Source organism: uncultured Lawsonella sp., assembly GCF_947252745.1.
Classification (GTDB): domain Bacteria; phylum Actinomycetota; class Actinomycetes; order Mycobacteriales; family Mycobacteriaceae; genus Lawsonella.
This window is the reverse complement of record NZ_CAMXWW010000003.1, coordinates 1-57671: the sequence shown is the minus strand read 5'-3', so window position 1 is coordinate 57671 and position 57671 is coordinate 1. Positions and strand designations below refer to the sequence as shown.

Sequence of the window (57671 nt, the reverse complement as noted above, 5' to 3'; positions counted from 1 at the left end):
TCCTGTGGTGGAACTGCAACCCTGCCAAGATCTTCATGGGAGACACCGGCTCTCTTGCACTCGGCGGTCTGGTAGCAGGCGTGTCGATCGTCACCCGCACAGAGCTGCTCATGGTCGTCATTGGTGCCCTCTTCGTCATCGAAATTTTCTCCGTGGTGCTCCAAGTGGGCTTTTATAAAGCTACTGGCCGACGCATTCTGCGAATGGCACCCTTCCATCACCACTTCGAGCTCGGCGGTTGGAAAGAGACCACGGTCATTGTCCGATTCTGGCTCCTGGCTGGTCTCTCCGCCGGCCTAGGTCTTGCCGTGTTCTACGCCGATTGGCTCTCTAAGGTGGCGGTGTAAATGCCAGCGATGCCCCTCAATCTCACTCACCAGCGTGTCCTGGTCCTCGGCGCAGGTGTTTCTGGCCGCGCCGCTGTGCGACTCCTTCAGCACATTGGGGCCACCGCCGTGCTGGTCGATGACAATGAAGCTGCACGTGCAGCCGCCACAGAACTAGCGGTGGACATCCTCACCATGGCCGAAGCTGAGGCTTCACTGGCAGATGCAGCATTGGTCGTCACCAGCCCAGGTATCCCCCCTCATCACCCGTTTTTTGCTGCTGCACAGGCAGTTGGCGTCCCCGTCTGGGGCGATGTTGAATTGTGCTGGCACGTCGATAAAGCCAACCTTTGTGGTCCTTCCCGAGTGTGGCTTGTCGTCACCGGTACCAACGGAAAAACCACCACAGTGGGTATGACCACAGCCATCTGCCAGCAGGCTGGAATGTCTGCGGTCGCTTGCGGCAATATCGGCTACCCCATTGAGGACGCGCTACTCGACCCCAGCCATCCCGATGTATTGGTGTGTGAGCTTTCGAGCTTCCAGCTCCATTGGGCTCCCAGCGTGACACCGCTTGCGGGAGCACTTCTCAACATTGACGAAGACCACTTAGACTGGCACGGCTCAGTCGACGCATACGCCGCCGCGAAAGCGCGAGTGCTTACCGGCCTCTACGGGATCGTGGGACTTGACGACCCCCGTGCTGCCGCAGCCGGAGAGAAATGCTCAGCACATTTCGTGGTGGGTTTCCGTACGGGAGAACCACTGCGTGGCCAGATAGGCGTCCACGAGAACGGGCTTTTCGACAACGCCTTTGGCCCAAATGAGGAAGCCCGTTTCCTTATCGAGTGCGCCGATATTCACCCGTCTGGTCCAGCTGGGATCCTTGATGCTGGTGCAGCTGCTGCGCTCGCTCTGGCGGCAGGAGCGATGCCGCAGGATGTGAACATCGCGTTACAGAACTTCGAGGTGGCGCCTCACCGCAACGCAGTGGTGGGGACCGTTGGCGGCGTAACCTATGTTGATGATTCCAAAGCAACCAATCCCCACGCGGCACGCAGCTCGATGTTGGGGTACCCCTCCATCGTCTGGGTCGCCGGCGGACAATTGAAAGGCGCAAATATCGCACCCCTCATTGACGAAGTGGGGGAGCGTCTGCGCGGTGCGGTTATTCTGGGGAAAGATGGAGATCTTATTGTCGAGGCGCTCCACCGCCAGCTACCAGAGTTACCCGTGGTACGGGTAACTACGGGAGACGACGGTACAGATACGCCGCCTCCTCCCACGGAGACCGAGCGAGCGATGGCAGAGGTCGTCGCAGCCGCCCGCGCAATGGCACAGCCCGGAGATACCGTGCTGCTGGCCCCCGCAGCCGCCAGTTACGACATGTTTACTGGCTATGGACAACGTGGCGATCTGTTCGCCGCGGAGGTTCTCAAACACTAAGACAGCGTATGCCACTTCGTGACCGGAGAAGGGAGGACACTATGACGACTGAGTCCACTCAGCGCTCCGGCACGGCCGTGTCTGCGCACAATACAGATGCCGAACGACCCGCCTCGGGTACACCACCGCGAACAGCGGATGGGTCGATCAAGACGAGCCTCCAGCGGTTGGCTGCCGGATTCCGAAACTACTACACCGGGCCACTAGCAGATGCCCACCTGATGGTGACGCTGTGCATCATCCTCTCCATTCTTGGTGTCGTGATGGTGCTTGATGCCTCCGGCCCCGCCTCACTACGCGATTACGGCAACTACTACTCCGTCTTCATCCGTCAATGCATCTTCATGATCATAGGATGGGTGGGCTTTTATATAGCGCTACGAGTGCCGTTCTCTCTGCTTCGAAAGATCGCATTCCCCCTCTACCTCCTCTCCATAGTGCTGCTGATTTTGGTGGCGATTCCCGGCATCGGCCAGGAGCGCAATGGTGCACGCTCCTGGTTCGACTTCGGGCCAGTCGCCTTCCAACCCTCTGAGCTCGCTAAAGTCATCATCATTATGGTTGTTGCCCTCTACTTAGGGCAGCTCACCCCCATGTCGAAAATCGGTGACACGTTACGTCCGATGGGGCTCTTCATTCCCGTCATTGTGCTGGTCATTCTGCAAAAGGACTTGGGTATGGCCGTTACCTGTGGCGTGGTGCTCTTGGCCTTCCTCTTCTTTGGTCGTCTACCCGGCTCGGTTATCTGGATCACTGCAGGCGGCGCTGCCGTCCTCTTTCTTATCCTGACGCTCACCACTGGTTTCCGAACCGACCGTCTGATTACCTATTGGCACCAGCTCACCGGTGGGAGCTATGACGCCCAGGGCGTGGGCTACCAGGCACGTCAAGCACAGCTGGCGCTCGCTGACGGCGGTTTCACCGGCGTGGGGCTGGGACAATCGCGAGCAAAATACTTCTATCTCCCTGAGGCTCCGAATGACTTTATCTTTGCCATCATTGGTGAGGAACTTGGATTTATTGGCGCCCTCGTCGTTGCAGTTCTCTACACTGTCCTCGGTTTTGTTGGCTTACGCATAGCCCGGCGAGTGTTGGATCCGTCACTGCGACTCATTGCCTGTGTGGGTACTACCTCCGTGGTCGTACAGGCCTTCATCAACATGGGATATGTGGTGGGACTTTTCCCTGTGACGGGTCTCCAGCTGCCACTTATTTCTGCCGGTGGATCCGCTACGGTAACAACGCTCTTCCTACTAGGTCTCATTACCAGCACTGCCCGCCATGAGCGCGCTGCCATAGCTGCGATTAGTACAGGTAGTGGCAAGTTTGGGAGAGCATTGCGGCTGCCAGTACCCCCTGTCTACGCTGTGGATGACACGCCCGACTTCGGTCGCTTTACTAACCTCGCCCGATGGATGGTAGGGGAGCACTCGACCGTTGATACAGCGTCACGGAGTACCGACCCTCGGTGGTCTCACCCACGCCCCGGCCCTCCCCGGGCGCCAACCCCGTCCGCAACCCTAGATTCTCCCCGTGGTTCCTCAGCCAGCTGGCAACCGTCCCGTAAACAAGCTGCGTCGCCTCGTGATCTGCGGACGCGTGGAAACGAGGGGCTATCCGTTGACCCACGCTCGGGAGCGACGCGTCCACGCATGAACGGGGGAGACCCGGCGCGCTCATCGCGTCCCTATCCTGCTGACGCCCCCTTGCCCCCATGGGAAAGCCGGCCAGATGGGCCACGTACATTACCTCCGCTGGAGCGACCGCAAGGCAGGCGTTGGAATCCGCCCTCGCGAGGGAGTGGTGGTGACTCCCGTTACGGTGGGCCACCCCCGGCCTAGCTCTAAGTTTTCCGCTCTGGACAACCTCACACGATAGGACAAAGGATGACATCGAAGCCCCTCTCTGTAGTAGTTGCTGGTGGTGGAACAGCCGGCCATATCGAGCCTGCTATGGCGGTTGCTGACGCGCTTACAGCACTCGACCCCAGCATTCGCATTACCGCGCTGGGAACAGAGCGCGGCTTAGAAAAGGACCTTGTCCCGGCACGCGGCTACGATCTGCGGATGATTGAGGCAGTTCCCCTGCCGCGGCGTGTCACGACAGAGCTTTTCCGCGTACCGGGTCGTCTCAGCCGGTCCGTGAAACAGGCCCGCGCCATCATGGATGAGGTGGAGGCAGATGTGCTCATCGGCTTTGGCGGCTACGTCTCGATGTCCGCTTACCTGGCCGCCCGCAAGGGACGTCACCACATCCCCTATGTGGTCCATGAGGCGAATGCGCGGGCGGGTATCGCCAACAAAATTGGGGCACGCCACGCAGATCGAGTGCTCGGGGCAGTACCAGGCTGTGGATTCCCCATTGAGGTTGTCGGCATTCCCGTCCGACCCGCCATTACTCAGCTTGATCGAGTGGCACTCCGCCGGGAAGCTCGCGAGTTTTTTGGACTCGACCAGGATGCCCCCGTTCTTCTTGAATTTGGTGGTTCGCAGGGAGCTCAGTCGCTCAATCGTGTCATGCATGATGCCCTGCCAGGCCTTGCCGAGAAGAACATCGGTGTTCTCCAAGCAGTGGGACCGAAAAACTACGATAGTGCTGATCCGGTGCTGGGAGGTGCTCCGGAAGGCGCGGAGGATCTTTTGCTTCCAGCCGGCATTATCGCCCGAAACGTCGCTCCATCCGGGGCCCCCGCCCAAGTGCAAGTACCCTACATTTCTGCTATGAACCTTGCCTATGCGGCTGCCAACCTCGTCATCTGTCGTTCTGGGGCTATGACGGTTGCCGAAATCTCGGCGGTGGGACTCCCTGCCCTCTATGTGCCGTTGCCCATCGGTAACGGTGAGCAAGCCCTTAATGCGCAGCCGGTTGTGGAAGCCGGTGGCGGTATTCTCATCGAAGACCACGATCTTACAGCCCAACAGGTAATTGACTGGGCGGACGAACTTCTCACCACTCCCGACAAGTATCAGGCGGCGGTAGCGGGCGCTTTTAGTGCCGGTTCCCGCAATGCGGCTGATGCGGTCGCGCGGGCAGCCTGTGAGCTCGTCGACTATCCCCTTAACGCCGGACACTAGTAGGAGAGACCATAAATGTTGACTGCTACCCTTCCTCCGGAACTTCAACACGTCCACATGATCGGCATTGGTGGCGCAGGAATGTCGGGTGTGGCTCGTATCCTGCTAGCCCGTGGCGGTGAAGTCAGCGGATCCGATGTACGCGACTCACGTGCACTAGTCTCGTTGAGTGCGCGGGGTGCTAAAGTCGCCGTTGGGCATGACATCGCCAACCTGGACCTTCTCTCGGAACGTCCCTCGTGCGTTATTGTTTCCTACGCTGCCATCCCTGACACCAATCCGGAGTTGCGGGAAGCACGACGTTTGGGAATTCCCATTCGCACCCGTTCTCAGGTCCTCGCCCAACTTATGAAGGGTTACCGTACTCTGTTGGTGGCCGGAACCCACGGGAAAACCTCCACGACCTCCATGGCCATCGTTTCCTTCCAAGGATTCGGATGCGACCCATCCTTCGCGGTGGGCGGCGCGTTGCATGAGACCGGCACTAATGCCCATCATGGCTCCGGTGACCTTTTTATTGCAGAAGCTGACGAATCCGATGCCTCCCTATTGCAATATCGGGCGAGTATTGCCATCGTCACCAATGTTGAACCTGATCATCTGAACTTTTTCGGCACAGCTGAAGCATATTGCCAGGTTTTTGCCGATTTTCTCGATTGCATTGAACCTGGTGGGGCACTGATTGTCTGCGTGGATGATCCGGGGTCTCGTACCTTGGCCCTGTACGCAGCCCAACGCGGCATCCGGGTGTTGGGCTATGGGACCGCGACGGCAGCAGCCCAAGCGCAACGCGACGGTATTCCGATGGGTGGTGTGCTAGAAGCATGGGAGCCCACTCTCGATGGTTTGGCCGCCCGGATACGTCTGGCGGGGGATGACAGCTCGCGTGAGTTGGTGCTCCCCGTGCCCGGTGAACACATGGCGCTCAACGCACTGTCCACGCTCGTGGCTGTCCGCGAGTATGGGGGAGACATGCGGGCTGCACTCGAAGCATTAACGCACTTCGGTGGGGTGAACCGTCGTTTTCAGTACCACGGACAGGTTGGCGGTATACGTGTGTACGACGATTACGCCCACCATCCGACGGAGGCACGTGCGGTACTTACTGCCGCCCGCGAAGTTGCCGATGCAGACGCGCAGGGTCTGGGACACCCGGGGCGTGTCGTTGTCTGCTTCCAGCCGCATCTGTATTCACGTACTGAGCAGTTCGCCACTGAGTTTGCGCATGCTCTGGATCTGGCCGACTATGCGATTGTGCTCGATATTTACGGTGCCCGGGAAAACCCAATGCCGGGCGTTACCAGCGAGTTGATTACTCGACAGCTCACTATTCCGCACAAGTACCAGCCGGACTTCTCCAAGGTTCCGTACGACGTAGCCGCAATCGCAGAACCCGGAGACATCGTCCTCACCATGGGAGCGGGCAACGTTACCATGGAAGCTGACGCTATTATCGCTCTCCTGAAAGGCTAATTGTGTCAGAGGAACGTCGTGCAGCTCTCTCGCACGCACTCCGCACAGCCCTCCAGACGATTCTTGGGCTTATCCTCACTGCCACCATGGCCGTTGCGATTGTGCTCTTCACAACGCCTCTATTCCTGGTGACGGAGACCTCGGTGGCAGGGCTGCGCGTGTTGACTCAGCAACAGGTTCTTCGACAGGCTCAGGTACCAATGGAGTCACGCATGGCGCAGCTCAGTACCCATGACATAGCGGTACGTGTGGCAGCGTTGCCACGGGTAAAACGCGTACGGGTGGAGAAAAGCTATCCACACCTGGTGACAATTGCGATCACGGAACGCGTGCCGGTGGCGTACTTTGCAGCAGAAGGCAAACTTTACGAGATGGATACGGCCGGTGTCGCCATGGTGGTGAGACGTCCCACCCTCCGCATCCCGGAAATCGTGGTGCCCGACCCGCTGCACAATACGCTCCAGCGAGAAGCTGCCCTGAAAACTGCACAAGAATTACCGCAGGACATTGTGCGTCGTGTCCGCACTATCGACGTCACCTCTGCGGCAATGGTGGTCTTGCGGCTGCGTGATGGTCGGATGGTTGAGCTGGGATCTCCCTCTCGTCTTGACGAGAAAGTGCAGTCCATGCGGATTGTGTTAACCCAGTCGGGGACGACCTGGAATGTTGCCAACCCAGAGCTTCCTACGCGACGTTAACCGGGAAGATTGCTGGCGGCGAATTAATTACGTTTCTCCCGGTGTGTCATCTTTGGCCCACTTCTGAGGATCTTTATCCTTTATCCACACTGAAGGACTCCCCTAACCTTCAACCTCAGCTTTAGACGGGAGAAGCTTTTCCAATGACTACGCCACAACACAATCTGGCCGTCATCAAAGTGGTCGGCATCGGTGGCGGTGGGACCAACGCCATCAAGCGCATGATCGGCGAAGGAATGACCGGCGTCGATTTCATTGCCCTGAATACCGATGAACAAGACCTCCTTGATTGCGATGCCCCCACCAAACTCGATATCGGGCAATCCACCACACGTGGCCTTGGCGCTGGTGCCGACCCCGCAGTGGGGGAGCGTGCTGCCCGCGACAACTCGCAGGACATTGAGGATGTCCTGACGGGTGCCGACATGGTCTTCGTGACCGCCGGTGAGGGCGGCGGCACAGGTACCGGAGGTGCCCCCATCGTCGCGGGCATCGCCCGCGACCTCGGGGCACTGACCGTTGCCGTGGTGACTAAGCCCTTCTCCTTCGAAGGGAAGCGGCGTGCAGAAAATGCTGCTAATGGTATTGAAAAGTTGCGCGATGCCTGCGACACCCTCATCACCATTCCCAACGATCGGCTGCTTCAGCAAGAAGACAAGACCATCTCTATCAACGACGCCTTCTCCAAGGCGGATGAGGTGCTCTTCAATGGTGTACAGGGCATCACCGACCTGATCTCCACACCGGGCCTCATTAACGTCGACTTCGCTGACGTGAAATCTGTTCTGGCAGACTCCGGTGCCGCACTCATGGGTATCGGCCGCGCATCCGGCAACGATCGCGCTAGTAAGGCCACGGACGCCGCTATCAACTCGCCGCTGTTGGAATACAGCATGGAAGGCGCCAAAGGTGTCCTGCTGTCCATCGCCGGTGGATCTGACCTGGGTCTCTTCGAAGCAAACGAAGCTGCCAGCATTGTCCGTGAAAAAGCACACCCGGATGCCAACATCATCTTCGGTACTGTCATCGATGACTCGCTAGGTGATGAGGTTCGCGTCACCGTTGTGGCAGCTGGATTCGAGGGTGGGGAACCGCCCGCCCGTGTCTTCGACAATGGAACTGCCAAGGACGAGGAAAGCTTTGAGGAGGTCGCTGAGAAGAGCTCCGGAATGAGCATCCGTCAGCGCGCCACCCGGGTCTCCGACGAAGACGACATCGATATCCCGCCCTTCATGAGGTAACGGACGGTTCTGCTGTTTCTGGTGAACGTGTCATGACTGCGCCTTCTACCCCCACACAGACTGCCAATAGGCTTTCACAGCCAGGCAATCTGCAGGTAAGGCGTGTCATCACCACCCGAGCTGGCGGTTATTCCACCGGCCGCTACCACGGATTGAACCTTTCCCTGGATGTGGGAGATAACCCCGTCACCGTCACCCGCAACAGGGAAAGGCTCGCCGAGAAACTCCAGCTCCCACTCGACCGTTTTGTCTATATGGAACAACTCCAAAGCCCCCATGTCAGCGTTGTCGAGGCAACCGCGGACAGTCGTTTCCCCGACCCTATCCCGGCCACCGATGCGCTCGTCACTACCGCACCTAACCTTGCTCTTGTCGTACTGACGTCGGACGCTGTCCCCGTGCTGTTAGGAGACGATGAAGCGGGTGTGATCGCCGCTCTCAATGGTTCGGCACTAGGAGTTCGAGCAGGGCTTGTTACCGCTACCCTGGACGCCATGCGTGAGTTGGGGGCTGATCCTCACCGCATGCATGCGCTTCTTGGTCCCTCCGCCACCGGCCGCAAGATGGCTGTCTCAGAGGCAATGGCGGAAGATATGGAAGCCCACGTTCCGCACACTCGCGCTCGGACAGCTACTGGACAGCCTTCTTTAGATCTGCGGCGCGGCATTGCCCACCAGCTCGTTGCAGCAGGGCTCGCAGGTGTCACCGTCGATCCGCGTTGCACGATTGAAGACCTCGCCTTCTTCAGTACCTATCGGGAACACAAGACGGGGTGCCAAGCCGGCGTCATTTGGAGGAGCAGTACCAATGACTGACAACACCATTGCATCCCGCTATCAGGCGACTCTCGACCGCATCGCAGAGGCCTGCCAGCGTGCAGGACGATCCCGTGAGGATGTCACCCTCATGGTCGTCACCAAGTTCCATCCGCTCGACGACGTCCTTGAGCTGGTTCGTCTTGGCGTTCGAACCTTTGGCGAAAACCGCGAACAGGAGGCTCGGCAAAAAGCACACGACTTGCTTGAACATGATGCGGTCGAGCATGTTCTCGCCGGAACACCCGCGGAGTGGTCCATGATTGGGCAACTGCAACGCAATAAGTGCAATGCAGTCGCCCGGTGGGCACACAGTGTCCATTCTGTTGATTCCGTACCTCTGGTCAAAGGCCTTGAGCGGGGGATGCAACGAGCTCTCGACGATGGCTCCCGGGAGAATTCACAACTGGGTGTGTATCTACAGGTCAGTTTGGATGGAGATACTGCGCGTGGTGGAGCATTGGAGAGTGACATCCCAGAACTTGCTGATCTTGTCGACGACTCCGACCATCTCGTTCTACGCGGGCTAATGTCAGTACCGCCGTTGGATGCAGACCCCAGTGCTGCCTTTGCGCATCTCTACGATCTCAGTCAGCAGCTACGCACCAACCATCCGCATGCCACAAAGATTTCTGCTGGTATGACGGGGGATATGGAGCAGGCCATCGCCCACGGTTCGACCTGTGTTCGAGTCGGAACGGCCATCCTTGGCCCACGTCCCACCCACTAATCCTGCTTGCCCCACGGGCAAGCGTACAGAGACCCATCATCCATAATCCAAGATACGGAGGCACCAATGGGCTTTATCCAAAACGCGAAGGAGTTCTTCGGCATGGCATCGCCCGCCGAACAACCTGACTATGTCGAAGACTATGTAGAGTCTGATGACTATGACGACAAGTACGGTGACGGCTACGGTTACGGCGACTCCTACCAGGACGACTACGCCGCCCCGACGCGTGCAGGCAGCACCCCGCTTCCTCCGCTTGACCGCAGTCGCTATGGTGGGTCGCGTCAGGCTGATGCGCGCCCCTATACACCTGAACGCCATTCAGCACAGATCACCACAGTAAGCCCCAAGAGCTACGCGGAAGCGGAGCTCATCGGCCAGCGTTTCCGTGATGGTAACCCGGTGGTGATGGACCTGTCGAAGCTGGATAGTGACCTTGGCCAGCGGCTCGTTGATTTCGCTTCGGGTTTAGTGTTTGCGCTGAATGGTTCGGTTGAACGTATCGCTAAGAAGGTTTTCTTGCTGTCCCCGGCAGAAACTGTCATCGATGACGGAGAACGACGCCGACTAGAACGGGATTACGAAGCGTAACGCACCTCGGGTTCCGACAGTCAGGCGGTTCAGAGTGGGCTGTTGCACGCTTCTATCCAGCGCTGATATCGGCGAAAGAGGAAGAATCTCGGTAAGGTGAATCTGTGACTGTCTTTGCAACTGTGGTGTACTACCTGCTGCGCATTCTGTGGCTTTTGCTCATTGTGCGGATCACGGTAGAGATGATCCACTCCTTCGGACGATCGTGGTCTCCGGGGCCGAAATTGGCAGCCGTCTTGGAGGTTGTTTTTCGGGCCACCGATTGGTGCCTTGTCCCCATCCGGAAGGTGTTGCGTCCGGTGGGAATTGGGGGAGTAGGGCTGGATTTCTCTCCCATTATCGTATTCCTCGTTGTCAGTGTCCTGGTGTCTCTTACTGTCAACCTGGGTGCAACACCAGTGACTCTGGGAAGCCTATTTTCATAACTGAACTGGGCTTTCCTCCAGATTCCTAGGTGAAGAAGTCGTTTCAGAACTAGGAGTCAAAAGGAAAAGTCCGCTAGGCTTTTCAATGGACTGCAGTTTTTTCATAAAGAACGCTGCCGTTATGGCAGTATTATGTGTGTAAACTCATGTGACTCGTGAGAAAAAGAGAGGGAGAGTTCCCATGCCTACGCTGACCCCAGCAGACGTACACAATGTAGGGTTTAGCCGTCCGCCCATCGGCAAGCGCGGCTACAACGAGGATGAGGTCGACCAGTTCCTCGACCTCATCGAGGTTGAACTGAGTCGGCTCATCGAAGAGAACTCGGACCTGCAGCAGCGCGTTTCTGAACTGACCACCGAGCTTGATGAGGCGCAGAATTCCGTCGCTGCCGCACAGCAGGAAATCGATGCTGCCCGGAGTGATGCCGACGCTGCCCGTAGCGACGCAGAGGCTGCTCGTGCCGCCACCGCTAAGGCTCCCGCCGCTGCTCCCGCCCCCGCCCCAGCTCCTGCCGCCTCCTCCGTCCCGGGCGACGCCGAAACCAACCTCAAGGCTGCCCACATCCTTGGCATGGCCCAGGAAATGGCAGACCGTCTTACTGGCGATGCCCGCCGCGAAGCCGACGAGATGCTCTCCTCCGCACGTTCCGAGGCTGACCGTATGGTAACGGAGGCCAATGACACTGCTGACCGCCGGATGAATGAGACCGAAGCCGCCATTGCCCACATGGAAGCTGAGGCCGAACGCAAGCACACTGAAGTGATGGCGACCATCAACCAGCAGCGCTCCGTCCTGGAAGGCCGTATCGACCAGCTGCGTACCTTCGAGCGCCAGTACCGCGCTCGCCTGCAAGACCTCCTTGAAGGCCAGTTGGCAGATCTGCGCGGATCCAACATCGGAGACAGCTTCTCCAATAGCTAAATCTTCTCTCACTTCGAGAAACCGAGTCACACATTGGGTGACAGTAGGGTGGCAGTAGCGCCACCCTACTGTTGCTGCACTTCTGAGCTCCCGCCTGTCCCGTGGCGGGGGCTCGCTGTTAGTGAGAACCTGCCTACTTCCTCCAACTAGCCCGCCTCTCGCATAACTACCTGGGGTAGGATCGAAGTGTCGACACGTCGGCCATATACCAAGGAATGTTATGCTCATCCTCGCTCTCGTCTGTACTGTCATCGGACTCGCACTTCTGGTTGCTGCCCTTACCACCGGTATTCTCCCCCTTGCCTGGGCTTGTATCGGTGTCTGCGTTCTTGGCTTCATCTTCCTTATCGTGGACATCGTCAAGAATCGGAAGAAGAAGGCGGATGACGAAGCCGCGGCGCTCGTCGATGGGGTAGCAGCAGATGATCGGGCTGTCGAAACAGACGTACCTGCCCCCGATGTCGTTGAGGTCAACGCCGACAACTAGGCGTTGCTCGCTCGGACTGCAGCCTCTTTAAACCCCGCATACACTGTGCGGGGTTTTGTGTGTTTACAAGTTACTCATTGTTCACCCAGTGGGTAGGGGATTTCTCATAGCTCTTATTGGGAGTTTCGCAAGGGAAAACGTAGAATGAAGACCTGGCAGTGATCCGGCCATCACCGGGGAGTCTCCGGAAGAACAGCGTCTAGCCCAGTAGAACCGGACGGGAGAGCCCGACATAGCTCCAACGAAGCGGGTTGTGGATGAGCTACAACCAAGCGGGGTGGTACCGCGGAGCCTACAGCCTCGTCCCCGTGTCCCGGACACATTTAGCTAGACACGAGGAGTAGCTCCGTCGATGAGTACTGATTCTCAGAAAACCACGACCGGCGTAGGCGCCGCCTATCCCAAAGTCGATATGACCCAGGGTCGAGGCACCTCCAGCCCCTCCTTCCCGGAACTCGAGCAGCAGGTTCTGAAGTACTGGGAAGACAACAACACCTTCAAAACCTCCATCGCACAGCGTGAAGGTGCCGAAGAATATGTCTTCTACGATGGTCCTCCCTTCGCTAACGGCCTTCCGCACTACGGCCATCTCCTCACCGGCTACGTAAAAGACATCGTGCCCCGTTTCCGCACCATGGCTGGCTACAAAGTGGACCGTCGTTTCGGCTGGGACACCCATGGGCTGCCCGCCGAGCTGGAAGCGGAAAAGCAGCTGGGAATCAAGAATCGCGCCGAGATCGACGACATGGGGCTTGCCGAGTTCAACGCCTACTGCAAGAAGTCCGTTCTGCAATACACCCAAGAATGGAAAGACTACGTCACACGCCAAGGACGCTGGGTCGATTTCGAGAACGACTATAAGACCCTTGACCTCGGCTACATGGAGTCCGTCCTGTGGGCATTCAAGACCCTTTACGATAAGGGACTCATTTACAAGGGCTTCCGAGTGCTGCCCTACTCATGGGCAGAGCACACTCCGCTCTCCAACCAGGAAACCCACCTGGATGACGCCTACAAGATGCGTCAAGATCCGGCTATCACGATCACCATGCCGCTGTGTGTCCCAGCGGACCATGAACTCGCCGGAACCCCCTTTAACGGTGCGGCAGCCATCATTTGGACCACCACTCCCTGGACCCTGCCCTCCAACCTCGCAATTGCTGTGCACCCCAACGAATCCTATGTAGTGGTAGAGGTAGCGGGGGAGAAGGCCCCCGCGGCTCTAGCTGGGATGCGCGTCGTCCTCGCCGAAGCTCGGCTGTCTGCCTACGCCCGCGAACTCGGCAAAAAGCCGGAGGTGCTGGCACGGGTGACAGGCCGCGAGCTTGCCGGTCTGCACTACACTCCTGCCTTCGACTGCTTTGCCGACAATGAGAATTCGTTCCAGATCCTCCCGGCTGACTATGTGACCATGGATTCCGGTACGGGTGTCGTCCACCAAGCTCCCGCCTTCGGTGAAGACGATATGGCCACCTGCAACGCTTTCGGCATCTCCCCGGTGATACCCGTTGATATGGACGGTAAGTTCACCGCTGACGTGCCGGACTATGAAGGGCTGCTGGTCTTCGATGCTAACCCGCGGGTCATCAAGGATCTGAAAGCTGCTGGCCGGCTATTCCGGCAGGAAACCATCGACCATTCCTACCCACACTCGTGGCGCTCAGGTGAACCCCTCATCTACATGGCACTACCCAGCTGGTTCGTTGCCGTTACCAAGTTCCGGGAGCGCATGGTTGAACTTAACCATGCGGAGATCAACTGGATCCCCAGCCATATTCGTGACGGGCAGTTCGGTAAGTGGCTCTCCAATGCCCGCGACTGGAACATCAGCCGTAACCGCTACTGGGGTGCACCAATCCCTGTGTGGGAATCAGATGACCCTCGCTATCCTCGTACGGATGTCTACGGCTCTCTCGACGAGATCGAGCGGGACTTTGGTGTCCGCCCCACCAACCTCCACCGCCCCGAAATCGACCAGCTGGTTCGCCCCAACCCGGATGACCCCACTGGTCAATCCATGATGCGTCGCGTTCCTGAGGTTCTCGACTGCTGGTTTGAATCCGGTTCCATGCCGTACGCACAGGTACACTACCCCTTCGAGAACAAAGAGTGGTTCGAGTCCCACTACCCGGGCGATTTCATCGTCGAGTACATTGGTCAGACGCGTGGCTGGTTCTACACGCTGCATGTTCTCGCTACCGCTCTCTTTGACAATCCCTCGTTCAAGACTGTGGTCGCCCATGGCATCGTCCTCGGCAATGACGGCCTCAAAATGTCCAAGTCGAAGGGGAACTACCCTAACGTTAACGAAGTGTTCGACCGCGATGGGTCTGACGCTATGCGCTGGTTCCTTATGTCCTCCCCAATTCTGCGTGGTGGCAACCTCATAGTGACCGAGCAAGGCATTCGTGACGGGGTTCGGCAGGCGCTGCTCCCGCTGTGGAACGCCTACAGTTTCTTCCAGATGTATGCTTCCGAAGAGGCTACTTTCCGTACTGACAGCAGCAATATGCTGGACCGCTACATTCTTGCGAAGCTGGCGGAGACCCGGGACACCCTCACTGAGCAGATGATGAATACGGACATCGCCAACGCGTGTGAGACCCTTCGCCTCTTCATTGATGCACTCACCAACTGGTATGTGCGTCGTTCCCGCACTCGCTTCTGGGAGGGGGAACAGTCTAGCCAGGATACCAAGCACGCGTTCGATACTCTCTACACTGTGCTCGAGGTAACGTGCCGTCTGGCTGCACCGCTGCTGCCGTTTGCTACGGAAGTCATGTGGCGTGGTCTCACCGGTGGCGAGTCAGTGCACCTCACCGACTGGCCGAAGGCAGATCTACTACCGCACGATGCAGAGCTGGTGGACGCCATGGATCGTGTGCGTCTGGTGTGCTCAACGATTTCCTCTATTCGTAAGGCCCATAAACTCCGTGTGCGCCTCCCGCTGCTGTCTGCCACCGTGGCGATCCCGCATGTGGACGCGCTAGCCCCGTTCACGGACATCATTGCCGAGGAAATGAACCTGCGTGAGGTGAAACTTAGTGAGGATGTCGCCGCCTATGGCGAATTCCAGCTGCAGGTCAATGCAAAAGTGGCTGCACCGCGACTGCGTGGAGATGTACAGAAGGCCATTAAAGCGGCGAAAACTGGGGATTACCAGGTGCACGCTGATGGCACCGCTACTGTTGGCGGCGTCGAACTCTTTGACACCGAGTACACCCAACGTCTCGTCGCACAGGATCCCGAGTCTACGGCAGCCCTGCCCGGTGGTGCAGGACTCGTCATCCTCGATATGACACTCAATGATGACCTCGAGTCCGAAGGCTGGGCCAAGGACCGAATCCGTGAGATCCAGGATGGTCGACGTGCAGCTGGCCTCGACATCTCTGACCGCATCAGCCTGACTCTGGGAGTCCCCAGTGAACTACAGGCATGGGCAGAGCGACACCGTGACCTCATCGCCGGTGAAGTACTCGCCACAGAGCTGACGCTCACCAGCCCAGACAAGGGTGGAGAACTTGACCTGGGTGATGGCGTGACTGGTGCTCTGCACAAGGTCGCCGACTAGCCAGAAGTCCCTCCGTCGACATATCAAAGGGCCCCTCCCGGCGCTCCATGAGCAGGGGAGGGGCCCTTTGTGTCCCATCACTAGCCAGGTGAAACCTGGGTGGTTGACACTAACGGCCCATCAGAGACACGTTTTCGCCATTCTTAGCCAGCGTTTGGCGAATGACCAGAGCAGACACCAGCATGGTGATGCCCAGCGCAATTGCCAGTACTCCCAGGGCCCAGGCAATGCCGATGAGGGACGTGAAGGGCGAGATGAGGAGCAGCAGACCGATGATGATCTGGGCAATACCGCTGACAATCACCGGCCAGCCCACACCAGCGACGGCAGAGATGCTGCCAGCACCAATGTTGCCAATTCCGGAAATTAGTGCGACCAGACCAAAGATGAGAGCCAGTACCACGCTGAACGTGTCGGGGTTCACCGCTGCAGCGATACCGATGACAAGGCCAACTACGCCAAAGAACACGCCAACACCCCAGACGGGGGACACGCCCTTCGTTGCGAAGGACAAGGCGATAATAGCGAGCGCGCCGATGATAATGCCGACGGCACAAATGATGGTGACCACCTTCACGGTGCCACCCGGCCACGCCACGGCGACAATACCGATAAGGAGGGCAAGCACGCCCACAACGAGCCATGCACGCCAGAGAGCACGGGCCGCCTTTTCAATGAATTCCATTTTTTCTCCAAGCTAGGGCGACTGAGGGGATAGAAAGAGCGCCCACTATCTTCACTTTCCAGCATAACGGCAGGTTGGTGTAATTTCCGGAAATGCCTGGGGCGACCTCCGCTTCTCTCTGACAGCTGCCAATGCCTTAGACTGGCAGCGTGAGCAGCGCATATCCTTTGACCGACCATGATCTGGCCAACCGCCAGTATCGGTGGGTACTGCACTGTGATATGGATGCCTTCTTCAGCTCTGTCGAGCAGCTCACCCGCCCGACGCTGCGAGGACGCCCCGTGTTGGTCGGGGGACGGTCGGGGCGAGGTGTCGTCGCGGGAGCCTCCTATGAAGCGCGAGCTCTAGGTTGTCATTCTGCAATGCCCATGCACCAGGCGGCCCGGCTGATCGAACCGCGGGGCGTCGTCGTCCGCACGCGTGGTGAGGTGTACCGCACTGTTAGCCGCCGTATCTTCCGACTCCTGCAAAACTACGTGCCAGTGATTGAGCAGCTGTCTGTCGACGAGGCCTTTCTCGAACCGGCAGAGCTACGCGATTGTACGGGCTACGAGGTGCTGGAGTATTGCGAGATGCTCCGGAAGATCGTGCGCGAAGAGATCGGACTGAGCCTCTCATTTGGCGCCGGGGTGGGGAAGCAGTACGCAAAAATCGGATCTGGGATGGCAAAACCAGATGGTGTTCAGCTCATCCCCGCATCTCGCATGCACCAGATCCTCCGTCCCCTCTCCGTCCGTGCGTTATGGGGAGTGGGACCTGTCAGTGAAGCGAAGCTCCGACACGAGGACATCCTCACCATCGGGGATCTTGCTGACCTCCCGGAACGGGATGTCACTGCTCTCCTCGGTTCAGCAGTAGGGCGCCAACTACAGGCATTAGCGCGCGGGTTCGACGACCGTCCTGTCCACGAGCGTGCCATCGCCAAGCAAATCAGTTCAGAATCCACTTACCGCACCGACATCACAGACAAAGCCGGGATTATGGCAGCAATTGACGATAACGGGGATGATGCCCACCGCCGTCTCCTCCACGATGGACGGGCCGCGCGAACCGTGACCGTCAAACAAAAACTCGTCAACATGACCATTGTCTCCCGCTCCGCCACCTTGCCCTACGCCACCACCGATCTGCGAACTCTCCTAACACTCGCCCACCGCCTTGCCCTAGACCCACAGCAGGTGGGGGCTTGCCGATTGGTAGGGGTCAGCCTTTCTGGGCTCACCAGCATTCAACAGGAATCCCTGTTTCCCGAACTTGACTGGGAAGTTCGGATCGAGGAAGAACGGGATGACGGCGCACTAGCCTCCTCCGCTTTCCTCCCTGGTTCCACGGGGCAAGGCGTGTATGGGTCAGAACGCACCCTTCTCCATATGCCAGCCCGTCCCCGTTGGTCTGCCGGAATGGATGTTCTCCACCCTGAATACGGGTTCGGATGGGTACAGGGGGCTGGGCAAGGAAAAGTGACGGTCCGATTTGAGACGCGCACCACCGGTCCAGGCCGCTCCCGTACGTTCGCGGAAGAAACCGTCGACCTCACCCCTGCCGACCCACTCCTGTGCCTCGACTGGCCAGAGGAGGAACTCTACCGGCGTACCGAAGAGTGACCATTCGCACACTGTGCTGCCGCACGGAACACCTGCTCAATCTCCGCAGCCGCATAGCCTGCCTGCAGTAGTGCAAGCACCACCATTCTGCACTGTGGCGCCCGCAAGTAAGGGCAAAGGGGAATACCCGCGGCAGCGAGCTCGGCACCTCCACCGGGACAGCCATACACAGCCTGCACCGTTCCCAACGGAACACGTGTGGTCACCACCACTGCCACCTCAGGATGGGCAGCCCGCAGTCGGCATAAGGTCCGGGCTGCCGCAACCGGCAGATTACCGCTACCCAATGCTTCCACGACGACCGCCCGAACAGGATTATCGGGTGAAGGAGTAGCCGCACAGCGCAGCAGAGAACCGTCATCCCCAAAATCACTCGTCACAATCCGTACCAGCGGAGTGTCGGGAGCCAAAAGAGGCGTAGGGCGGAGAGGTAGTGTCACCGTAGGCAGGACTGGAATCCGCAAGCCAAGCCCGGGGCTCACACTGGCAAAAGCCTCCTGTTGGTCGGTAGCTATTTTCACAACACCCCATGCGGGCAAGACACGGCCAGCAAAGACAACATGAACTGCGGCCGCACTATCGTCTTGCAGCACAAAGTGGAGCGCGTCTGCCAAGTTCTTCGGTCCATCCGGGTGTGCGCTATCGGCGGCGAACGACGCCCCTGTCACAGCGAGTGGACACTGGTAGTCGGCGAGTGGACACACCATCTGCAACCACAGGGCTATGGACTCCAGCGTGTCGGTTCCGTGCACCACCACAATGCCGCTAGCCCCGTCACGCAGAGCCGCAAGCACAGCAGCCGTCACTGCATCGACATCAGCAGGCTGCAGCTGTGAGGAATCTTTCTGATAGACATCGACCACCTCCACCACGGCTTCACTCAACGCGCGGACAGCAGGGTGATCGACGGGCAGCGCACGTAGCAGCTCGCTGCCCCCTAAGGCAGGCCGAACCGCACTGGACGTGCCGTCAGAGAGAGTGACAGATGTTGTACTAGATATGGTGCCACCCGTCGTTAGCACCACAATGCGCGGAGTACTCACTCTTTAAGAGTGTGGGTTTTACACGGAAAGGTCAATAGCGACCTGCCGAGCAAGGAAATACAGGGCCAAGCGGAGAGCGCGCCGAAAAACGAGTAATGTGACTGTAGAACATTACTTTGGACCATAGTGGGAGCCTCATGACTGCACGACGCATCGGCGCGGCCCTCATCGCCGTCACTGCGGCGGTGTCGTTAACCGCGTGCACCACCTCCGTACCGCCCGAGGTGCAAGCGAGCCGTAGCGCTGCCATGAGCTCTCTCAAACGCCCCGCTGTCCCCGAACCCACCCTCAAACAGCTGCAAGGTCTTCTAGACCGAGCACTCGACCCCAAAGTCCCTGTCGATGAGAAACTCGACACGGTGCAAGGTGCAGAAAAATCTCCGGAGCTTTACGAAAAGATCACCCAGGCGAAGCAAGAATCGAAAGCGACTATTACGTTGTCTGGCCAGATTATCCCGGTCGACCCCACCACCCGCACTGTGCATGTGGAAATGGCTATCCCCGGTCAACCTGCCCAGGGGAGCGAGGTAAAGTTCGTCTACGACAAGAAGAAGTGGAAGGTCTCCAAGTCTTACGTCTGCAACACCATCTCGCTCCTCATGCCGGATAGTGTTCCCGCAGTCTGCTCTACATAATGCCACCTGTCCCCACCACCACTCTCACCTCAGGAGAATGTGCCAAGAGTGTCCACCTCACAGAAGAAGCAGCCGCTCCCACCCCTGCCTGCTGATGTCATTGCGCGCCGGGCTGCAGCGAAACGGCGCAGCCTCTTCTTCGCCCTCGCTGGCATTATCCTGGTGGCCGACTACCTGACGAAAGCATGGGTTGTTGCGACCATCCCAGTGGGAGAAACCCACGCCTCATGGGGCATCCTGCGCATCACTCATGTGCTTAACTCTGGTGCAGCTTTCGGCCTAGGAGATAAATTCACGGTAGCCATCACGATCATCAGTATGATGATCATTTCCGCAGTTGCCTCCGCACTCTGGCGTTCTACCAATTCCGCCTGGGCAGCTGGACTCGCCCTCATCCTGGGAGGCGCTTTCGGAAACCTCTACGATCGTCTCTTCCGCCCGCCCGCCCCATTCTCCGGGCATGTCGTAGATTTCATTTCCGTAGGAAAGTTCCCCGTCTTCAATATTGCCGACAGTGCCGTCACCATTGGGGTGATTATTGTCGTGATCTGCATTATCGCGGGGAAGAAGCTTACTGGTGTGCCCCGTCAAAACGACTCAACAGCCGATAACGCACAGGTGTCCCGGGCATGAGTGACTACCGTGCAATGCCAGTACCTAACGGCCTCGTTGGGCTGCGTACTGATGTCGCACTTTCCCGCATCTTGGGTGTCTCGCGTAGTGCAGCTGCTGTACTCGCTGAAGAAGGGAACGTCACCCTCGACGGGAGCACAATTGGAAAGTCTTTCAAAATGGTGGAAGGCTTCCTCGAGGTCACGCTGCCGGACCCTCCTCAACCCCTCACTGTGGTCGCCGAACCCGTCCCCGGTATGCACGTGCTGTATGCCGACGACGATATTGTCGTCGTGGACAAGCCCGCGGGCGTCGCCGCACACCCCTCCGTGGGGTGGAGCGGACCGACCGTCATTGGTGGATTGGCAGCAGCAGGGTATCGTGTGACAACCTCCGGTCCGCCGGAGCGAAAAGGGATCGTCCACCGTCTGGATGCTGGAACCTCCGGCACAATGGTAGTGGCGACCTCAGAGCACGCCTACACCGTCCTCAAACAAGCGTTTCGCGATCGAACAGTAGAAAAAACCTACCATGCCATCGTGCAGGGCTACCCGGATCCGCTCTCTGGTACTATCGACGCTCCAATTGGCCGACACAGCGGAAACGATTGGCGTTTCTGTGTACGCTCCGACGGCAAACCATCCATTACACACTATGACACGCTGGAAGTGTTCCGCCGGGCGACCCTCCTCGACATTCATTTGGAAACGGGGCGTACTCACCAAATCCGCGTCCACTTCTCGGCACTGCACCACCCCTGTGTGGGTGACCCTACCTATGGGGCTGACCCGACACTTTCCGCAAAACTCGGGTTAGAGCGACAATGGTTGCACGCCAAGAAATTGGGGTTCACTCATCCGGCAGATGGCCGATGGGTCGAGTTTGAGAGTGACTACCCTGAGGATCTCGCCACCGCACTCGACATCCTCCGTGCCGAGAGCTAACTGCCGACCTGATTTGTCGGACGCTGGTGATGCTGCGACGGTCTACTAGACTTAGCTACGGACGGGCGCAACAGCACCTCTGAGATCGCTAAGTAGTCCCAGAAAACAGCCACATTTTTCCAAAAGTGCAGGCCAGAGCATTAAAATGAGGTATCTAGGTAGGAGAGGAGATGGCAGTGGGCAACTCGTCATTCGTCCATCTCCATAACCACACCGAATTCTCCATGCTCGACGGTATGGCCAAGATCGACAAGCTCATGGCGGAGTGCAATCGTCTCGGTATGCCGGCAGTGGGGATGACTGACCACGGCAACATGTACGGTGCCTCCGACTTCTATAAAGCTGCCACCGCCGCGGGCGTAAAACCCATTATTGGCATCGAAGCCTATGTCGCACCGGGCTCCCGCTTCGACAAGACCCGTCAACGATGGGGCGATCCCTCCCAACGTGGCGACGATGTGTCAGGCTCAGGCGCGTATACGCATATGACATTGTGGGCAGAAAATGAGGAGGGTCTGCGGAACCTCTTCCGTCTTTCGTCCCTCGCCTCCTATGAAGGGCAGCTCGGCAAATGGCCCCGTATGGACGCGGAGCTCATTGCCCAATATGCGAGTGGCATCATCGCGTCTTCCGGCTGCCCCTCTGGGGAAATCCAAACTCGGTTACGGCTGGGACAGGTGAAGGAAGCCTACGAGTCAGCAGAAAAATGGCAGAGTATCTTCGGGAAGGAGAATTTCCTCCTCGAATTAATGGACCACGGGATCGACATTGAGCGCAGGGTCCGTGAAGACCTCCTCAAGCTTGGCCACGACATGGGCATGCGTCCGGTCATCACCAACGACTGCCATTACGTCACCCAAGATCAAGCCCGGGCACACGAAGCCATGCTCTGTGTACAGACGGGAAAGACGCTCTCGGACCCCACCCGCTTCAAGTTCGATGGAGACGGCTACTACCTTATTCCGCCTGAAGAAATTCGGGCACGCTGGGATAAAGAAGTGCCGGGGGCCTGTGATACCACCCTGTGGATCACCGACCGTGTCGGAGACTACTCGAACGTGTGGAAATACCACAACCGGATGCCGAACTTTGATACGCCGCCAGGACACGATGCGGAGTCCTGGCTCCGCCACGAAGTTCATCGAGGACTCGAGTGGCGTTTCCCCAACGGAGTTGCGCAAGAATACATCGAACGCGCCAATTACGAGATTGATGTCATTATCCAGAAGGGTTACCCCACCTACTTCCTGGTGGTGGCGGACCTCGTCAACCATGCGCGCGAACTCGGTATTAAAGTTGGGCCAGGCCGTGGTTCGGCAGCTGGTGCACTGATTGCCTACGCCCTGGGTATTACCAATATTGACCCAGTCGAGCACGGTTTGCTCTTTGAACGCTTTCTCAACCCCGAGCGTCCGTCCGCACCCGATATCGATATGGACTTCGATGACCGGCGGCGCGGCGAGATGATTCGCTACGCTTCTGACCGGTGGGGAGCAGACAAAGTTGCCCAAGTTATCACCTTTGGCACCATTAAAACGAAGGCAGCCATTAAAGATTCCGCCCGCGTGCAGTTCGGACAGCCCGGCTACGCTATCGCTGACCGGATGACGAAGGCCCTGCCGCCGGCACAAGGCGCTAAAGATATTCCACTCTCCGGCATTATGGATCCGGAGCACCCTCGCTATGGGGAAGCTGCAGAGATCCGTACCCTCATCGAAACAGACCCTGACGTTCGCCGCATCTATGAGACTGCCCGGGGACTGGAGGGGATGGTACGGCAGGCAGGTGTGCATGCCTGCGCCGTCATTATGTCCAGTGAGCCGCTCCTCGACTGTATCCCGATGTGGAAGCGATCCCAGGACGGTGCTCTCATCACCGGGTGGGATTACCCCTCGTGCGAAGCCATCGGGCTGTTGAAGATGGATTTCCTGGGGCTCCGCAACCTCACCGTCATTGGGGACGCCCTGGAGAATATTAAGCGGAATCGCAACGGGGAAGAGGTCGATCTCGATCGACTCGAACTCACCGACGAGAAATCTTATGAGCTGCTCCGTCGTGGCGACACCCTTGGGGTCTTCCAACTCGACGGTGGCGGGATGCGGGAACTGCTCAAAAAGATGGAGCCCACCGGGTTCAACGACATTGTGGCATCGCTGGCCCTCTATCGTCCTGGCCCTATGGGAGTGGGCGCCCACTGGGCCTACGCAGATCGCAAGAATGGGCGTACACCCGTTGAGCCCATCCACCCTGAACTCGATGAGCCGCTGAGAGATATCCTGGCGGAAACCTACGGTCTCATTGTCTACCAAGAGCAGATCATGCAGATCGCTCAAAAGGTCGCAGGCTACTCACTTGGCCAAGCAGACCTTCTCCGGCGTGCCATGGGTAAAAAGAAGCCGGAAGTGCTGGCAAAAGAATTTGATAACTTCCAGGCTGGTATGCGGGAGAGGAAGTACTCCGATGAGGCCATCAAGGTCCTCTGGGAAACCATTCTTCCATTCGCAGGTTATGCGTTTAACAAGTCGCACGCAGCCGGCTATGGGCTAGTGAGCTACTGGACGGCCTATCTGAAAGCCAACTATCCGGCCGAGTATATGGCTGCGCTCTTGACCTCTGTTGGCGATGACAAAGATAAGACTGCACTCTATCTGTCTGACTGCCGTCGCATGGGCATTCGCGTACTACAACCCGACGTGAACGAATCAATCTGGAACTTTGCCCCGGTAGACCAGGATATTCGCTTCGGTCTTGGTGCTGTTCGCAACGTAGGGGAGCAGGCGGTGGAGGAAATCGTCGAAGCCCGGCAGGAACGCGGAGAATTTACCAGCTTTACTGATTATCTCAACAAGATAGGTCAAACTGCCTGTACCAAGAAAGTGACTGAGTCCCTCATCAAGGCAGGTGCCTTCGATTCGCTCGGGCATTCCCGTAAGGGCCTCTATCTGGTGCACTCTGATGCTATCGATTCGGTTGTTGGGACGAAGAAAGCTGCAGCCGCGGGCCAATTTGATCTTTTTGCCGGCTTTGGGGCCGATGCTAGCGATGACTCTACCAGTGCGTTTGAAGTGCATGTTCCTGACGATGAATGGGATAAGAAGCATCGACTCACACTTGAACGGGAAATGCTGGGCCTGTATGTGTCCGGCCACCCGCTGGATGGTCTAGAACTTGCCCTGCATGAGCGGACTGACACCTCCATTGCGACCATATTGGAGGGTGAACTGCCGAACGGTAAATCGGTGGTGATCGGTGGCATCATCGCCTCGGTGGACCGGCGTGTGAATAAAAAAGGCGAGCCGTGGGCCATCGTCCGCATTGAAGATTTGCAGGGTGGTGTGGAGGTACTCTTCTTCCCGCGTCTGTATCAAAAGATCGGTATGGACATTGTGGAAGATGCGGTGGTAATCGTTACCGCCCATGTGAGCATTCGGGAAGACCGGATGAGTCTTTTCGGCGACGATCTCACCGTCCCAGACCTGGGTGGAGAAGGCGTGGCACCGGTGTTTAATCTGCGCTTGACAACCCAGATGTGCACCCCCGAACTACTCAAACACTTAAAGGACATCCTCGTCCACCATCCGGGACCGTCTCCAGTAATGGTGACATTGGAAGCCGAAGGCAGAGTTCAGCGGTTGGCTCTGTCGAACGCATTGCATGTCCAGATCAGTAGTGAACTCATCTCCGATTTGAAGGCTGTTTTCGGTAGTCACTGCGTTTAGTGCGATAATGGGGTGGTGAACGAAGAACTCTCCAATCCCCAGGTTGTCCTACCTACTGCTGCCGATGTAGAGAAGGCTGCTGAGACCATTGATGGAGTCGTAGAACGTACTCCGTTGCAGTACTCGCCGCGGCTTTCTGAGATTACCGGCGCCAAGGTTTACCTGAAGCGAGAGGATCTTCAAGGCGTTCGTTCCTACAAGATTCGTGGAGCCTACAACGTCATTGCTCAACTCAACGAGGAACAGCGCCAGGCTGGGGTAGTTGCCGCATCTGCTGGTAACCACGCCCAGGGTGTAGCGTACGCGTGCCGGACTCTCGGGGCGAAGGGCCGCATCTATGTTCCTTCCAATACTCCGAAGCAAAAGCGCGATCGCATCATGTACCACGGTGGTGACGCCGTTCAGCTGGTCGTCACAGGAAACTCTTTTGATGACGCAGCCGCTGCCGCCTGGCAGGACGCACAACAGTCCGGTGCCACGTGGGTCGCCCCGTTTGACGATCCCGGCACCATTGCTGGGCAGGGCACCATTGCCCGCGAAGTGGTGGAGCAGCTTGCGGAGCTCGGTGAAGAGCCCAGCATGTTCGTCGTGCCCGTGGGCGGCGGTGGACTTTTCTCCGGTGTCGTTACTTACCTTGCGGAAAAGAGCCCGAAGACGGAAGTCGTGGGCGTCGAGCCTGCTGGTGCTGCCTGCGTCGCGGCTGCGCTGGATATGGGTGGCCCAGTGACGCTCGGGGATACCGATCCTTTCGTTGATGGCGCGGCGGTGAAGCGGTGTGGGGATGTCACCTATGCTGTGCTCAATGGGCATCGGAAGATGATTGACCTCATTAATGTGGCAGAAGGTTCTGTTTGTACGGAAATGCTGGAGCTCTACCAGAATGAGGGCATTATTGCAGAGCCGGCAGGGGCACTTTCTGTTACGGCACTGCATCATTTGCGGTTCGTTCCGGGAAGCTCAGTCGTCTGCATTATCTCTGGAGGTAACAACGATGTTTCTCGCTACAGCGAGATCATCGAACGTTCTCTCGTGGACCAAGGCCTCAAGCATTACTTCCTGGTGAATTTCACTCAGAAACCGGGCCAGTTGCGGAAGTTCCTTGACAGCGTTCTTGGCCCGCATGATGACATCACCCTCTTTGAGTATGTGAAGCGTAATAACCGTGAAACTGGTGCTGCACTGGTGGGCATTCAACTGGGAACAGCCACTGGTCTGCACGCACTGTTGCACCGGATGGAGGAGAGTGGCATTGAGTGTGAACGCCTCCTACCTGGCACTCCGGCCTATGAATACCTGACCTAGCGGCGGGTGGTGGCGATGGCTCTGTCGTATGGGGTGAGCTCTGGCGCTACCATCATGGCGGAGCTGGAGATAAAGCGGTCGCGGTTTCTCTGTTATCTACAGCGAACGGAAACTGAACAAGATGCCCGGGATTTCATTGCGGAGATCCGTCACCTGCATCCTACTGCCCGCCATCACTGTACTGCCTTTCGCATTGAGGAGGGAACAGGGCAGGTGAGGGAGCGCTCCAGTGACGACGGAGAACCTTCCGGTACTGCCGGTGGTCCGATGCTCGCGGTGCTGCAGGGCGAGGAGCTGGTCAATATCTGTGCCGTGGTCGTTCGTTATTTTGGTGGGGTATTGCTAGGCACTGGTGGTCTAGTACGGGCGTATACTGACGCTGTTATCGCAGCGGTAGCAGCTGCACGCACCCATGGACGTTTAGTGTCTCGGTGGCCTGTGGAACTGTGGTCTGTAGAAGCACCTATTACTGACGTGGGTCGGTGGGAAGCTGACTTGCGGGCCAAAGGCGTTGACCTCGTGGACGTGACCTATGGGGAGGGGTTGGATGTTGTGTGCCTAGAATCAGGTGAGGTTTCGCGCCGTACGGACCCTTTGGCCGCGGTTCTCGTGGCGGCAGTGGCACAGCATGGGGAGACGGAACTTGTCCGGGAATACATTTCCGCCCTGTCAGCCGGTTCTCGGGAACCGTACCGGACAGGGCGGATAATGCGCGAGTGCCAACAGTAAAGCGGGGAGCTCGCTTCTTTCTCTAGGCGGCGGATAGGGGGGAGACCACTCCTCACTATCACCAGTTAGTCTGTTCTATTGCAGGTAGGGCGGCACGAAGGTGCACTTGATCTGCTTGTAGTTACGACCGGTGAGCATATTTTCCACAACCTGGTAGGTGACCGGGTCGTAGGTCATACCGAAGTGGTCAGTGAGGTCGATGGGGCAGAGGTCCTGGATGATGATGTTGGTGACGCCTGGTTCCTTGATGAGGTCGTGGGTGTAGGGGGTCACAACGTCGTCGAGGTAGGTGGTGATGACGGTGTACTTCACACCGGGCATGGTGATGCCACCTTTTTCGAGTTCCTTGACGAAGTCGGAGCCCATGGTCTGCTGGCCGTCAGCGGACAGGTTGAGCTTGTCGAAGAGCTTCTGCCACTGGTCGTTCAGGCCGGCAGCGTCAATGGCGCGACCAATGCCGTAGAGGGAGGAACCGTGGTTGGAAGCAACCAGCCCGATGGTGTGGCGTACGGTTTTGTCGCCACCGTACCACTTGATGTAGGCGTTAGGGAGAGCTCCGCCGCCCTGGGAGTGGCCAACGAAGTCAACCTTCTTGGCGCCAGTGCGCTTCATGACGTAGTTGACGAAAACGCCGAGGAACTGTGCGGAAGCCTTGATGTCGCCGTTGAAGGGGAATGATTCGTCAATCTTGTTGGGATCGACAAGCGCGCCTGGAATGGCAGGACCCGGGTTGTAGTTGAAGGTGTAGGCGCACAGACCGGCCTTGGTCAGCATCGGGCCGTAGTAGGCCCAAGTGGCGTAGGCATCTTCATTGGTGCCGGGGATGAGGATGATGGGGAGAGCATCCTTGTACTTCGGCTTGCAGGAGAAGTCGTTCACGCCCTTGGGGGCAGTGCCGTTGTGCTCCTTGGAGTACTTCGAGGCGGCGGGGAAGTTGGTCTGGATGGGACCAACACCCTGGTTCGGCATACCCCACTTGTCGGAGGTCTTACTGCGCAGGCCACCGAATTCGTCACGCGGGTAGCCGGGGATGCTGGTGGAGGAAGTAGCAGAATCGTCAGACGCTGCAGTGTTGCTGGCGTGCGCAAAGGCAGGTGAGATGCTGAGTGCCATTGTGGATGCGCAGAGGGCAGCCGTAAAGCGACGACTGAGAGAAGTCATGGGAAAAGCTCCTATGTACAGTGATTGTGGGAGGTAGGAGGGGGATTAGCGTTGTCTAGGAGATGACCAATCCGACTCTGAGAGTCAATCTAGGGCACTCTACAAGGTGCTGCAACGGGGTTGCCTTTCATTGAGTAGCTACTTTCTGTACGTCTCCTTGCTAAATTGCTCTTTGCTCAGTTAAAACCCTATTTCTTCGTCCTGTGTGGTCATTTGACCAGTTGTCAGATGCTGTTAATATGTGAAATAAGTGCGGCGCTACTGGACGAAAAAGTACCAGTAGCGCCGCAGAGCACAATGAGTGGTTAGGGTTCCTGCTCCAGGAGTACGAAGGTGTGCGGGGGGAGGACCAGCAGATTCGTCTCTTTGGTGTCCACTTTGCCCGTCACCAAGCCATCCGCAACGTCATCTGCGGCCAGCGGAATGGACACGGGAAAAGCGTCCGGGTCGCTGTTGACATCTGGTAGTTCAGCTGTCTCTACAGATTCTGCATCTGCCGGATCGCCATCGTCTTCTGCGGGGGCAAAAGTATCAGCAGCGCCATCGTTTTCCGGCTTTTCACCATCCGGCCAGGTACTTTCCATGGACTCGGCAGGCATCTCTCCAGTTGGGCACTCCGGTACTTCTTCTGCAGTGTTCAGAACGAAGTGCCAATCGTTACTGTCCGCCTCGCACAGCTCATCGGGGATGTGGAACGTGCACGGATCGTGTGAGGCGTTGAAAAGCATAAGGAAGGAGGAGTCGCCGTGGAGACCGCCCAAGGGGTTGGGCGTGGCATTGGCGTGTCCATTGAGGAACACCATGATGCTGGCAGCGAAGGCGTTATCCCAATCTGCAGGCTCCATTTCTTTACCATTGGGCGTCATCCAGATAACGTCTGGTAGTCCCTGGCTGGTGTCGTTAAGATGGCTTTCCGTGGGGGAGTCCGCGGGGACGTTCTCGCCCGTAAAGAAGTTGCTCTGTCGGAAGATGGGGTGCTTGTGGCGGAGCTCAATGAGAGCTTGCGTAAAGCTATGTAATCCTGCCCACTGAGGGTCCTTTGCTGCCTCCCAATCCATCCAGGAAATCTCGTTGTCTTGGCAGTAGACGTTATTATTGCCGCCTTGCGTGCGGCCCACTTCGTCACCGTGGAGCAGCATGGGGGTTCCCTGGGAAAGGAAGAGGGTAGCGAGCATGTTGCGCTGCTGGCGAAGGCGTAGTGCTTGGATCTTAGGATCGTCGCTGGGGCCTTCGACTCCACAGTTCCAGTTGCGGTTGTGTGATTCGCCGTCGCGGTTATCTTCGCCGTTGGCTTCATTGTTCTTCTGGTTGTAAGTCACCAGATCGCGCATGGTGAAGCCGTCGTGGGCAGTAATGAAGTTGATGGAGTTGAAGGGGCGGCGGTTGGTGTGAGCGTAGAAATCCGCGGAGCCGGTAAGGCGCCCGGCGAATTCGCCGAGAACATCGGGATTGCCGCACCAGAACTCGCGCATGGTGTCACGGAATTTACCGTTCCATTCGCTCCAGGGGTAGGGGAATCCGCCCACTTGGTATCCGCCGTAGCCGAGATCCCAGGGTTCTGCGATGAGCTTGACCTGCGAGAGTACTGGGTCCTGTTGGACAGCGGAGATGAAATTGCCCCACATGTCCACGGCTTCATCGCCGCGGGTGAGGGTGACGGCAAGGTCAAAGCGGAAGCCGTCGACGTGCATTTCTTCGACCCAGTAGCGAAGGGAATCGAGGACGAGCTGCAGTGTGTAGGGATGACGCATGTTGACGCTATTACCGCAGCCGGTGAAGTCAAAGTAGGAGCTGGGGTCGTCCTTGCTGAGGTGGTAGTAGGCGCGGTTGTCGATGCCTTTGAAGTTGAGCGTGGGGCCTTCAGCAGAGCCTTCCGCGGTGTGGTTGTACACCACGTCGAGAATGACCTCGATGCCGGCTTTATGGAAGGTTTTCACCATTTTCTTGAACTCAGCTACTTGCCCGCCGGGGTTCTTGAGTGAGCTGTAGTCTCGGTGCGGTGCGAAGAAGCCGAAGCTGTTGTAGCCCCAGTAGTTGCGCAGTCCCATCTCGAGGAGGCGTCGATCGTGCAGGAACTGGTGGACGGGGAGCAGCTCGATGGCTGTGATACCCAGTCCTGCGAGGTATTCGAGAACGCTGGGGTGGACCAAGCCGGCGTAGGTGCCTCGGATTTCTTCGGGGACCTCAGGGTTGCGTTGAGTGAGGCCGCGGACGTGCGCTTCGTAGATGACGGTATCTGCCATGGGGTGTCGGAGGCGACGGTCATCTCCCCAATTGAAGAAGTCGGCGACCACGACGGAGGTCATGGAGTAGGGGAGGGAGTCCTCCTCATCGCGAATGTCGGGGTTGCCGATCTGGTAGCCCAGCAGTGCATCGTGTGGTTGGTATTCTCCGTCGAAGGCTTTGGCATAGGGGTCGACAAGGAACTTGCTCGGGTTACAGAGTGCTCCTTGCTGGGGGTCCCAGTCGCCGTCGATGCGGTATCCGTAGCGTTGGCCGGGGGCGATTCCGGCGACGTAGATGTGCCAGATATGTCCATCGGTAGTGGTGATGGGGATCTGGTGTTCTGTGCCGTCGTCATCGATGAGGCAGAGGGTAACACTGTGTGCTGCCGCGCTGTATAGTGCGAAATTTGTCCCTGACCCGTCGTAAAAGGATCCAAGCGGGGTGGGCTTTCCGGGTTTCAGAGAGCCGTTAGCGGGTGCGCTCATGATTGTCTCCTTGGAGGGGGTTACTCCGGGTTGGGGTCTCGAGGGTGTGAGGCCGTGTTAGTGGGATCGGCGGCTGCTTTCTGTGCTGCTGCTACTGCTAGGGGTGGGCAGGATAGCGGTTCCCTGGTAAGGGGTGGTGTTGAGGTCAGTGCCGGGTTTGGTGACGGGTCCCCAGCCAGTGATTGTGTTGAACTGGCGGGCAAATTCGGGGATGAGGGACTGTACGAAGGAGTGAGTCATGTGGTGCATGTCGTGGTACACCATGACGTTGCCAATCACTGCAGGGCAGAGGTTACCGGGGCAGAGATCGTCGGTGAAGTCCATGAGGTGAACGTTGTCGAGCCCACTGGATGCTTCAATCGCCGGGTTCACTGGTGCCATGGCGAGATCACGGGGGATACCGCAGCTGTAGGCGTTTCCACCGGATTCGAGGCAGTCGGGGACGTTGGCGGGCAGGTCGTCACGGGTCGACCAGGGGGTATCGCGAACGGCGATCATTTGGATGCCATCTTTGTTGAGGGCACGCCATAGGTCAGCGTAGTAGTCCGGCACAATGTCTGGCCCTACACCGGTGAGGGTGGTGGGGCGGGTGGCTGTGCTGAAGACGTAGTCGTACTTCTTCTCAAGGATACGTTTGTAGACTTTTGCGCCCCATTCGAGGCAGCTGTAGTAGGGCTTGTTGTTGGTGGGAAGGTCGATCATTCCGCTAATCATCAATGGGCAGCCCATCTTGAAGTAGACGTCGACGCGGAAGTGTTCACGCTGCCCGAGGGTGTCGAGGGCGGTGAGCCAGTGTTCGGCGTGGGAACCACCAACGAGGGCAATAGAGCGTTTAGCGTTCACGTCACCGTAGACACAGGGACGCCCTTTCTCCTTGCGCCAAAGCTTGACGTCATGAATCTCTGAGTCATTGAAGTCGGAGATGCAGCCATCGAAGGATGAGAGGGGCAGTGTACGGTCCGCATCAATGGGGCGAGGTTGGAATTTCACGCCCTTGGGGACGGGCATTTTTTCGGTGATGGCACGGGCACCGGGATAGTCGGCGGTGAGGGCGAAAGTCATCTGGCCATCGAGGCTGGTGATGTAGCGTTTCCACGTGATATGGAAGCCCACCAGACAGAAGGTGAGGATGACGACCATGGTGCCGGCAATAGCTTTCCAGCTGAGCCAGCTGCGCTTTGGACGCAGGGCTGCGCCAAGACGAACCTTCCAGGAAGGTTTCTCGGCATTTGCCTCTTGGGCGACGACTGGGCGCTTCTTCTTCATGCGCAGGGGTTCTTCAATGTAGTGGTGGGTGAACCAGGCCAGTACGAGGCTGACGACAACGACGAAGACACCGATCTTGTTGGAGGGGTGTTGGCGTTTCAGCTGGGTGCACAGGAGGATGAGGAGCGGCCAGTGCCACATGTAGAGGGAGTAGGCGAGGCGACCCAGCTCGCGCAGTGGCTTAGAGGCAAGGAAGGCGGTAAAGGGGGCGTTGCGCCAGGTAAGTTCTTCCCCTTCCGGCGCTTGGCCGGCAATGATGAGGAAGACAGTGGCAATCAAGACGTAGAGCGTCCAGGGGCCGGGGAATTCTTGGACACCATTGAAGATAAGACCACAGGTGAAGATGGCGAAAAGCCCAACGACGGTGAGGAACCAGCGAACCCAGTGGTTACGTATCTGGATTTTGTGCATGACTGTGGCGAGGAGACCACCGAGGAAGAGCTCCCACATGCGGGACCAGGTGTTGTAGTAGTTGAGCATCTGGTCTTCGCGGTGCAGGTAGATAGCGTAGATGAAGCTCAGCACAGTGCCGATGCCGAGGATGACCGCCATCGGGGTGAAGATTGATTTGCCGGGCCAGAAGCGGTGGAGCAGCCATCCGAGGCCACAGCAGAGCAGAATGATGATGACGTAGAACTGGCCTTGTACGGACATGGACCAGAGGTGCTGCAGGGGGCTGACAGCGGCGCCTGCCTGCGCATAGTCCTCGGACTGTTCAGCGAGTTTCCAGTTCTGGTAGTAGAAGAGGGAGGCAAGGACTTGGTCGTTGACGTTGGCCCAGCGGGTCCGCGGGAAAATAAATATCACGCCGACACCGACGGCAGCGAGGACCACCACCATGGTGGGAAGTAGGCGTCGTGCAGTTTTCCAGATGGAGCGGAGTGGGTTGAGGCTGCCGTAACGGTCGACGTTGCGCATCTGGGAGCCGATGAAGAAAAAGCCGGAGAGCGTCAGGAATACATCCACACCGCCAGAGACTCGACCGAACCAAATGTGGAAGATGACCACCAGTGCAATTGCGAGTCCGCGGAGGCCGTCGAGGTCATAGCGGTAGGCATGTCGATGCTGGGGGATTGGGGGGCGCGCCGCAGGGCCGGATGATTGTGGGGAAGAAGTGCTGTCGTTTCGTGCCATGTCTGTCGTAATCAGATTCTTCAGGGTCATGTGCGCTCTCCTGACGGAGTCGCGCCTGCTCAATATGCTTTTGCGGAAGGCGTTGCACAAACGCAGTCGCCTATCACATCCTACCGTTACGGACGGTTAAAACCCGCATTGGATTTAGGACGACGGGCGATTGACAAGGAAGTTTAAGGAGAGTGGGAGGAGTAGAGCATAATAGAACACTGTTCAATTCCTTATGGAAGGTTGACGAACTATGGCCTCTGTAGACACCATCGTGACGACCGACCGCGACCATGTCTGGCACCCTTATAGCCCAATTCCTGGCCCGACACAGCACATTGTCACTGCTGCGGAAGGCCCCTATCTCACTCTCGATATTGACGCCAGATTTCTTCACGAAGAAACGTCGAATGGTCGGCTGGACTGCCACGTTCTAGACGGAATGAGTTCATGGTGGGCAGCCGCATACGGGTATCGGAACCCCACCCTTGATGCAGCTGCGCATCACCAAATCGACACCTTCAGCCATGTCATGTTCGGTGGTCTCACGCATGAGCCGGCAACGACCCTCGCACAAACGCTCCTTACCCTGGCACCCGCGGGGCTAAGCAGCATCTTCTTCTGTGATTCAGGTTCTGTCTCAGTAGAAGTCGCCGTCAAAATGGCGCTGCAGTATTGGCGCTCTCACACCGACACGTCCCTGCACCGTAAGACAAAACTCTTAACGTGGCGCGGTGGTTACCATGGAGATACTTTCACTCCAATGAGCGTGTGTGATCCCGATGGTGGGATGCACACACTCTGGCAGGGCGTTGTGCAGCCTCAGATGTTTCTTCCGGCGCCACCTGTGGACCAGGAGACTAGTCTGCGACCCGCCCCATCAGAGATCTCCATCGACGAGTACCTTGCGGAGGCGGAACACGTCCTCTCGCAGCGTGCCGACACGCTGGCGGCCTGCATTATCGAACCGGTGGTGCAAGGTGCAGGAGGTATGCGTTTCCATCAACCAGAACTCGTGCGAGGGCTAAGTGAGCTGTGTCGCCGTTACCACGTTCTTGTCATCTTCGATGAAATTGCTACGGGTTTTGGACGGACGGGTACACTCTTCGCGGCTGATGCCTGCCATTGCACCCCCGATATTATGTGCGTGGGTAAAGCCTTGACGGGGGGTTATCTCACTGCTGCCGCGGTCCTTTCCACCCGTGACATTGCGGAGACAATCTCTACCGGTACTGGTGCACTCATGCATGGACCGACCTTTATGGCCAACCCTCTTGCCTGCGCAATCGGCCAAGCTGCTTGTTCTTTAGCTGTCAGGGCTGTCGAAGAAGGCCAGGCAGTGCGGATTGAACGAGAGTTACGACGTGGCCTTGCTCCAGCATGTGATCTTCCCGGAGTCGCAGACGTGCGAGTCAAAGGGGCAATCGGGGTTGTTCAATTGGTGAGCTCGGCTGCTCTCAACAGTGATGCGGCAACAGCAGCTGCACTGCGGGAGGGTGTCTGGCTGCGCCCATTCCGGGATCTTATCTACTGCATGCCGCCGTTTATTTGTACCGATGAGCAGATCGCCACGATATGTCGGGGAATGGTTGCAGCCGCACATACTGCCACAGTGTAAACAATGCAGACATGTCTCTCGTCGTGCTGAGAGTCTTGGGAATGAGGAAAATGACGAAAATTGTTATCGTGACGGGTACCAACACTGATGTTGGAAAGACCGTCACCACTGCGAGCGCAATTGCAGCTACCCGGGTACGGGCCCCTCACCTCCGGGTAGGCCTTATCAAACCCACGCAGACGGGGGAAGCAGCCGTAGAGAAACGCTCCCTTGGTTATATCGAGCGTGGTGACCGCGGAGATGTTGCCGTTGTGCGTGCCCTCTTAGGAGAAACCACGGCGACACCGGTGCCGCTGCCGGTATGGGAGGGGATACGGTACCCCGAACCCCTCGCCCCGGATATGGCTGCGCATCGCGCTGGAATGGAACTATGGGATGCCGCCCACTTCGCCGATGTTATTGAGGGAGCAGCCCGAGACGTCGATGTGCTGTTCGTCGAAGGGGCCGGTGGTCTGCTGGTCGGATTGGGGGAGGGGCCAGATGGTACGCCCACCACGCTCGTGGAGATAGCGCAGGAAATAACTCGTCGAAGCACCGCCAATGAGGTGTTCTTACTGCTGGTCTCACAACCCCATTTAGGAATGCTGAACCAGTGTGTTCTCACCTGGCGAGAACTACAGCGAGCAGGGCTGTTCCTGGACGGCATTGTCTTTGGTACGTGGCCTGAACACCCTGACCTGCCGATGCAGCTTAATGCGGACGAAGTGTTCCGACTGACGGGGGTACCAGTTATCGGCAGAATTCCACGTGGGGCAGGAAAGCTCCTGCCGAAGCAGCCAGGAAGTATCGCGGTCGCAGGTGACCAGTGGTGGGGTCAGCTTCCGTGGTGCGATTCCGGGGAAGTTCCTAAGCAGTAAGTCCAGCTGTCATAGCACTGAGACCAGCCGACAGAATGTCTGCTGACGCGGCGCTGGGTGTGTCCGTATCTGCTAATTCTGCGAGTTGCCGGCGGGTTTGCTCCTCGACGAGTGCACCAAGAATGAAGAGTAACAGTGCCCGCGCATGCACCTGTGGAGTAGGGCTGACCTCCTTGAGACAGTTGGTCAGGAGATCTAACTGCGGGAAATGTGCAGTCTGTGCAGCGAGTGCGGTGCTCAGCAATTCACTACCGTCCCGGAAGGAAAGGGCGCGAGCGCGGAGCTCCTCCGCCACTATCGCCACATGCCGTGCCCAGCCGGAGTCGGTGGTGAGGCGGATGGTGGGTAGGGGAGGCTCGAGGGAAGGACAATCGCAGCAGAGGATGTAGGAGCACACCGCACCGAGAAGTGCTTGTTTGTTGGGGAAGTACCAGTAGAGTGCCCCAGGCTGAACTCCTAGTTGGCGAGCAACCTTTCGAATTGAGAGATCTTGCAGGCCATAGGTCTGCAAAATATCGATAGCAGCATGCACGATCAAGTCACGAGAAAGCTGCGACATGGCATGTCCTTCGAGGGAAGTAGAAATTGACGTTTGAACGGTGTTCAATAAGAGCTATGTCATACAGTGATTCTACGGCAGCAGTGTCCCCTGTTACCGAAGTTGCAGCAGCGAATACCACACAAGCTCCAGTTCATCCGTCCCCCGCAGAGCTTCCCGCGGATGTGCTAGAAAGAGCCCGCATCTACGCTTTAGACCTCGGTGTTGCGCTCCCTGAATCCGACCTCGTGCAGGTCCTTACATTGCCACTTGACCGGATCCGAGAAGCCCTTGACCTCGCCCAGGAAGTCCGCGAGAAGTGGTGCGGCAAAGAAGTCGAGCTCGAAGGTATTGTCAGCCTCAAAACTGGCGGTTGCCCCGAGGACTGCCATTTCTGTGCGCAATCCGGGGTCTTTGAATCCCCCGTGCGTAGCGCCTGGATTGATATCCCAGCTGTAGTGGAATCTGCCAAACATACGGCAAAGACCGGTGCCGCCGAATTCTGTCTTGTCGCTGCCGTCCGCGGCCCCGACAAAAAGCTAATGAGTCAGCTCAAAGCAGCAGTGGAAGCCATCCGAGCCGAAGTAGACATTCACATTGCCTGTTCACTAGGAATGCTGACGGACGAGCAAGCGGATGAGCTGGCTGCGATGGGAATCCACCGATATAACCACAATCTTGAAACTGCCCGCTCCTACTTCCCCAACGTCGTCACTTCCCACACCTGGGAGGTTCGACGCGAAACACTCGAACGAGTTCGCGATCGCGGTATCAAACTGTGCTGCGGTGGAATTATTGGATTGGGGGAGAGTATCGAACAGCGTGCCGAATTCGCTACCCAGCTTGCCGACCTTGGCCCCACCGAAGTTCCCATTAACTTCCTCAACCCCCGCCCCGGAACCCCGTTCGAAAACCATCCCCTCGTCAGTATGGAAGATGCTCTTCGCACCATTGCGGCCTTCCGCTTCGCACTCCCGAAGGCCACCATCAGGTTCGCTGGCGGACGCGAAATCACTCTGGGAGACAAAGGCATGCGCGACGGTTTAACAGGTGGCATTAATGGCTTTATCGCTGGCAACTACCTCACCACGCTCGGCTGTAGCGCGGAAACTGACCTCGATATGCTCTCCGAACTTCACATTCCCATCCGGGAAAAGAAAGAAGTGCCCTAATGCGTACAGTAGCGAGCACGGAATTGCATGATCATCTACTCCATGGCAAACCCTTTGCGTTTGATCCTTACCGAGGAACTGACCTCGCCGAAGGCGTGCCACGCCCGTTCAAAGCCGCCGAATTGGGACTTGAGCCTTTCCGCTACTGCCCACTGTGTGGCCGTCGTATGGTGACTCAAGTTCTTCCCAACGGCTGGACAGCGCGGTGTTCACGACACGGCGAGATATCGTCCTACCTGTTCGAGCACTAGGAGCTCGATTCCTCGTACGAGCTTCGTGGACCTCTACTGTGAGAGCACCTCCGGCTTATGGACAGGAGGACGTAACATAGCGCTTGCATCCGTCACTTCACAGTGTGTATGGACAAAACGGAAAAGACGGGCGGGGCGGCCTCCCTCTGCACCGGGCGTTGTCGTGGCCCCAGTGGCTTCAATAACATGCCGACGCTGGAGGGTACGCTGCAGATTAGTGGCATCAACCCGGTAATGTAGGGCAGCTTCATAGATGGCGCGCAGTTCAGAGATAGTGAACTCTGATGGGGATAGTGCGAACCCCAGATTGGTGTAGCCCAATTTACTGACGAGTCGATGCTGGGCAGCCGCAATGATGTCAGCGTGGTCCGCAGTAGTGTGAGGCAGTTGGGAGACAGGGATCCACTCTGTATCAGCGGGTAGACGCGGACAGGCCGTAGTGGGGATGAGGCCAAGGAAAGTGGCGGCAATGACGCGGCCATCTCGCCGCCGTCCCGGATCGGAAAAGACGCTCAGCTGCTCAAGGTGCGAAAGGGAGTGGACGTCAACTTTCTCCGAGAGCTGCCGACTAATGGATTCGGTAATGGTTTCGTCATCACGAAGCCAGCCGCCAGGGAGTGACCAAACAGGCTCATGCCCAGCGGGGGAGTAGGGGTCGACGAGCGCACGTGCCTGTTGCCAGAGGAGGACACAGAGTTCCCAGGCGTCATCGACACTGCGGCGACGTACCTGGAAGATAGTTACCCGTACTTCCATTCTGCTGGTAACATTCCACATAGTTTTCGATTATAAGTCGAAAACCCCCTCGAGAACACTCTCTCCAACCTGGGAGCGCACCATGACTGCCCACACACTCGACCATCTAGACTCGCCTCTCCTATCTCAGATCACCACCAACGCAGCGGGCACATATACCGGAATCGCCGGAGACGTCACCTGGGCAGCAGAAATACGACGACTGGCTGACGCCCGCGACGCTGTCATCCTTGCCCATAACTACGAACTCCCGGAAATACAGGACATCGCTGATTACACAGGTGACTCGCTCGCCCTATCACGAGTCGCTGCTAACGATCGGCACTCCACTATCGTCTTTTGCGGTGTGCACTTCATGGCAGAGACCGCAAAGATCCTCTCCCCAGAAAAACGAGTCCTTATTCCCGATGCACGGGCCGGATGTTCGCTCGCCAGCTCCATCACAGCCGAAGAACTCGCCGCCTGGAAAACCGAATACCCAAACGCCACAGTGGTGAGCTATGTCAATACCACCGCAGCGGTAAAAGCTATGACAGACATCTGCTGTACCTCCAGCAACGCTGTGGACGTCGTGAAATCCATCTCCGCGGACCAAGAAATACTGTTCTGCCCCGACCAATTCCTAGGAGCACACGTCAAACGGGAAACTGGACGGGACAACATTCACATTTGGATGGGAGAGTGCCACATCCATGCAGGCATCAACGGTGACGTCCTTGCCGAAACAGCCCGCCAGCACCCCGACTCAGACCTCTATATCCACCCCGAGTGCGGATGTACAACGTCCGCTCTCTACCTAGCGCAAGAAGGAGTAGTGCCGCAGGACCAAGTGAAGATCCTCTCCACAGGCGGCATGCTGGAAGAAGCAGAAGAAGCAGATGCACGCGGTGAGAGGGGAGAGGTACTCGTCGCCACCGAGGTGGGAATGTTGCACCAGTTGAAAGCTGCCGCCCCCGACATCACCTTCACCCCCATTAACCCCCATGCGGCCTGCCCATTCATGAAGATGATCACCCCCGCCGCGCTGCTGCGGTGCTTAGCCCTCGGAGAGGACGAGATCGAGCTCGACCCCGATACCATTGCCGCAGCCTACCGTCCCGTCGACCGGATGATCTCTATCGGGAATAGCCCGGCCGCCCGTTAACACTCCCGGAAAGACATTCCTCCTATGGATACACCATGGACTATGCAGTGTGACCTCATCATCGTTGGTGCAGGGGTAGCGGGTCTCTCCGCCGCCGTTGCCGCCCGTGAACAGGGGTTACATGCTGTTATTGTTGACAAAGGCCAATGGCACGAAGGCGCCCGGACGATCCCTCGTTACCCCAACGCCGCCACCAAGATTGCGCAAGGGGGCGTGGCCGTCACCGGTCTCCACGATCTCGAGCTGGATACCAGTCTTGACGATGCGCTCGCACTCCATGTGGCAGACACACTCGATGCCGGCGCCGGGCTCTGCGATAAAGAAGCTGTCACCTCCATCATCGAGGGAGGGGCCGCCGCAGTTCAAAAACTTATCGATCTAGGTGGCCATTTTGACGCCACAGAAGAAGGCCCGCTGAAGCGAACCCGAGAAGGCGGGCACTCTGTCCGCCGCATCATTCACGCAGGCGGAGATGCCACAGGGGCGGAAGTGCAACGGGCCCTCGAAGTTGCCTCCGCCGGCACGCCATGCCTCCAGAACGCCCGTGTTACCAGTATTTTTACCGACGCGGACGGAGTTGTGGGCGTTGGAGTACGCGACCCGCGCGGAGCAGGCTATATAGCCTCCCCATGTGTGCTGCTCGCCACCGGTGGCAATGGGCAATTGTTTAACGTTACGACTAGTCCAGAAGGTGTCCGTGGAGAAGGGTTGTCCCTTGCCCTGAGGGCCGGAGCACGCGTGGCAGATGTGGAATTCACCCAATTCCACCCGACTGTACTTTTCGATTCGCAACGAACCGGCCGCCGTCCACTCATCTCCGAAGCTGTCCGCGGAGAGGGAGCCTTACTCTACGATGCTGCCGGAACGCGCTTCATGGTCGGCATAGATCCACGCCTGGAACTCGCCCCCCGCGATATTGTTGCTCGCTCGATTGCTTTGCATATGAGAGAAACCGGGGAAGAGTGTGCGTGGCTGGATGCTACCCATATCGACCACTTCCACGAACGCTTCCCCACCGTCACCGCGGGCTGCCAAGAAGCCAACATTGACCCGCAGGTTCAGCGCATTCCTATCGCTCCTGCGGCACACTACCAGAGTGGTGGCATTGTCACTGATGCTACGGGACGTACCGATGTACCTGGCCTCTATGCCGCTGGAGAGTGTGCCCGCACCGGTCTGCATGGCGCCAATCGGCTTGCTTCCAACAGTTTGTTGGAAGGCCTCGTAGTGGGGGGACGCGTCCCTGCAGTAGCGGCAGCACGCTGTGCCGAGCGAGGCGCCATTAGCTCCCACACCATCGAAAAAGCTTGGCGAGCCGACACAGAGGTACACCAGCACGACTTCCCATTGGGGGACACGCCTGTCCAACGTCGGCGAGAGCGTCGCGCTTTGCAACAGCTTATGAGCGCAAATGTGGGTGTCACTCGGGATGCCGCATTGCTCACGGAAGCCGCACACCAGCTTGATTCCATGTATGCTACCTTGTCGCGGCGCATGCACGACACCGTTCAGCTCTGCCGCATCATCACCGAGGCGGCGTTACTGCGCACCGAAACGCGCGGTGGCCATACTCGCTTGGACTACCCAATGCAGGATACGGAACAGTGTGCCAGCCGTGTCTTCCGCCTGAGCCCGGATGGACATATTCAACACGAAATGTGTATCAATCCGCGCCCATCCTATTAACCTCTGCCCGTCTCCACGAACCGTAGTGTAAGGACTCTCCATGACCATGAGCTTTGATGATGATGATTCTCCCGTCTTCCCCTTCACCCCGCAGACGGCCTTCCCCATGTCGCGTGGCCCGGTAGCTCCCCCTAATCCTGCGGATATGGAGCGGGTTGTGGATATCGCTTTGGAGGAGGATCTGCGGTGTGGACCAGATGTCACAACACTGGCCACAGTGCCGGCAGACTCACAGGCAGTGGCCCATGTGCGAACCCGTGAGCAAGGCGTTATCTGTGGCATCCCGGTAGTGAAGGTCGTTCTCGACAAGGTAGTGGGGGAGGGCAACTACACCATGGAAGCATTCTTCCGTGACGGTGACGTCATCGAGCCCGGAGACACTGTGCTCACTATTACTGCTCCCACCCGTGAACTCTTGACTGCGGAACGCACGCTGCTCAACATCGTGACGCACCTCTCTGGAATCGCCACCATTACCCGCCGCTGGGTGGATGCAATGATTGGCACCCGTTGTCAGGTGCGCGATACTCGCAAGACATTGCCCGGCCTGCGTGACCTGGAAAAGTACGCGGTGCGCGTGGGTGGAGGTGTGAACCACCGCATGGCGCTGGGCGACGCGGCACTGATTAAAGACAACCACGTAGTAGCGGCAGGGGGAGTTGTGGAGGCGCTCCGTGCTGTCAAAGAGCAGTACCCCACCATCCCCACAGAGGTGGAAGTCGACTCCATCGAACAGCTGGATGCTGTCCTGAAAGAAGGCGTTGACCTGGTCCTACTCGATAACATGGATCTTCCCACCACCAGTATGGCGGTGCAGCGTCGTAATATGGGCGCTCCCCGCACCAAACTAGAATCATCGGGTGGTCTTACGCTGTCTGATGCGAATCTATATGCACTGACCGGAGTTGACTACGTGGCTGTGGGAGGTCTGACACACTCAGTGAAGGTGCTCGATTTGGGTCTCGACATGTAATGTGAGACGCTGTTAGCCACCCTTTTGTATTAGGCCACCCTAATGAGTATTCGTTCTCGCGTCAGGTGCGGTCTATACTGGTAGGGACCCTATTTTGGTGAATCACCCCTTTGGAAGGACGCTCATGCTGGTACGCACTGACCTGCGCGGACGCACCCTTACCACTGCTCAACTACGGTCTGCAATGCCCCGTGGTGGCTCCGACCCGAGCGCGGTAATGGACACGGTAGCTGCACTCGTTCAGGACATCCATGAGCATGGAGTTGCTGCAGCGCTCTCCTATGGTGAGAAATTCGATGGTATTCGCCCCGCCTCGATTCGCGTCCCCGCAGAAATTATCGACGCTGCCCTCGCCGCCACCGACGATGCGGTGAAAGACGCTCTCAAAGAGGCCATCCGTCGTATCCGCATGGTGCACGCCGCGCAACGTCCAGACCGCCAGACCGTGACAGTAGTGCCGGGAGGCACTGTCACCGAAAAGTGGATTCCGGTGGGACGCGTCGGCCTTTATGTGCCCGGCGGTAAGGCGGTCTACCCGTCCTCTGTTGTCATGAATGTGGTCCCGGCGCAGGAAGCAGGTGTCCAAAGTCTGGTTGTTGCCTCACCACCCCAAACAGACAACAATGGATGGCCGCACCCCACAATCCTGGCAGCCTGCGCACTGTTGGGCGTGGAGGAAGTATGGGCTGTGGGGGGAGCGCAAGCCGTTGCGCTGCTAGCCTATGGAGGCACCGACACAGATGACACTACAGTGCTAGAACCTGTCGATTTGATTACCGGACCGGGTAATGTCTTCGTCACCGCCGCAAAACGCCTCGTACGCGGTGCTGTCGGTATTGACGCAGAGGCTGGTCCATCGGAAATCGCCGTGTTAGCAGACCAGACCGCCAACCCCACCTTTGTCGCCGCCGATATGGTGAGCCAAGCAGAACACGATCCGTTGGCCGCCTCTGTTCTTATTACCGATAGCGAAAAACTGGCTGATGCCGTTGACGCCTATATTGGCACAGAAGCTGGTAAGGATGTCACTGCAGAACGTATCAATACGGCGCTAGCAGGCCCTCAATCCGGCATTATTCTGGTTGACGACATGGAGCAGGGGTTGCAAGTGGTCAATGCCTATGCAGCTGAGCACCTCGAAATCCACACTGCTGATGCTGCAGCTTTGGCCGACCGAGTGCAGTCCGCTGGCGCTATTTTTGTCGGACCCTATAGCCCCGTTCCACTCGGCGACTACGCCGCCGGCTCCAACCACGTGCTGCCCACTTGCGGATCTGCCCGCTACAACGCAGGCCTCTCGACCTACACCTTCCTTAAGCCTGTCCACCTCATCAATTACAACGAAGAGGCACTGCTGGGAATCGCGGATGCCATCCAAACTCTGGCTCGCGAAGAAGTACTCCCGGCACACGGAAAGAGCTTGGAAGTTCGCAAGCAAGCTGCGGCAGCCCGGCAACGGTCATAGGACCCTGGTGCCGTCAGTCCAACTCCACACTTCTGTCCACCTACTGGAAAGATCAACCTCGATGAGTTCTCTCGGCGCCAACGTTCAGTTGTCCGACCTTCCCCTGCGGGATGCCCTCCGGGACAAATCTCCTTATGGAGCTCCGCAGCTCACTGTCCCCTCCCAGCTCAACACCAACGAGAACCCGCATCCCCCCAGCGATGCTCTCGTGGCTGATCTCACAGCAGCAGTGGCCGAAGCCGCTCGTACGCTTAACCGTTACCCCGATCGAGATGCGGTTGAGCTGCGAACCGAGCTTGCCGCCTATGTCTCCCGTCAGACGGGAGTAGAGGTTGGCGTGGACAATCTCTGGGTGGCCAACGGTTCCAACGAAATCCTCCAGCAGTTGTTGCAGGCGTTCGGTGGGCCCGGCCGACAGGCGATGGGATTTGTGCCCTCCTACTCGATGCACCCCATTCTGGTTACCGGCACCACCACAGAATGGCTGCCACAGCCTCGCCGCGCAGATTTCTCCCTTGATGTAGATGCGGCAATTGCCGCAATCCAAGCGGAAAACCCAGACATTGTTTTTCTGACGAGCCCCAACAACCCCACCGGCCAGAGTCTTCCCAACGAGGACCTCCGCCGCATTCTGGAAGCTACCGACAGCCTCATCATTCTGGATGAAGCCTACGGCGAATTCTCCGACGCCCCTAGCGCCTGTGAGCTTCTCTCCGACTATCCCGAAAAACTGGTGGTGTCCCGCACGATGAGTAAGGCTTTCGCCTTTGCCGGCGGCCGCCTGGGATACTTTGTGGCAGCACCTGCGTTTATCGGAGCGGTTATGCTGGTGCGCCTTCCTTACCATCTTTCCACCCTCAGCCAAGCCGCAGCGCTTGCCGCGTTGCGCCATGCCGATGAGACACTGGCTTCCGTCGCCGAATTGGTGGCAGAACGTGAGCGAGTCGCCGCTGTGCTTGCCGCTCACGGACTGACGGTGGTGCCCAGCGCCTCGAACTTCCTCCTTTTCGGTGAGTTTGAGGATGCGGCAGGTGTCTGGCAGCAGTACTTGGACCAAGGAGTGCTTATCCGTGATGTCGGCATCTCACACTACCTGCGTGTCACCATCGGGTTGCAGGAAGAGAATGATCACTTCCTGCGCGCAACTGAGGCTGTATTAGGTGCTTAAAGGCGCCGGGGGAGCCGTTCTCTTTCCCCGCAAATGAGTTCCACTTACAGACCAAACATGACAAAGTAGAGATATGACTGCACGTATTGGACGGGTAGAGCGCGTCACCAGCGAATCCACCATCACTGTCGAGATCAACCTGGATGGTACCGGGAAGACCGATATCTCCACAGGGGTGCCGTTTTACGACCATATGCTGACGGCACTCGGCAAGCACGGCGCCTTTGACCTCACTGTCCATGCACAGGGCGATGTTGACGTGGACGGCCACCACACGGTGGAAGACACTGCTATCTGCCTAGGTCAAGCGCTCCGCCAAGCACTCGGCGACAAAGCCGGTATCCGGCGATTCGGCGAGGCCTGCATTCCCCTGGACGAGAGCCTTGCCCGCGTCGTGGTCGATGTCTCTGGCCGTGCCTACTGCGTACACCGGGGTGAGCCGACAATTATGCGCCACACCTTGATTTCGTCGCACGGCGGGGCCAGTTATGACACAGTGATGAACCGCCACGTGTTCGAGAGTTTCGCCATGAATGCAGGCATCTGCCTGCACGTTCGCGTCCTGGATGGGCGGGACCCCCACCACATTACGGAGGCGGAGTTTAAAGCGTTGGCCCGCGCACTGCGGGAAGCCACCGAACGAGATCCGCGGATCACCGGCATCCCCTCCACCAAGGGTTCCCTCTAGCGAGGCATCCCAGACAGCTCCCACGATTCGGCTCAGCCGACTGACCAAGTACACTAAAGCCTATGAAACCACGCGTCGCGGTCCTGGACATCGGTTCCGGAAACCTCCGCTCTGCTGAAAAAGCCCTTGCTCATGTGGGTGTTGACACTTGTGTCACCAGCGACCCCACCATTGCCCTCAACGCTGATGGTCTGGTCGTGCCGGGTGTCGGCGCCTTCGGATCCTGCTGGCAAGGTTTGCAGCGCGTCAAGGGCGATCGGGTAGTAGGGCAGCGGCTGGCCGGCTCCCGTCCGGTGCTGGGTATCTGCATTGGTATGCAGCTCATGTTCGAGGCCGGTGAAGAGTTCCCCTTCACTTCAGAGGACAGTGATAACGATGGGCCTCAGCGGACCGTCGGTATGGGGGAGTGGCCCGGTGTCGTGAAGAAACTCGATGCGCATGTGCTTCCGCATATGGGGTGGAACACTATTGAGGCAGCAGAAGGGTCGCTGTTGTTCCAGGGTATCGATCCCGATACCCGGTTCTACTTCGTGCACTCCTACGCAGCGTTGGACTGGGAGATGGAGCAAGATCCAACGGGCCTTATCGCCCCCGCGCGGGTGAGTTGGTCTCAACATGAACAGTGTCGTTTCATCGCATCGGTGGAGAATGGGCCATTGTCGGCCACACAGTTCCACCCGGAGAAGTCCGGTGATGCTGGTTCTGAGCTTCTCAAGAACTGGTTGAGCTGCCTTTCCTAACTTCCCTCTGCTTTCGGGGCGTATAAGAATCACCTTGAGGCAGTCAGCGATCCCTAAGTGCAGAACCGAAAAAGGAAGACCATCGTGAGTTTTACTCTCCTCCCCGCCGTTGACGTTGCTGACGGCAAAGCAGTCCGCCTCGTACAAGGTGAGGCCGGTTCCGAGACCGTTTACGGTGCCCCGCGTGAAGCCGCACTGAAATGGCAGGAGGATGGGGCCGAGTGGATTCACGTCGTTGACCTCGACGCGGCTTTCGGCCGTGGTTCTAACTACGACATGCTGCGTGAGGTGGTCGGAGAACTCGACGTCAACGTGGAGCTCTCTGGTGGAATTCGGGATGATGAGTCCTTGCAGCGAGCTCTCTCGACGGGCTGCCGCCGCGTCAACATCGGCACTGCGGCGTTGGAAGACCCCGCCTGGTGTGCCCGCGTGTTAGCGGAAAATGGGGACCGTGTCGCTATTGGCCTCGACGTTCGCGTCATTGACGGTGAACCGCGGCTCCGGGGTCGTGGATGGGTGTCCGATGGAGGCAATCTGTGGGAGGTGCTGGAACGCCTCAACAAGGATGGTTGTACCCGCTATGTTGTCACAGACGTCTCCAAGGACGGAATGCTGTCCGGTCCGAATCTCGAGATGCTCGGTGCCGTTGCCGATGCCACTGATGCCAAGATTGTTGCTTCTGGCGGGGTCTCCAGTGTGGCAGATTTGGTAGCTATTGCCCAATTGGAAGCTCGCGGAGTGGACTCAGCGATCACTGGAAAAGCTCTTTACGCAGGAAAATTCACACTTCCTGAGGCACTTGCTGCAGTGCGCACCCACGCCTAACGTTCATATAGAGCCCGATATGGTGTCGGCGGTGGTCGGCACCGCGATGGAAGGAAAGACTGTGACCCTCGCAACCCGCGTGATCCCGTGCCTCGACGTTGACAACGGACGAGTGGTGAAAGGCGTCAACTTCCTCAACCTCCGGGATGCGGGAGACCCGGTAGAGCTAGCCCGTGCCTACAACGCCTCCGGTGCCGATGAGCTTACCTTCCTGGATGTCACAGCATCCTCTGCAGGACGTGCCACCATGGTCGATGTGGTGCGTGCGACTGCTGAGGAGGTGTTTATTCCCCTCACTGTTGGCGGGGGAATCCGTGCCGTGGAGGATATTGACCGGATGCTCCGCGCCGGCGCCGATAAAGTCTCCATCAACACGGCAGCTATCGCCAACCCGCAGTTGCTCACTGATGGGGCTCGCACTTTTGGGGCCCAGTGCATCGTGCTGTCGGTCGATGCGCGCACTGTCCCGGCAGGGGAGAAACCCACTCCCTCAGGTTGGGAGGTCACCACCCATGGCGGTTCCCGCGGTACTGGTATTGATGCCGTCGAGTGGGCGCGCCGCGGCGAAGAACTCGGGGCTGGGGAGATCCTCCTGAATTCCATGGATGCGGACGGGACTAAAGATGGTTTCGATTTGGAGATGATTAAGGCCGTACGGGCAGCCGTCTCCATTCCCGTTATTGCCTCGGGCGGAGCAGGTAAAGCCAGCGACTTTGCCCCTGCTGTGCAGGCAGGTGCGGATGCTGTACTGGCTGCCAGTATCTTCCACTTTGGTGAGGTAACTATTGCTGAGGTGAAGGACGCTATGCGAGCTGAAGGGATTACCGTCCGATGAGCAGTGGCCCCGACCCTATTGTCACGAGTTTAGCTGATCTCCGCTGGAATGATCAGGGGCTTCTTCCTGTCGTGGTGCAGGATAACGCGACGGGTGAAGTACTGATGATGGCATGGGCTAATAAAGCTGCGCTGCAGTACACTCTGGATACCCGTCAAGCGACCTACTGGTCCCGTTCCCGTTCTGAACTGTGGACCAAGGGGCTCACGTCGGGGCATGTCCAGCATGTCGTTGCAGTATTCCATGATTGTGACGCAGACACGGTGCTCTATGTAGTAGAACAGACTGGAGCGGCCTGCCATACGAATACTAAGACGTGTTTTACTGCTCGTCCCTTGCTGTCAGCTGAAGCAGATCACCCTTTGCGGAAGGATTTACTCTACGGCACAGAGGAACGCTAGCAGTGAAACACCGCTTGTGACACCCTCTTCCCAGGATGATGGGGTGCTGATTAGTGAGGCTCTGCGGGAAAGTGGAAATCCGGTTTTCAGTTTGCAAGGGTGCATCGCTACGCTGATTCTGTCAGATCCACAACGGTAAAGGGAGGGACGATGCCAGGTTACCCCTCCGATCTGATCGACCTTGTGAAAGAGGACCTGGCTCAGCGAGAAGAATGCCTCGATTACGCCAGCATCAAACGAATGGCGGCGGAGGCACCGGCGCCCCGTGATGGGCTAGGCGCGTTGCATCAGCCGGGGGTTTCTGTAATCGCCGAGATTATCCGTGCATGTCCTGCACGGGGCCCCTTGGCAGATATTCCTGATCCGGCAGGGCTAGCCCAGCTCTTTGTGAAAGCAGGGGCTCGAATTGTCTCGGTACAGACCGAGCGCCACTACTACCGAGGTTCGCTGCTTGATCTCGACCTTGTGCGGCGTGCAGTCGATGTTCCCATTCTGGTCAAGGATTTCGTCGTCGCCCCCTATCAGATTCACGAATTGCGAGCGCACGGCGCCGATCTCGTTCAGCTCAACGTTGAGCTCCTCCAACAAGACCAGTTGGAAGCGCTTCTCGATCGCGTCGAGTCCCTAGGTATGCATGCAGTGTTGGAAGTGCATTCTCCTGCAGAGGCAAGTCGCGCGCTGGAGGCCGGTGCTAAAGTGATCGCCATCAATGCTCGTCACCTAGGAACCAACCATATTGACCGGACCCTTTTCGGTGAGGTCGCAACCGGACTGCCGGCGGAGGTCCTCCGTATTGGTGAAGCAGGCGTGAGGGGCCCCCGAGATCTTCTCTCATACGCCGGGGCAGGCATTGATGCAGTCCTAGTGGGGGGCAGTGTTGTGACGGCCGATGACCCAGCTTCCATCATTAGCGATCTGGTGATAACCGGCGCACACCCGGCTTGTCCTGGCCGCGAATAGGTACGCTGGGGGAGAGCCCGTCGTCCAAGGAGAGCCATGCCTCAACACTCCGGCCAGCTGCTGGCGTCTATCCCCAGCCCGTCACGAGGATATTTCTCGCTCGGCCCCCTGGATATTCACTTTTATGCCCTGTGTATTATCGCCGGCGCGGTGGCCGGAAGTATCGTCGCGGCACGTCGTTGGGAAGCTCGCGGAGGTGACCGAAACGACGTTTACGATTCCCTCCTATGGGCTATCCCACTAGGGATTATTGGGGCACGTCTTTACCACGTCATCACGGACTGGCGCCTCTACTTCGGGGCAGCAGCTCCGCACGAACCCATTGACGCCCTGAAGATTTGGGAAGGCGGCTTAGGCATTTGGGGAGGTGTTCTGTGCGGAGCACTTGGGGTGGGGATCTACTGCCATAGACACCATCTGCCGCTGAGTGCACTGGCTGATGCTGCGGCTCCGGGGCTTATTCTGGCGCAAGGTATTGGTCGCCTCGGAAACTGGTTCAATCAAGAGCTTTACGGACGCTCCACGACTGTGCCATGGGCACTGGAGATTTACGAGCGGTCACACGGAGTCTCAACCGGTCAGATTATTGGCACCTACCACCCCACATTCCTCTACGAAATGTTGTGGGATTTCCTTGTCGTGCTCGTTCTGTTGGTGATGGATAAGAAGCTTGTCATGGGCTATGGACGGCTCTTCGCCAGCTATGTGATGCTCTACTGCCTGGGACGGTTCTGGATTGAACTCATGCGGAGCGATCCCGCCTCTCATATCCTCGGACTGCGGGTGAACACTTGGGTGTCGGGAATTCTCTTTTGTGCCGCGCTGGTTTATGTGCTTGCGGCGAAAAGGGGTCGACGTAGCGTCACCGAGATAGCCGCATTCTCGGCACGCCAGACGGGTGATGAGCAGGACAGAGAGTCATCATCATCCACCCCTTGAACAGGTGACCAGGGCGAATTGGGGCAGCAACTCAGCTTGTGATTTCCCGCGCTGGGTGGGGAGTAATAGAGTTTCTGCCACGGAACCAGCTAGGATTGAGGCTGTGAAGCGTCGAACTAAAATTGTTTGTACTCTAGGTCCTGCTGTCGCGTCTGCCGAAGCTATCCGCAAACTTGTAGATGCCGGCATGAATGTCGCCCGCATGAACATGTCCCACGGCGATCATGCCGACCACGCCCAGAACTACCAGTGGGTGCGTGAAGCCTCCGAGGCTAGCGGCAAAGCCGTAGGCGTGCTTGCGGACCTGCAAGGCCCCAAGATTCGTCTGGGCCGGTTCAAGGACAACCGCACCGTCTGGGCCACCGGCGAAACCATCACCATCACAGTGGAAGACTGCGAAGGCACCCATGACCGCGTCTCCACCACGTACAAGGGGCTTGCCTCCGATGCCAAGCCCGGCGACCGTCTCCTCGTCGATGACGGCAAAGTTGGCTTGGTCGTTGACCATGTTGAGGGACCCGACGTGGTCTGTCTGGTGACGGAAGGCGGCCCGGTCTCCAATAACAAGGGCGTCTCGTTGCCGGGTATGGATGTGTCTGTCCCAGCATTGTCGGAAAAGGACATCAACGACCTTCGGTTCGCCCTGGAACTCGGTGTGGACTTCATCGCCCTATCCTTCGTCCGTTCTCCCACTGACGTTGAGCTTGTTCACGAGGTGATGGATGAGGTGGGTCGGCGTGTACCCGTCATCGCGAAGCTGGAGAAGCCGGAAGCCATTGACAATCTGGAAGCCGTCGTCCTGGCCTTCGATGCCATCATGGTTGCTCGCGGTGACCTGGGTGTGGAGCTTCCGCTGGAAGATGTGCCGATGGTGCAGAAGCGCGCCATCCAGATTGCCCGCGAGAACGCCCGGCCGGTGATCGTCGCAACCCAGATGCTCGATTCGATGATCGAGAACTCGCGCCCAACTCGAGCGGAAGCCTCCGACGTGGCAAATGCCGTGCTCGATGGCACCGATGCAGTTATGCTTTCCGGGGAAACCTCAGTGGGTGCCTATCCCTTCGAGACGGTGAAGACGATGAGCCGCATTGTGCGCGCTGTCGAGCGAGATCCGGAAGCGGTTCCGCCGCTGAAGCATCGTCCTCGCACTCGCCGTGGCGTGATCTGCCAAGCAGCTGTCGATATTGCCGAACGTCTCAACGTGAAGGCCATCGTGTCCTTCACCTCGTCCGGCGACACGGTACGCCGTGTGGCACGCCTCCACCCGACGATTCCTCTGATTGCCTTCACTAACTCCGAGGCGGTGAAGAACCAGCTAGCGCTTGCGTGGGGCGCGGATTCCTTCCGTGTCGAGACCCTCTCCGATACCGACAGCATGGTGCGTGTAGCCGACCGTAAACTGCTGGACATGCCGGGTTACGAGTACGGCGATCAGGTGGTTATCGTGGCCGGTGCCCCTCCGGGACACTCTGGCTCCACTAACATGGTGCACGTGCACCGCCTAGGCGAAGAAGACCGCTAAAATTAGTGCTACACAACGTGGCGTAAAGGGCCCCCGTATGGGGCCCTTTACTATGTGCCCCAACTGTTTGGACAAGATTCACTTTTTTATCGGGCATGATGAATGGACAATTGGGCCCTATGCCCATACCCTTTACCAGGTGAGAGCATCTGGAATTGTCAAAGTAACCCCAGTCCTGCCCGACGAATTGCAGTCTCTTTTTGAGCTTGCCTACAACCTTCGTTGGGTATGGCGCAGCGAAACCCGCCAACTCTTCCGCACCATCGACCCCACTAGGTGGGATGCCTGTGGAGATCCACTACAGGTGATTCGCGAGACCCCCTCCACCCGTTGGGAAGAACTTCTCGCAAATGATCGTTTCCGCGATGACTACGAGCGCGAATGCCGCAACTTGGAAGCCTACATGGCCGCCGATTCATGGTTCCAAGAGACACATGACCCGGATGCGACTGGCCGTGCCAGCCGCGATCCTCTCACCGCTTACTTCTCCATGGAATTCGGCATTACCCCCTGCCTCCCCATCTACTCTGGTGGCCTGGGTGTGCTCGCCGGTGACCATCTGAAGTCCGCCTCTGACCTTGGTGTCCCGCTCATTGGTGTAGGCCTGCTCTACCGTAATGGCTACTTCACTCAGACTCTCTCCCGCGAGGGTCTGCAGGTCGAAAACTATACAGACCACGACGCCGCCAACCTTCCCATCAAGCCTGTTCGCGACGCAGATGGCAAGCAGCTCAAAGTGTCTGTGCGTTTTCCCGGCAAACGATTCCTCAGCATCGCCATGTGGACTGCACAGGTGGGACGCGTCACACTTCTCCTGTTGGATACGAACCTTCCTGAGAACGCCGAGGACCTCCGCGAGCTCACGGACCGTCTGTACGGTGGCGACGAAGAACACCGCATCCGTCAGGAGATCGTCCTGGGTATTGGCGGCGTCCGCGCCGTGTGCACCTACTGTGATAATGCCGGCTTGGCACGCCCACAGGTTGCTCACCTGAACGAAGGCCACGCGGGATTCCTGGGGATCGAACGTATTCGTGAGCGCATGGACAATGGCCTCAGCTTCGATGAGGCTCTTGCAGAGGTGCGCGCGAGCAGCATCTTCACTACCCATACCCCCGTCCCTGCCGGTATCGACCGCTTCGATATGTCAATGGTGCGGCGCTACTTGAACCCTGACGAGGATGGTGCCTCAAAGTTGGTGCCAGGTGTGCCGGTTGAACGAGTCCTAGCCCTCGGTGCGGAAGGTGACCCCGGTCGCTTCAATATGGCGCATATGGGTTTGCGTCTGGCACAGCGGTCCAATGGTGTCGCCAAGTTGCACGGTGTGGTCTCACGTTCGATGTTCTCGTCTCTTTACCCGGGTTTCTCGGATGAGGAGTCCCCCATCGGTTCCGTTACCAACGGTGTGCATATGCCCACCTGGATCTCCCAAACCATGCGCCCTATTGTGAAACGCATTGTGGGGGAAGGAAACCTCGCCACCGCAGATTCCTGGGATCATATTGACCGGATTTCAGATGAGGAACTGTGGAAGAGCCGAAATGTCCAGCGTGCCCGCCTGGTGCAGACAGCGCGTGAGGCTGTTCGTCAGTCCTGGCTTGACCGTGGTGCTTCCGAAGCCGAGCTGGGGTGGACCGATGACATCCTTGACCCCAGCATCCTTACTGTTGGTTTCGCTCGCCGCGTCTCCACCTACAAGCGGTTGACGCTGATGCTGCAGGACGCCGACCGTCTGCGCGAGATCCTCACCAACGAGGAACGCCCGGTTCAGTTCATTATCGCTGGTAAGGCTCACCCTGCGGATGGTGACGGCAAGTACCTCCTCCAGCAGCTGGTGCAGTTCGCGGACCAAGCAGGTGTCCGTGATCGTATCGTCTTCCTGCCTGACTATGATATCGGTCTTGCGCAGACGATGGTGGCTGGCTGCGACATCTGGCTTAATAACCCAATTCGGCCACAGGAAGCCTCTGGCACCTCCGGGATGAAGGCTGTTATGAACGGCTGTCTTACGCTTTCTGTTTCTGACGGTTGGTGGGACGAGATGGCTGACGATGAGCTGGGCTGGACCATCCCCTCCGTAGAGAACACTGACGCTCCCACCCGGGACCGTCTTGAGTCTCTTGCTCTCTACGACTTGCTGGAACGCCAGGCGGCCCCGTTGTTCTATGATCGCAACGACGATGGCCTCCCTGTCGGCTGGGTGGAGCGGATGCGTAAATCCCTCTCTGTGCTGGCACCGAAGGTGTCCGCTACTCGCATGGTACGAGACTATGTGACGGACTACTATCGTCCGGCTCAGGGTACTTACCTGCAGATGACAGATGACCCGCAGGCCTCTGCACACTTCGTGCGGTGGCAGCAGAAGCTGCGTGCCGAGTGGGATAAGGTAGCGGTGACCGCACTGTCGTGCAATGATCAGGATGCGCTGGCGGCAGAGAAGGACATCGCTCTGTGTCAGTCTGTGACAGCTGGAAACAGCCTCTCGATGGCGTGCTCAGTCAAACTAGGAGACCTTTCATCCGAGGATGTGTGTGTGCAGGCCGTTTGCGGCGCTGTCGATACTAACAACGAACTGCATGATGTCCGCATGGTGACTATGAAGCTGGCCGCCGATGGGGATTTTCACGCGGAGATTCCAATGGTCAATCCTGGAAGCATGGGTGTGACGGTGCGTGTTATGCCTAAGCATCCGCTGCTTGTGAGCGCGGCCGAGATGGGCCTGTGCACTTGGGCCTAGCTACTCTCTAAGCGGTGTATGCCTGCAAAGTTGTGTTGTACTGCCACCTCATCGTTATTGGTGAAGGTGGCAGCACTGCATTTATCGCAAGAGGAGTTGCGACATGCCTCATCACACCAGCGTCTTACGGGGTGGGGGAGAACTGAGCACAGTATGAGAGTCTCTCTCGCTCTCAGAGAACCTGCAGGTCAGAGTTTTCTTTGCGGTGTCGAGAAGGTGGTTTTATCCCACGGCCGTAGGTAAAGTGCGTGACACGCACCACATCCTCTTGTTAGGCTGAGAGCATGATCGCCGCAGATGCCACCCCCGCACGCACCGCCGACAAGGTGCTCTGTGGCATGTGTACGTGTATGGCTGGCTGCCAGTCTCGAATGTGTTGCCGCTAAGTTTCTAAGTTTCTGAGCTCTGCTCCTTAGCATCCGCACACACCGGTAGCCATTTTCTTCCGTGTTTCCTTAGCGAACACTGATCCCCTGTAGAACTGCTCCGTTGCAGACTTATACACGAAAGCCTTACACCATGTCTTACGCCACCATCACCACTCCCCGTACTTATTCCTCTGCTACCCATACTCCGGCTTCTACAACCCCGGCCTCTACTACGCCGGTTAGCCGCGCGGTTCGACCAGGCAGCACCTCAATCGTTCCGCAGCCCTGGGTGAGTACTGGTGCCGGCTATGTGGTGGCCCCACAACTTCACCTTGGGGAGAGCACTGCCGCCCGTATTTTCCACCTCGCCCATACTGAGGAGCCGCTGCAGCGGGATCGCGCAGCAGAACTCACGGGTGTGAGCCGCGCAACCGTCAACCGCAATGTCACCTCGCTGTTGGAAGCTGAGCTGTTGGAAGAACGCGAGGATTTGACCGAACTCGGCGCCATTGGTCGTCCCGCGCTACCTGTCACTGTTCGCACTGATAAGTACGCTGTTCTGGGTATCTACATTGGCCGCTGGACGGCTTCCGTCACACTTCATGACCTGCGCGGCAAAATTCTCGGTGGTAAGCATTTGCGGCAGGGGCTGGTGACGGCTACTGCCCCCGGTGCACTGCTAGCGGCGCTGGAAGAAGCTGCACTTTATATCTTGGGATACCGCGACCAGCGAACGGTACTGTGGGCTGGTGTGGCCGTTGAGGCATCCGTCACCGCGGAGGGCATCGTTACCGATAGTGCTGCAGGCTGGAATGACGTTGCAGTAGGACAACACTTCGCTGCAGGACTTGGTCTCCCTGTCTCGTTGGCTCCACACGTTGAAGCAATGAGTGCCGCCGAGTTGTGGAACACCTCTGCCGATGATGTGGCCACTTCCACCCTCTATGTGTATGCCCGTGAGACCCTCGGTATCGGCCAGGTCTATAACGGCCATGTGCACCACAGTGCGGCTGCTTCGGGCACCTTCGGACACCTGGTTGCTGGCCCCACCACGTTGCTCGACCCGCAGGGTGAAGGTATGGTTGGCAGTGCTGTGAGGGACTCCGCAGTTGTATCGGCAGCCCAAGCTGCTGGTCTTTCCGTCGAGACTGTTGCTGAGTTAGTAGCACTGGCGGAAGACGGCAATAGCGGCGCAAAGACCATCCTGCGAGAGCGTGCCGTTGTGCTTGGTGAAGCTATCTCCTCCCTGGTGAGCCTTCTTAACCCGACGCGTTTGGTGCTTGGTGGCCAGGCCTTCACTGATTCTCCCGAAACGCTCAGCCTCGTTGCGTCCATTGCCCGGCAGAATGCCAAAGGTCTGGATATCCGTGTCACGGCAGCTCGTGGCAGGGTTCAACAGCAGGCGGCAGCAGCAGTCGCCATTACGGCAGTGGCCAATGACCCCCTGCAGGTCATGAACAAGAAGTAGAAGTAGCAGAAACGACATTCCCGTTTAAGACTATTGCCTTCTTCACTCCACTACAGATTTTGCGGAAGGTTGTTTATACGGCCTCTTCAACGAGCTTTTTGTGTAGAGCAGACTGAAGGGCGATAGCACCTTTCGATGCGGCATTTTCTACTAACATGGCAGCACAAGGAGGTGGTGAGAATGAACTACAACAGCAGTAGCTTCGGTTGTTTCGTCGCTAGCGGAACGATGGAGGACGTCCGCGATGTCCTTGTCGAGAAGTTAAATGCCGAGCTGGAGATTGAGCCAAGACATGAAGATGCGTGGGAGCTGACTCTCCACAGCGATGACGGCACTTACATGGAGTCGTTTATTACCTATGGGACATCATATGGAGAGCACGGAGTGGACGTCTGCCCGGTGTCGTTCCTAGGGGATTTCCACTGGTGGGCTAACCAAATCTTCGAGTATCTCACCGACACTCTCTCACGATGTTTACATGGTGCAGAACTCGGTAGACCCTATGTTCCTGCGTAAGCGCATCAATGGCATCTACTCCTCTGAAGAACTAAACGAGTAGCATTTTATTAGCTAAATACCTATAACCCCGCCATCCCTGTTGGGCGCGGGGTTTTTCTCTACCCACCGCCCGTAGACGCGTCACTGCGCCGGGCGGTGTGGTGTATTGGGCACCCTTTCCAGCCGAGGGTTGTTGTGGTTGGGCACTTTACCCACGGTGCATGTGATGTGGGGTTTTGTTGAGGAGAAGAAATTATGACGGATGATGTGACGCCGAATGATGTTGCCCGCATGCTTTCGAGGCTAGAGAGCTCCATTTGACGAAACTCGCCGTGATCGTTTCTATCCCAGATGCCGTTTTGGCTGACGCAAAAATAAACCAGGGGGTCAATATTAAGCAGCGGCTGGCTCAGACAACTGGTTAGAAGAATGACCAGGCTGCACTGTTTGGTGCGGATAAGCCCACCTCATGCAGCAGGGAATAAAGGCCATGCAAGTGTGTCAGGATTCCTCGCTAGGGTGAACTCTTTGTTTGCGATTCTTTCGCTCTATGACCTTGAGGGGTGGTGTTTGATGTATATGGCACCCTTAGCAAATTCCGCAGCGTGAGTGGCAATGAATTGACAAAATCCCCGGTAGAAAAGCGTTTCAGGCTATCTACCAGGGATTTGCGAGAGTGCCCTCGGTGGGACTCGAACCCACACTGGACGGGTTTTGAATCCGTTGCCTC

The 57671-nt window shown here is 57.9% G+C and carries 48 protein-coding genes (1 of these 48 running past the window's edge); 41 read left to right on the top strand and 7 right to left on the bottom strand.

Translation table 11 applies throughout. The features are described from left to right. The 14 genes from mraY to ileS form a co-directional block, all read left to right on the top strand. Positions 1-347: the 3' portion of a phospho-N-acetylmuramoyl-pentapeptide-transferase gene (gene mraY, locus Q0X28_RS04095; RefSeq protein WP_296238748.1), read on the top strand. It extends 745 nt beyond the left edge of the window; only the last 347 of its 1092 coding nucleotides appear in the window; the start codon falls outside the window, past its left edge; its stop codon occupies positions 345-347. Continuing rightward, positions 348-1772: a UDP-N-acetylmuramoyl-L-alanine--D-glutamate ligase gene (gene murD / locus Q0X28_RS04090; protein WP_296238746.1), complete on the top strand. Its 1425-nt coding sequence runs from the start codon at positions 348-350 to the stop codon at positions 1770-1772. 41 nt (positions 1773-1813) lie between these two features. Next, complete coding sequence (locus tag Q0X28_RS04085) at positions 1814-3613, top strand: FtsW/RodA/SpoVE family cell cycle protein (protein WP_298576729.1); 1800 nt, start codon at positions 1814-1816, stop codon at positions 3611-3613. 45 nt (positions 3614-3658) lie between these two features. After that, the gene (locus tag Q0X28_RS04080) at positions 3659-4846 is read left to right on the top strand and encodes a glycosyltransferase (protein WP_296238742.1); all 1188 of its coding nucleotides are present in this window, start codon (positions 3659-3661) and stop codon (positions 4844-4846) included. 15 nt (positions 4847-4861) lie between these two features. After that, complete coding sequence (gene murC / locus Q0X28_RS04075) at positions 4862-6319, top strand: UDP-N-acetylmuramate--L-alanine ligase (RefSeq protein WP_296238739.1); 1458 nt, start codon at positions 4862-4864, stop codon at positions 6317-6319. A 2-nt stretch (positions 6320-6321) separates the two neighbouring features. Beyond that, positions 6322-7017, top strand: coding sequence for a cell division protein FtsQ/DivIB (locus Q0X28_RS04070; RefSeq protein WP_296238737.1), 696 nt, complete (start codon positions 6322-6324; stop codon positions 7015-7017). Positions 7018-7160: 143 nt separating this feature from the next. Next, positions 7161-8258, top strand: coding sequence for a cell division protein FtsZ (gene ftsZ, locus Q0X28_RS04065; protein WP_296238733.1), 1098 nt, complete (start codon positions 7161-7163; stop codon positions 8256-8258). A gap of 32 nt (positions 8259-8290) precedes the next feature. Then, positions 8291-9073, top strand: a complete 783-nt coding sequence (locus tag Q0X28_RS04060; protein WP_296238731.1) for a polyphenol oxidase family protein — start codon at positions 8291-8293, stop codon at positions 9071-9073. Further along, positions 9066-9803: a YggS family pyridoxal phosphate-dependent enzyme gene (locus Q0X28_RS04055; RefSeq protein WP_296238729.1), complete on the top strand. Its 738-nt coding sequence runs from the start codon at positions 9066-9068 to the stop codon at positions 9801-9803. The genes Q0X28_RS04060 and Q0X28_RS04055 overlap by 8 nt, the downstream gene beginning before the upstream one ends. Before the next feature lie 102 nt (positions 9804-9905). Further along, complete coding sequence (locus Q0X28_RS04050) at positions 9906-10394, top strand: cell division protein SepF (RefSeq protein ID WP_298576725.1); 489 nt, start codon at positions 9906-9908, stop codon at positions 10392-10394. A gap of 104 nt (positions 10395-10498) precedes the next feature. Next, the gene (locus Q0X28_RS04045) at positions 10499-10819 is read left to right on the top strand and encodes a YggT family protein (RefSeq protein WP_296238725.1); all 321 of its coding nucleotides are present in this window, start codon (positions 10499-10501) and stop codon (positions 10817-10819) included. Positions 10820-11000: 181 nt separating this feature from the next. After that, on the top strand, positions 11001-11741 hold the full coding sequence (locus Q0X28_RS04040; protein WP_298576723.1) for a DivIVA domain-containing protein: 741 nt from the start codon (positions 11001-11003) through the stop codon (positions 11739-11741). A gap of 220 nt (positions 11742-11961) precedes the next feature. Then, positions 11962-12228, top strand: a complete 267-nt coding sequence (locus Q0X28_RS04035) for a hypothetical protein (protein ID WP_296238721.1) — start codon at positions 11962-11964, stop codon at positions 12226-12228. A 352-nt stretch (positions 12229-12580) separates the two neighbouring features. After that, a complete protein-coding gene (gene ileS / locus Q0X28_RS04030; protein WP_298576720.1) occupies positions 12581-15799 on the top strand; it encodes an isoleucine--tRNA ligase in 3219 nt (1072 codons plus the stop codon). Positions 15800-15908: 109 nt separating this feature from the next. Here ileS and Q0X28_RS04025 read toward each other — a convergent pair whose 3' ends face one another. Beyond that, entirely contained in the window at positions 15909-16484 is a 576-nt protein-coding gene (locus Q0X28_RS04025; protein ID WP_298576718.1) for an HdeD family acid-resistance protein, read from the bottom strand. A 149-nt stretch (positions 16485-16633) separates the two neighbouring features. On the opposite strand from Q0X28_RS04025, the gene Q0X28_RS04020 reads away from it, so the two are divergent. After that, positions 16634-18088 (top strand): DNA polymerase IV, encoded by a 1455-nt coding sequence (locus Q0X28_RS04020; RefSeq protein WP_298576716.1) that lies wholly within the window; start codon positions 16634-16636, stop codon positions 18086-18088. On the opposite strand, the gene Q0X28_RS04015 is transcribed toward Q0X28_RS04020, so the two are convergent. Further along, complete coding sequence (locus tag Q0X28_RS04015) at positions 18067-19131, bottom strand: asparaginase (RefSeq protein ID WP_298576714.1); 1065 nt, start codon at positions 19129-19131, stop codon at positions 18067-18069. The genes Q0X28_RS04020 and Q0X28_RS04015 overlap by 22 nt on opposite strands. A gap of 137 nt (positions 19132-19268) precedes the next feature. On the opposite strand from Q0X28_RS04015, the gene Q0X28_RS04010 reads away from it, so the two are divergent. The 6 genes from Q0X28_RS04010 to Q0X28_RS03985 all read left to right on the top strand — a co-directional run bounded on the left by Q0X28_RS04010 (position 19269) and on the right by Q0X28_RS03985 (position 27072). Then, a complete protein-coding gene (locus Q0X28_RS04010; RefSeq protein WP_296238711.1) occupies positions 19269-19766 on the top strand; it encodes a hypothetical protein in 498 nt (165 codons plus the stop codon). Positions 19767-19814: 48 nt separating this feature from the next. Continuing rightward, positions 19815-20399, top strand: coding sequence for a signal peptidase II (lspA, locus tag Q0X28_RS04005; RefSeq protein WP_296238709.1), 585 nt, complete (start codon positions 19815-19817; stop codon positions 20397-20399). Next, the gene (locus Q0X28_RS04000) at positions 20396-21322 is read left to right on the top strand and encodes an RluA family pseudouridine synthase (RefSeq protein ID WP_296238707.1); all 927 of its coding nucleotides are present in this window, start codon (positions 20396-20398) and stop codon (positions 21320-21322) included. Before lspA ends, Q0X28_RS04000 begins: the two co-directional genes overlap by 4 nt. A gap of 170 nt (positions 21323-21492) precedes the next feature. After that, entirely contained in the window at positions 21493-25041 is a 3549-nt protein-coding gene (gene dnaE, locus Q0X28_RS03995) for a DNA polymerase III subunit alpha (RefSeq protein ID WP_296238705.1), read from the top strand. 15 nt (positions 25042-25056) lie between these two features. Next, entirely contained in the window at positions 25057-26343 is a 1287-nt protein-coding gene (gene ilvA / locus Q0X28_RS03990; protein WP_296238703.1) for a threonine ammonia-lyase IlvA, read from the top strand. 15 nt (positions 26344-26358) lie between these two features. Further along, positions 26359-27072 carry a YigZ family protein gene (locus tag Q0X28_RS03985; protein WP_296238701.1) on the top strand — a complete coding sequence of 238 codons (714 nt, stop codon included), beginning with the start codon at positions 26359-26361 and terminating at the stop codon, positions 27070-27072. Between the two features lie 75 nt (positions 27073-27147). Here Q0X28_RS03985 and Q0X28_RS03980 read toward each other — a convergent pair whose 3' ends face one another. The 3 genes from Q0X28_RS03980 to Q0X28_RS03970 form a co-directional block, all read right to left on the bottom strand. Then, the gene (locus Q0X28_RS03980) at positions 27148-28233 is read right to left on the bottom strand and encodes a triacylglycerol lipase (protein WP_296238699.1); all 1086 of its coding nucleotides are present in this window, start codon (positions 28231-28233) and stop codon (positions 27148-27150) included. A gap of 305 nt (positions 28234-28538) precedes the next feature. Beyond that, on the bottom strand, positions 28539-30944 hold the full coding sequence (glgX, locus tag Q0X28_RS03975; RefSeq protein ID WP_296238697.1) for a glycogen debranching protein GlgX: 2406 nt from the start codon (positions 30942-30944) through the stop codon (positions 28539-28541). Between the two features lie 57 nt (positions 30945-31001). Continuing rightward, a complete protein-coding gene (locus Q0X28_RS03970) occupies positions 31002-33374 on the bottom strand; it encodes an acyltransferase family protein (protein ID WP_296238696.1) in 2373 nt (790 codons plus the stop codon). 211 nt (positions 33375-33585) lie between these two features. Here Q0X28_RS03970 and Q0X28_RS03965 point away from each other — a divergent pair, with 211 nt between their 5' ends. Further along, entirely contained in the window at positions 33586-34950 is a 1365-nt protein-coding gene (locus Q0X28_RS03965) for an adenosylmethionine--8-amino-7-oxononanoate transaminase (RefSeq protein ID WP_298576710.1), read from the top strand. Positions 34951-35000: 50 nt separating this feature from the next. Further along, positions 35001-35807: an ATP-dependent dethiobiotin synthetase BioD gene (bioD, locus tag Q0X28_RS03960; protein WP_298576708.1), complete on the top strand. Its 807-nt coding sequence runs from the start codon at positions 35001-35003 to the stop codon at positions 35805-35807. Here bioD and Q0X28_RS03955 read toward each other — a convergent pair. Next, positions 35797-36366: a TetR/AcrR family transcriptional regulator gene (locus Q0X28_RS03955; protein ID WP_296238688.1), complete on the bottom strand. Its 570-nt coding sequence runs from the start codon at positions 36364-36366 to the stop codon at positions 35797-35799. The two genes, bioD and Q0X28_RS03955, sit on opposite strands and share 11 nt — an antisense overlap. A gap of 56 nt (positions 36367-36422) precedes the next feature. Here Q0X28_RS03955 and bioB point away from each other — a divergent pair, with 56 nt between their 5' ends. Next, positions 36423-37517, top strand: a complete 1095-nt coding sequence (gene bioB / locus Q0X28_RS03950) for a biotin synthase BioB (protein ID WP_296238686.1) — start codon at positions 36423-36425, stop codon at positions 37515-37517. Then, on the top strand, positions 37517-37768 hold the full coding sequence (locus Q0X28_RS03945) for a hypothetical protein (protein ID WP_296238684.1): 252 nt from the start codon (positions 37517-37519) through the stop codon (positions 37766-37768). The genes bioB and Q0X28_RS03945 overlap by 1 nt, the downstream gene beginning before the upstream one ends. A gap of 33 nt (positions 37769-37801) precedes the next feature. Here the strand turns inward: Q0X28_RS03945 and Q0X28_RS03940 are convergent, their stop codons facing one another. Next, positions 37802-38545, bottom strand: coding sequence for an NrtR DNA-binding winged helix domain-containing protein (locus tag Q0X28_RS03940; protein WP_296238682.1), 744 nt, complete (start codon positions 38543-38545; stop codon positions 37802-37804). Between the two features lie 61 nt (positions 38546-38606). On the opposite strand from Q0X28_RS03940, the gene nadA reads away from it, so the two are divergent. From nadA to Q0X28_RS03860, 16 genes are all read left to right on the top strand, one after another. Beyond that, the gene (gene nadA / locus Q0X28_RS03935; RefSeq protein WP_296238680.1) at positions 38607-39668 is read left to right on the top strand and encodes a quinolinate synthase NadA; all 1062 of its coding nucleotides are present in this window, start codon (positions 38607-38609) and stop codon (positions 39666-39668) included. Positions 39669-39692: 24 nt separating this feature from the next. Then, positions 39693-41354 (top strand): L-aspartate oxidase, encoded by a 1662-nt coding sequence (nadB, locus tag Q0X28_RS03930; protein WP_298576707.1) that lies wholly within the window; start codon positions 39693-39695, stop codon positions 41352-41354. Positions 41355-41499: 145 nt separating this feature from the next. Next, positions 41500-42327: a carboxylating nicotinate-nucleotide diphosphorylase gene (nadC, locus tag Q0X28_RS03925; protein WP_296238853.1), complete on the top strand. Its 828-nt coding sequence runs from the start codon at positions 41500-41502 to the stop codon at positions 42325-42327. Between the two features lie 124 nt (positions 42328-42451). Continuing rightward, positions 42452-43792: a histidinol dehydrogenase gene (hisD, locus tag Q0X28_RS03920; protein WP_296238678.1), complete on the top strand. Its 1341-nt coding sequence runs from the start codon at positions 42452-42454 to the stop codon at positions 43790-43792. Between the two features lie 61 nt (positions 43793-43853). Continuing rightward, positions 43854-44960 (top strand): histidinol-phosphate transaminase, encoded by a 1107-nt coding sequence (locus Q0X28_RS03915; protein ID WP_296238677.1) that lies wholly within the window; start codon positions 43854-43856, stop codon positions 44958-44960. 73 nt (positions 44961-45033) lie between these two features. Next, the gene (gene hisB / locus Q0X28_RS03910; RefSeq protein ID WP_296238675.1) at positions 45034-45648 is read left to right on the top strand and encodes an imidazoleglycerol-phosphate dehydratase HisB; all 615 of its coding nucleotides are present in this window, start codon (positions 45034-45036) and stop codon (positions 45646-45648) included. A gap of 62 nt (positions 45649-45710) precedes the next feature. Beyond that, entirely contained in the window at positions 45711-46388 is a 678-nt protein-coding gene (hisH, locus tag Q0X28_RS03905) for an imidazole glycerol phosphate synthase subunit HisH (RefSeq protein WP_296238673.1), read from the top strand. Between the two features lie 84 nt (positions 46389-46472). Then, positions 46473-47213, top strand: a complete 741-nt coding sequence (gene priA, locus Q0X28_RS03900; RefSeq protein ID WP_296238670.1) for a bifunctional 1-(5-phosphoribosyl)-5-((5-phosphoribosylamino)methylideneamino)imidazole-4-carboxamide isomerase/phosphoribosylanthranilate isomerase PriA — start codon at positions 46473-46475, stop codon at positions 47211-47213. A 46-nt stretch (positions 47214-47259) separates the two neighbouring features. Beyond that, positions 47260-48048, top strand: coding sequence for an imidazole glycerol phosphate synthase subunit HisF (gene hisF, locus Q0X28_RS03895; protein WP_296238850.1), 789 nt, complete (start codon positions 47260-47262; stop codon positions 48046-48048). After that, the gene (gene hisI, locus Q0X28_RS03890; protein ID WP_296238668.1) at positions 48045-48449 is read left to right on the top strand and encodes a phosphoribosyl-AMP cyclohydrolase; all 405 of its coding nucleotides are present in this window, start codon (positions 48045-48047) and stop codon (positions 48447-48449) included. Before hisF ends, hisI begins: the two co-directional genes overlap by 4 nt. Before the next feature lie 150 nt (positions 48450-48599). Further along, the gene (trpC, locus tag Q0X28_RS03885) at positions 48600-49409 is read left to right on the top strand and encodes an indole-3-glycerol phosphate synthase TrpC (RefSeq protein ID WP_296238666.1); all 810 of its coding nucleotides are present in this window, start codon (positions 48600-48602) and stop codon (positions 49407-49409) included. A 36-nt stretch (positions 49410-49445) separates the two neighbouring features. After that, complete coding sequence (lgt, locus tag Q0X28_RS03880) at positions 49446-50348, top strand: prolipoprotein diacylglyceryl transferase (RefSeq protein WP_296238664.1); 903 nt, start codon at positions 49446-49448, stop codon at positions 50346-50348. Positions 50349-50451: 103 nt separating this feature from the next. Continuing rightward, on the top strand, positions 50452-51870 hold the full coding sequence (pyk, locus tag Q0X28_RS03875; protein WP_298576705.1) for a pyruvate kinase: 1419 nt from the start codon (positions 50452-50454) through the stop codon (positions 51868-51870). 139 nt (positions 51871-52009) lie between these two features. Then, on the top strand, positions 52010-54607 hold the full coding sequence (glgP, locus tag Q0X28_RS03870; protein ID WP_298576703.1) for an alpha-glucan family phosphorylase: 2598 nt from the start codon (positions 52010-52012) through the stop codon (positions 54605-54607). Between the two features lie 519 nt (positions 54608-55126). Next, the gene (locus Q0X28_RS03865; protein WP_298576701.1) at positions 55127-56443 is read left to right on the top strand and encodes an ROK family protein; all 1317 of its coding nucleotides are present in this window, start codon (positions 55127-55129) and stop codon (positions 56441-56443) included. Between the two features lie 180 nt (positions 56444-56623). After that, positions 56624-56959 carry a hypothetical protein gene (locus Q0X28_RS03860; protein ID WP_296238656.1) on the top strand — a complete coding sequence of 112 codons (336 nt, stop codon included), beginning with the start codon at positions 56624-56626 and terminating at the stop codon, positions 56957-56959. Positions 56960-57671 lie beyond the last annotated feature (712 nt).

Excerpts from the sequence above, each read along its gene's own strand:
- murD (WP_296238746.1), top strand. The coding sequence starts at position 348 with ATGCCAGCGATGCCCCTCAATCTCACTCACCAGCGTGTCCTGGTCCTC.
- Q0X28_RS04085 (WP_298576729.1), top strand. The coding sequence starts at position 1,814 with ATGACGACTGAGTCCACTCAGCGCTCCGGCACGGCCGTGTCTGCGCAC.
- Q0X28_RS04080 (WP_296238742.1), top strand. The coding sequence starts at position 3,659 with ATGACATCGAAGCCCCTCTCTGTAGTAGTTGCTGGTGGTGGAACAGCC.
- murC (WP_296238739.1), top strand. The coding sequence starts at position 4,862 with ATGTTGACTGCTACCCTTCCTCCGGAACTTCAACACGTCCACATGATC.
- ftsZ (WP_296238733.1), top strand. The coding sequence starts at position 7,161 with ATGACTACGCCACAACACAATCTGGCCGTCATCAAAGTGGTCGGCATC.
- Q0X28_RS04060 (WP_296238731.1), top strand. The coding sequence starts at position 8,291 with ATGACTGCGCCTTCTACCCCCACACAGACTGCCAATAGGCTTTCACAG.
- Q0X28_RS04055 (WP_296238729.1), top strand. The coding sequence starts at position 9,066 with ATGACTGACAACACCATTGCATCCCGCTATCAGGCGACTCTCGACCGC.
- Q0X28_RS04050 (WP_298576725.1), top strand. The coding sequence starts at position 9,906 with ATGGCATCGCCCGCCGAACAACCTGACTATGTCGAAGACTATGTAGAG.
- Q0X28_RS04040 (WP_298576723.1), top strand. The coding sequence starts at position 11,001 with ATGCCTACGCTGACCCCAGCAGACGTACACAATGTAGGGTTTAGCCGT.
- Q0X28_RS04035 (WP_296238721.1), top strand. The coding sequence starts at position 11,962 with ATGCTCATCCTCGCTCTCGTCTGTACTGTCATCGGACTCGCACTTCTG.
- ileS (WP_298576720.1), top strand. The coding sequence starts at position 12,581 with ATGAGTACTGATTCTCAGAAAACCACGACCGGCGTAGGCGCCGCCTAT.
- Q0X28_RS04025 (WP_298576718.1), bottom strand. The coding sequence starts at position 16,484 with ATGGAATTCATTGAAAAGGCGGCCCGTGCTCTCTGGCGTGCATGGCTC.
- Q0X28_RS04010 (WP_296238711.1), top strand. The coding sequence starts at position 19,269 with ATGACTGCACGACGCATCGGCGCGGCCCTCATCGCCGTCACTGCGGCG.
- Q0X28_RS04000 (WP_296238707.1), top strand. The coding sequence starts at position 20,396 with ATGAGTGACTACCGTGCAATGCCAGTACCTAACGGCCTCGTTGGGCTG.
- dnaE (WP_296238705.1), top strand. The coding sequence starts at position 21,493 with ATGGCAGTGGGCAACTCGTCATTCGTCCATCTCCATAACCACACCGAA.
- Q0X28_RS03985 (WP_296238701.1), top strand. The coding sequence starts at position 26,359 with ATGGCTCTGTCGTATGGGGTGAGCTCTGGCGCTACCATCATGGCGGAG.
- Q0X28_RS03980 (WP_296238699.1), bottom strand. The coding sequence starts at position 28,233 with ATGACTTCTCTCAGTCGTCGCTTTACGGCTGCCCTCTGCGCATCCACA.
- glgX (WP_296238697.1), bottom strand. The coding sequence starts at position 30,944 with ATGAGCGCACCCGCTAACGGCTCTCTGAAACCCGGAAAGCCCACCCCG.
- Q0X28_RS03970 (WP_296238696.1), bottom strand. The coding sequence starts at position 33,374 with ATGACCCTGAAGAATCTGATTACGACAGACATGGCACGAAACGACAGC.
- Q0X28_RS03965 (WP_298576710.1), top strand. The coding sequence starts at position 33,586 with ATGGCCTCTGTAGACACCATCGTGACGACCGACCGCGACCATGTCTGG.
- bioD (WP_298576708.1), top strand. The coding sequence starts at position 35,001 with ATGACGAAAATTGTTATCGTGACGGGTACCAACACTGATGTTGGAAAG.
- Q0X28_RS03955 (WP_296238688.1), bottom strand. The coding sequence starts at position 36,366 with ATGTCGCAGCTTTCTCGTGACTTGATCGTGCATGCTGCTATCGATATT.
- bioB (WP_296238686.1), top strand. The coding sequence starts at position 36,423 with ATGTCATACAGTGATTCTACGGCAGCAGTGTCCCCTGTTACCGAAGTT.
- Q0X28_RS03945 (WP_296238684.1), top strand. The coding sequence starts at position 37,517 with ATGCGTACAGTAGCGAGCACGGAATTGCATGATCATCTACTCCATGGC.
- Q0X28_RS03940 (WP_296238682.1), bottom strand. The coding sequence starts at position 38,545 with ATGTGGAATGTTACCAGCAGAATGGAAGTACGGGTAACTATCTTCCAG.
- nadA (WP_296238680.1), top strand. The coding sequence starts at position 38,607 with ATGACTGCCCACACACTCGACCATCTAGACTCGCCTCTCCTATCTCAG.
- nadB (WP_298576707.1), top strand. The coding sequence starts at position 39,693 with ATGGATACACCATGGACTATGCAGTGTGACCTCATCATCGTTGGTGCA.
- nadC (WP_296238853.1), top strand. The coding sequence starts at position 41,500 with ATGGAGCGGGTTGTGGATATCGCTTTGGAGGAGGATCTGCGGTGTGGA.
- hisD (WP_296238678.1), top strand. The coding sequence starts at position 42,452 with ATGCTGGTACGCACTGACCTGCGCGGACGCACCCTTACCACTGCTCAA.
- Q0X28_RS03915 (WP_296238677.1), top strand. The coding sequence starts at position 43,854 with ATGAGTTCTCTCGGCGCCAACGTTCAGTTGTCCGACCTTCCCCTGCGG.
- hisB (WP_296238675.1), top strand. The coding sequence starts at position 45,034 with ATGACTGCACGTATTGGACGGGTAGAGCGCGTCACCAGCGAATCCACC.
- hisH (WP_296238673.1), top strand. The coding sequence starts at position 45,711 with ATGAAACCACGCGTCGCGGTCCTGGACATCGGTTCCGGAAACCTCCGC.
- hisF (WP_296238850.1), top strand. The coding sequence starts at position 47,260 with ATGGAAGGAAAGACTGTGACCCTCGCAACCCGCGTGATCCCGTGCCTC.
- hisI (WP_296238668.1), top strand. The coding sequence starts at position 48,045 with ATGAGCAGTGGCCCCGACCCTATTGTCACGAGTTTAGCTGATCTCCGC.
- trpC (WP_296238666.1), top strand. The coding sequence starts at position 48,600 with ATGCCAGGTTACCCCTCCGATCTGATCGACCTTGTGAAAGAGGACCTG.
- lgt (WP_296238664.1), top strand. The coding sequence starts at position 49,446 with ATGCCTCAACACTCCGGCCAGCTGCTGGCGTCTATCCCCAGCCCGTCA.
- Q0X28_RS03865 (WP_298576701.1), top strand. The coding sequence starts at position 55,127 with ATGTCTTACGCCACCATCACCACTCCCCGTACTTATTCCTCTGCTACC.
- Q0X28_RS03860 (WP_296238656.1), top strand. The coding sequence starts at position 56,624 with ATGAACTACAACAGCAGTAGCTTCGGTTGTTTCGTCGCTAGCGGAACG.